The 57671-nt window shown below is 73.4% G+C and carries 4 protein-coding genes (1 of these 4 only partly in view); all 4 read left to right on the forward strand.

Annotation, left to right across the window (positions count from 1 at the left end; genetic code table 11):
• Positions 1-84 precede the first annotated feature (84 nt).
• Complete coding sequence (locus OG352_RS33285) at positions 85-16182, forward strand: type I polyketide synthase (protein ID WP_329222046.1); 16098 nt, start codon at positions 85-87, stop codon at positions 16180-16182.
• Between the two features lie 58 nt (positions 16183-16240).
• Positions 16241-43186, forward strand: coding sequence for a type I polyketide synthase (locus OG352_RS33290; RefSeq protein ID WP_329222047.1), 26946 nt, complete (start codon positions 16241-16243; stop codon positions 43184-43186).
• Between the two features lie 146 nt (positions 43187-43332).
• Positions 43333-43581 (forward strand): hypothetical protein, encoded by a 249-nt coding sequence (locus OG352_RS33295; RefSeq protein ID WP_329222048.1) that lies wholly within the window; start codon positions 43333-43335, stop codon positions 43579-43581.
• Positions 43571-57671: the 5' portion of a type I polyketide synthase gene (locus tag OG352_RS33300; protein WP_329222049.1), read on the forward strand. Its footprint extends 2690 nt past the window's final position; 14101 of the gene's 16791 nt are visible here — the first part of the coding sequence; it begins with the start codon at positions 43571-43573; its stop codon lies beyond the right edge, outside the window. Before OG352_RS33295 ends, OG352_RS33300 begins: the two co-directional genes overlap by 11 nt.

Here is a 57671-nt window from a genome sequence, read left to right on the forward strand (position 1 = left end):
TCCGGCCCTGACGGCTTCCAGCCCTGACGACCTCCAGTCCCGAGCCAGCACTCCCAGAACCAGCACTCCCAGAAGTGGCGTGACATGTCCAACGAAGACAAGCTCCTCACCCGCCTGAAGTGGATGACCGGCGAGCTGCGCCAGTCCCGGCGCCGGATCGGCGAACTGGAGTCCCAGGCGCACGAGCCGATCGCCATCGTCGGGATGAGCTGCCGTCTGCCTGGCGGGGTGCGGTCGCCCGAGGAGCTGTGGGACCTGCTGCTGGACGGGCGGGACGCGGTCAGCGCGTTCCCGGACGACCGGGGCTGGGACCTGGACCGGCTGGCCGGGCGCGGCCCGGACCGCGACGGCGCCAGCGACGCCCTGCACGGCGGGTTCCTGGACGACGCGGGGGAGTTCGACGCGGACTTCTTCGGGATCTCCCCGCGCGAAGCGGTGGCGATGGACCCGCAGCAGCGGCTGCTGCTGGAAGCCTCGTGGGAGGCGTTCGAGCGCGCCGGGATCGATCCCGCCACCATGCGGGGCCGGCAGGCCGGCGTCTTCGTCGGCGCCTCTCCGGCCGGGTACGGCGCGGTGGTCCGCGCCGCCGAGGACGGCGGCGACGGGTACGCGCTCACCGGCGACGCGGGCGGCATGGTCTCCGGCCGCATCGCCTACACCCTGGGCCTGGAGGGCCCGGCGGTGACCGTGGACACCGCCTGCTCCTCCTCGTCAGTGGCCCTGCACCTGGCCGTACAGGCCCTGCGCGCCGGCGAGTGCGGCCTCGCGCTGGCCGGCGGTGTGGCGGTGCTGGCCACCCCGGACGCGTTCGTGGAGTTCAGCCGGCAGCGCGGGCTGGCGCCCGACGGCCGCTGCAAGCCGTTCGCCGCCGCCGCCGACGGTACGGGGTGGGGCGAGGGCGTCGGCATGCTGCTGGTGGAGCGGCTGTCCGACGCGCAGCGGCTCGGTCACCCGGTGCTGGCGGTGGTCCGTGGCAGCGCCGTCAACCAGGACGGCGCGTCCAACGGCCTCACGGCCCCCAACGGCCCGTCCCAACAGCGGGTCATCCGGCAGGCACTGGACAACGCCCGGCTGTCCGCCGCCCAGATCGACACCGTGGAGTCCCACGGCACCGGCACCCGGCTCGGCGACCCCATCGAGGCACAGGCCCTGCTGGCCACCTACGGCCGCAGCCGCACCGGCGACCGGCCACTGTGGCTCGGCGGCCTGAAGTCCAACATCGGCCACACCCAGGCCGCCTCAGGGGTGGCGGGGATCATCAAGACGGTCATGGCCATGCGGCACGGAAAGCTGCCCGCGCTCTTGCACCTGGACGCCCCGTCCCCGCACGTCGACTGGTCGGCGGGCGCGGTCTCCCTGCTGTCCGAGACCATCGACTGGCCGGACACGGGCCAGCCGCGCCGGGCAGCGGTGTCGTCGTTCGGAGTGAGCGGGACGAACGCCCACATCGTGCTGGAGCAGGCGCCGGTCGAGGCCGTCGCGGGAGCCGTCGCAGAGGCGGCGGGGGCAGCGGGGGGCGTCTCGGAGGGCGTACCGGCCGTCGCCACCGGCGCCGCCGGTGGCGCGACGCGTGCTCCCGGCGCTCTGCCCTGGCTGCTGTCGGCGGCCTCGCAGGACGCGCTGCCCGCGCAGGCCGCGCGCCTCGCGGACGCCCTGGCGGGATCGGCCCTCGGCGAGGTCGCCGACGCCGACATCGCCCTCTCGCTGGCCGTCGGCCGGGCCGGGCTGCCCGTCCGGGCCGCCGTCGTCGGCGCCGACCGGGCGGCCCTGCTGTCCGGGCTGCGCGCCGTCGCCGCAGGCACGGCCGCCGCCGGCACGCTGACCGGCACGGTGTCCGACGGCGCCACCGCGTTCGTCTTCCCCGGCCAGGGCAGCCAACGCGCGGGCGCCGGACGGGAGTTGTACGACACGTTTCCCGTGTTCGCGCGGGCGCTCGACGAGGTGTGCGCCGGGTTCGACGGACTTCTGGACCGGCCGCTGCGCGACGTCGCCTTCGAGGACGACGGGCCCGTCGACCGTACGGAGTTCACCCAGCCGGTGCTGTTCGCGATCGAAGTGGCGCTGTTCCGGCTCCTGGAGTCGTGGGGGGTCGCCCCGGACTTCGTCGCGGGGCACTCCATCGGCGAGGTCGCGGCGGCGTACGTCGCCGGGGTGTGGTCGCTGGAGGACGCGTGCGCGTTGGTGGCGGCGCGGGGCCGGCTGATGGGCGAACTGCCCTCGGGCGGTGCGATGTTGGCGGTGGAGGCGGCCGAGGCGGACGTACTGCCTGAGCTGGACGAGCGGGTCGCGATCGCGGCGGTGAACGGGCCGTCGTCGGTCGTGGTCTCCGGTGCGGCGGAAGCCGTCGGAGAGTTGGAGTCGCGCTGGCGTGAACAGGGCCTGCGAGTCAAGAAACTGACGGTAAGTCACGCCTTTCACTCTCCGCTCATGGACCCGATGCTCGCCGAGTTCCGGCGGGTGGCCGAAGGCCTGACGTACGAGGCCCCGCGCATCCCCCTCGTGTCCGGCCTCACCGGCGAACCGGTCCTGGAGGAGGTACGGCTCCCGGAGTACTGGGTGCGCCATGCCCGCGAGGCGGTCCGGTTCGGCGACAGCGTCCGTACGCTGCACGGGCGCGGCGCGAGGACGTTCGTGGAGGTCGGCCCGGGCGCGGTCCTGTCCGCGCTGGTCCGCGACGGCGTACCGCAGGCGGACGCGCCGGTCACCGCCGTACCGCTGCTGCACGTCGGCACCGCCGCCCGCACCACCGCACGCACCGAGGCGCACAGCCTGACCACGGCACTGGCCGCCCTGCACGTGCGGGGCACCGGCATCGACTGGACGGCCGTCCTCGACGGCACCGGCGCCCGCCGCACCGACCTGCCGACGTACGCCTTCCAGCACCGCCGCTACTGGGCCGCACCGGCCGCCACCGAACTCCAGGGTGCCCCCGAACTCCGGGGCGCGGCCGAACCGGTCGCCGACGCCGAGCTGTGGACCGCAGTGGAGCGGCACGACCACGCGGCCGTGGCCCGCGCCCTGCGGCTGGAGCCCGACGCCGACACGGTGCACGACCTGCTGCCGGTGCTCGCGGACTACCGCAGCCGCAGCCGGGACCGGGCGGCGGTCACCGGCTGGCACTACCGGATCGGCTGGACCCCGCTGCGGCCCGGCCCGGCCGCCGCCGACGGCCGCCACTGGCTGCTGGTGGTGCCACGCGAGCACGCCACCGACGGCGTCACCGACGACGCAGCCGACGGCCACCCGCTCACCGGGGCCGTCACCCGCGCCCTGGCCGCCCACGGTCACACCTACGCCGTGGTGGAAGCGGACCCGGCGGACACCGTCGCTGCTCCACTGACCGACCGGCTGCGCGCCGCCGTCGCCGTCGCCGACAGCGCCCCCGACAGTGCCCCCGACGGCGTGCTGTCGCTCCTCGGCCCGCTGCTCAGCCCGCTGCTCACGGACCCCGAGCACCCCGAGCACCCCGCATCGCACCGGCCGTCCGGTGCCCTGGCCGCCACCGCGCTTCTGGTACGCGCCCTCGGCGAGGCCGACATCACCGCACCGCTGTGGTGCGCGACCCAGGGCGCCGTCAGCACCGGCCGTGCCGATCGGCTCACCGCCCCCGGCCAGGCCCAGTTGTGGGGCCTCGGCCAGGCCGTGGCGCTGGAGCACCCGGACCGCTGGGGCGGGCTGGTCGACCTGCCCCCGGACCTCGACGAGCGGGCCGCCGCCCGGCTGTGCGCCGTGCTGAACCGCCCCGAGCCGAACGGCCCCGAGCGAGCCGGCCCCGAGCGAGCCGGAGCCGAGGAGGACCAGCTCGCCGTCCGCGCCTCCGGCGTCTTCGGCCGCCGTCTCGAACCCGCCCCCGCCCCCACCCACGCCTCCGCCGATGACGGCACCGTCGGCTGGCAGCCGCGCGGCACCGTACTGGTCACCGGCGGAACCGGCGGCATCGGCGCCCACACCGCACGCTGGGCGGCCCGGGCCGGCGCCGACCACCTGGTCCTGGTCAGCAGGCGCGGCCCCCTGGCCCCCGGTGCCGAGCAACTCAGCGCGGAACTAGCTGAGTTGGGTGCGCGCGTCACCCTCGCCGCCTGCGACGTCGCCGACCGGCAGCAGCTCGCGGCCCTGCTGGACGGCCTCGCCGCCGACGGCCACCCCCTCACCGCCGTCGTCCACGCGGCCGGGCAGCCGCAGTACCGCCCACTGGCCGAGACCAGCGGGCACGACCTGGCCGACATCACCGCCGCCAAGGCCCTGGGCGCGGCCCACCTGCACGAACTGACGCTGCATCAGAACCTTGACGCCTTCGTGCTGTTCTCGTCCGTCGCCGGTGTCTGGGGCAGCGCAAACCAGACCGGCTACGCGGCGGCCAACGCCTACCTCGACGCCCTCGCCGAACACCGCGCCGGCCAGGGACTGCCCGCGACCGCCGTCGCCTGGGGCCCCTGGGCGGGCGACGGCATGGCGGCCGGCCAGGAAGCCGAGAACCATCTGCGCCGACGCGGCCTCAACCCGATGGCCCCGCACCGCGCACTGCTGGCGCTCCAGCACGCGACGGGCCCGTGCACGGTCGTCGCCGACATGGACTGGCAGCGCTTCGCCCCCGGCTACGCCTTCGCCCGCCCGCGTCCGCTGATCGCGACGATCCCGGCCGCCGCAGCCGCCCTCACCGCCGCCACAGTCGCCCCAACCACAACCACAACCGCAACCACAACCGGAACCGCAACCGGCAGCGCCCCCTGGCCCGCCGTGCTCGACCGCACGCCGGTCACCGACCGCGCCACCGCACTGCTGGACCTGCTGCGGGCCGAGATCGCCGCCCTGCTCGGCCACACCTCACCGACCGCCGTAGAGCCGAAGCGAGCCTTCAAGGATCTCGGCTTCGACTCGCTGACCGCCGTCGAACTGCGCGACCGTCTCACCGCCAGGACGGGCCTCGCCGCCCTGCCGGCCACCCTCGTCTTCGACCACCCCACGGCATACGCCCTGAGCGGCCACCTGCTCGCCCTGCTGCTGCCCGACGGCGACAGCGACGGCAACGCCGACGCCGACGGCGCGACAGGCGAACAGCGGCAGACCGCAGCGGACTTGGCGGACGGTGAGCCGATCGCGATCGTCGGTATGGCCTGTCGTTATCCGGGTGGTGTCGGTTCGCCGGAGGAGTTGTGGGAGCTGGTGGCGGGTGGCGGGGACGCGGTCGGGCCGTTCCCCGCCGACCGCGGCTGGGACCTCGCCGAGCTGTACGACCCGGACCCCGACCGGATCGGTACCAGCTACGCCCGCGAAGGCGGCTTCCTCGACGCGGTGGCCGACTTCGACGCCGCCTTCTTCGGCATCTCGCCGCGAGAAGCGCTCGCGATGGACCCGCAGCAGCGGCTCCTCCTGGAGACCGCCTGGGAGACCTTCGAACGCGCGGGCATCGCCCCCGACGCGCTGCACGGCTCACGCACCGGCGTGTTCGTCGGCACCAACAGCCTTGACTACACGGCCCTCCTGCGCGACTCGGCCACCCCGACCGAGGGACACCTGATCACCGGCAACGCGGCGAGCGTCGTCTCGGGCCGGCTGGCGTACACGTTCGGGCTCGAGGGCCCGGCCCTGACGGTGGACACGGCGTGCTCGTCGTCGCTGGTGGCCCTGCACCTGGCGGTGCAGGCGCTGCGGCGGGGGGAATGCTCACTCGCCCTGGCGGGAGGCGTGGCCGTGATGGCCACGCCGGGCTCGTTCGTCGAGTTCTCGCGTCAGCGGGGTCTTGCGGTGGATGGTCGGTGCAAGGCGTTCGCGGCGGGGGCGGATGGTACGTCGTGGGGTGAGGGTGTGGGGTTGTTGCTGGTGGAGCGGTTGTCCGATGCGCAGCGCAATGGCCATCGGATTCTGGCGGTGGTGCGTGGGTCGGCGGTGAATCAGGATGGTGCGTCGAATGGGTTGACGGCGCCGAATGGTCCGGCGCAGCAGCGGGTGATCGGGCAGGCGTTGGCGGATGCGGGGCTGTCGGCGTCCGGGGTGGATGTGGTGGAGGCGCACGGTACGGGTACGGCGTTGGGTGATCCGATCGAGGCGCAGGCGTTGTTGGCGACGTATGGGCAGGGTCGGGCGGTGGAGCGTCCTGTGTTGTTGGGGTCGGTGAAGTCGAACATCGGTCATACGCAGGCGGCTTCGGGTGTGGCCGGTGTGATGAAGATGGTGTTGGCGTTGGGTCGTGGTGTGGTGCCGGGGACGTTGCATGTGGATGCTCCGACGCCGCATGTGGACTGGTCTGCGGGTGCGGTGGAGTTGGTGACGGAGAACGTGGTGTGGCCGGAGGGGTCTGGTGAGCCGCGCCGTGCCGCTGTGTCGTCGTTCGGTATGAGTGGCACCAACGCGCACGTGATCATCGAACAGGCCCCGGCGACTGACATCGCTGCCCGACCAGCCACATCCAACCCGGTCGTCATACCCCTCTCCGCCCACAGCCCAGCCGCGCTGGCCGCCCAGGCGGAACGGCTGCGCGACCACCTGACGACCAGGCCACTGCCGGTGGCCGACGTCGCGATGACGGTGGCGACCGCCCGTGCCGCTCTCGGACATCGTGCCGCGCTGGTCGCGGCCGACGCCGACGAACTGCTCGCCCGTCTCGGCGAGGTGGCGGCCGGACAGGGCGTGACCGGGCCAGTGGCGGAGGGCCGTACGGCGTTCCTGTTCTCGGGTCAAGGCAGTCAACGGGTGGGTGCGGGGCGGGAGTTGTATGCCGCTTATCCGGTGTTCGCGGATGCGTTGGACGAGGTGTGTGCGCGGTTCGAGGGCTTGCGGGAGGTGTTGTTCGAGGGCGGGGAGCTGATCGACCGGACGGAGTTCACGCAGCCGGCGTTGTTCGCGGTCGAGGTGGCGCTGTTCCGGCTGCTGGAGTCGTGGGGTGTGACGCCGGACTTCGTGGCGGGTCACTCGATCGGTGAGGTGGCTGCCGCGTATGTGGCGGGTGTGTGGTCCCTGGACGACGCGTGCACGCTGGTGGCTGCGCGTGGTCGGCTGATGGGCGCTCTGCCCGAGGGTGGCGCGATGCTGGCGGTGGAGGCGTCCGAGTCGGACGTACTGCCCGACCTGGACGAGCGCGTCGCGATCGCTGCGGTCAACGGTCCGTCGTCGGTCGTGGTGTCCGGTGACGCCGTAGCCGTCGGGGAGCTGGAGTCGAAGTGGCGTGAACAGGGCCTGAGGGTCAAGCAATTGACGGTCAGTCACGCTTTCCACTCTCCACTCATGGGCCCGATGCTGGCGGAGTTCCGCCGCGTGGCCGAGGGCCTGACCTACGAGACCCCGCGTATCCCGCTCGTCTCCAACCTGACCGGCGAGATGGCCACGGCCGAGGAACTGTGCTCGCCCGAGTACTGGGTCCGGCACGTCCGTGAGGCTGTCCGCTTCGCTGACGGTGTGCGGTCGTTGTACGGCCACGGCGTCCGTACGTTCGTCGAGCTCGGTCCCGGCGGGGTGCTGTCGGCCATGGCGCAGCAGACCCTGGCCGACGCGGACTACGCCGTCTGCTGTCCGACGCTGCGTCAAAACCGCGCCGAACCGTCGTCGCTCAACTACGCGTTGGCGACCCTGTACGCGCGCGGCGCGGAGCCCGACTGGGAGGCCTGCTTCGCCGGGACGGGCGCCCGGCGCGTGGATCTGCCGACGTACGCTTTCCAGCGGCGGCGGTTCTGGCCCGAGCCGGGGCCGCTGCGGCTCGGCGACGTGTCGGCGCTCGGGGTCGAGCCGGTCGCCCACCCGCTCCTGGGCGGCAGCGTGACGGTGGCCGGTGAGGGAACGACGCTGCTGACGGGACTGCTGTCGCTGCGTACCCACCCGTGGCTGGCGGAGCACCAGGTGATGGGCTCGGTGCTGCTGCCTGGCACGGCGTTCGTGGAAATGGCCGTACGGGCCGCCGAGGAGGTCGGCTGCTCGCTGCTCGAGGACCTGACGCTCACCGAACCGCTCGTGCTGGCGGCGGACACGGCGATACGGGTCCAGGTCCGGGTCGAGCCCGCCGACGACACCGGCCGACGGACTCTGGGCGTCTACGCGCGACCCGCCGACAGCACCGACGCCGACTGGACGCGCCACGCGCTCGGCACCGTCTCCGACGAACTGCCGCAGCCTCAGCCGGAGATGACCGTCTGGCCGCCCACCGGAGCCGAACCGGTGCCGGTCGAGGAGCTGTACGCACGTCTGGCGGTGGCCGGTTACGTCTACGGACCGCTGTTCCAGGGGCTGCGGGCGGCCTGGTCGCGGGACGGTGAGACGTACGTCGAGGTGGCGCTGCCGGAGGATCGGCGCGGCGACGCCGAAGGGTTCCGGGTGCATCCGGCGCTGCTGGACGGCGCGTTGCACGGCGTGGGGCTCGGTGCGCTCGGCGAGGGGCGGCCGGGGCGACTGCCGTTCAGTTGGTCGGCCGTCTCGGTCAGCGCCGTCGGCGCGGGGCTGCTGCGAGTGCGGCTGGTGGCCAGCGGCCCGGACACGGTTTCGCTGACCGCCGTCGACGGAACCGGGCAGCCGGTGCTGTCGGTCGGCGCGCTCGTCATGCGCCAGGCGACGGCCATGCCGCCGAGCCGTCACGAGGCGCCGCTCTACGAGGTGCGGTGGCTGCGCCAGCCGCTGCCGCAGCCACCGTCCGGCCCCACGTGGGTACTGCTGGACACGGAGGGCGACGACATCCAGGCGCCGGTGCCCGCCGGTCTCGCCGTCGCGCGCCGCGTCGGCGGCCTGGCCGAGGTGCCGGACGGCGGAGATGTGCTGGTCCGGCTGGACGCCTCGGGCGCGCCGGCTGACGTGCTGCCCCTCCTCCAGGAGTGGCTGCGCCGGGCGTCGGGCGGCCGGTTGGCCATCCTGACCGGCGCGGCCACCGAGCCGGACGCGGCTGCGGCTGCAATGTGGGGCCTGGTCCGGTCGGCGCAGGCGGAGAACCCGGGCCGGTTCGTGCTGGTCGATGTCGACGGTACGGCGGAGTCGTGGGCGGTGCTCACGGCGGCGCTGTCCACAGGTGCGGACCAACTGCTTCTACGCGAGGGCGAGTTGTCGGTGCCGAGACTGGTGCGGCCTGGGGCTGACGAGGTCCTGGAGGTGCCGTCGGGTGCGGAGGCGTGGCGGTTGGACACTGCGGCGCGGGGGTCGTTGGACGCGCTGGAGTTGGTCCCGTTCGAGGAGGTCACCGCTCCCTTGGCGGCGGGTGAGGTGCGGGTCGCGGTGCGTGCCGCGGGCGTGAACTTCCGTGATGTGCTCAACGCGTTGGGGATGTATCCCGGGGAGGTGCCGCTGGGCATCGAGGCGGCGGGTGTGGTGCTGGAGACCGGGCCGGGGGTCGGTGGTCTGTCTGTGGGCGACCGGGTGTTCGGGCTGGTGCCGGGTGCGTTCGGTCCCCTGGTGGTGACGGACGAGCGGTTGTTGGCGCGGGTGCCGGAGGGCTGGTCGTTCGCTGAGGCGGCGTCGGTGCCGATCGTGTTCCTGACGGCGTGGTACGCGTGGCAGGACCTGGCCCAAGTGCAGCCCGGAGAGCGGGTGTTGGTGCATGCGGGTGCCGGTGGCGTCGGTATGGCTGCGATTCAGCTTGCGCGGCATTTGGGTGCTGAGGTGTTCGCTACGGCGAGCCCTGCCAAGTGGGATGTGCTGCGCGGTCTGGGCCTGGACGACGATCACATCGCGTCTTCCCGGGACACCGGTTTCGCGGAGAAGTTCAGCGGTATCGACGTCGTACTGAATGCTCTCGCGGGTGAGTTCGTCGACGCTTCGTTGTCGGTGCTGGCGGAAGGGGGCCGGTTCCTGGAGATGGGCAAGACCGACGTCCGTGACGCGTCCGAACTGGCTGTGTCCTACCAGGCGTTCGACCTGTTCGAGGCGGGTCCGGACCGGATCGCGGAGCTGCTGGCCGAGCTGCTGGAGCTGTTCGGCGCCGGTGTGCTGGAACCCCTTCCGGTGCGGGCGTGGGATGTGCGCCAGGCCCAGGACGCCTTCCGCTTCGTGAGCCAGGCCAAGCATGTCGGCAAGGTTGTGCTGACCGTTCCGGCGGCGCTGGACCCGGACCGTACGGTGCTGGTCACCGGCGGCACGGGCGGTCTGGGCGCACATGTGGCCCGGCACTTGGTGGTCGAGCACGGCGCTCGCGATCTGCTGCTGGTCTCCCGGCGTGGCCTGGACGCTCCCGGCGCGGAGGAACTGCGCGCCGAGTTGGTCGAATTGGGTGCCGCCGTACGGATAGTGGCCTGCGACGTGTCCCGACGGGACGCCGTGGCAGCCCTGTTGGAGTCGGAGCGGCTGACGGCCGTCATCCACACCGCCGGTGTCCTGGACGACGGCCTCGTCACCGCCCTCACCCCCGACCGTATGGCGACCGTGTGGGCGCCGAAGGCGGAAGCGGCCCGGCACCTTCACGAACTCACAGCCGGCCAAGACCTGGCCGCCTTCGTCCTGTTCTCCTCCGTGGCCGGTGTGCTGGGCTCGGCCGGTCAGGGTAACTACGCCGCTGCCAACGCCTACCTGGACGCCTTGGCGGCGAACCGCCGTACCGCCGGTCTGCCCGCGACCTCGGTGGCCTGGGGGCCGTGGTCCCAAGCCGGTGGCATGACCGGCACCTTGGACGAGGCCGACGTCCGACGCATGGCCCGCAGCGGTGTGTTGCCGCTCGATGCGGAACAGGGCATGGCGCTGTTCGACGCGGCACGGGACGGAGTGGCGCCCGCGCCCACGGCGGTGCGCCTGGATGTGGCGGGGCTGCGCGAGCACGCTGCCGCAGGGACGCTGCCCGAGCTGCTGACCGGCCTGGTGAGCGCGCCTCGCCGCCGGGCCTGGGATGCGGCGTCCGATACCGGAGCCCAGGCCTTCGCACGGCAATGGGCGGGGCTGGACGCGGCCGAGCGGGCGAAGCGGCTGCTGGAACTGGTGCGGGTGCAGGTCGCGGCCGTGCTGGGACACGGTTCGCCCGAGGAGATCGATCCGGACCGTGCCTTCAAGGAGTTGGGCTTCGACTCGCTGACTTCGGTCGAGCTGCGTAACCGCCTGAACGCGGCGACCGGACTGCGGCTGCCCGCCACGCTGGTGTTCGACCATCCGACCGCCGGTGCGCTGGCCGGTCTGCTGGGCGTCGAGCTGTTCAGCACCGACGAGCCCGCGGCCGTACCGCAGGCACCCGCACCCGTGACCCTGCCGTCCGCCGAGGATCCGGTCGCCATCATCGGCATGGCCTGCCGCTTCCCCGGAGGCGTCCGGTCGCCGGAGGATCTGTGGCGGCTGGTGGCCGAAGGCGCGGATGCCATCGGCCCGTTCCCGTCCGACCGGGGCTGGGACGTGGACCGGCTGCTGGGCGCCGACCGGGAGCGTGCCGGGACCTCGCACGCGGCCGAGGGCGGGTTCCTCTACGACGTCGCCGATTTCGACGCGCGGTTCTTCGGGATCTCGCCGCGTGAGGCGCTGGCGATGGATCCGCAGCAGCGGCTGCTGCTGGAGACGTCGTGGGAGGCGCTGGAGCGGGCGGGAATCGACCCGCAGTCGGTACGCGGCAGTGTGACCGGTGTCTTCATGGGGTCGGCGTTCTGCGGCTACGGCTCGGGCACGGCGGACAAGCCGGAGGGTCTGGAGGGGCACCTGCTCACCGGTACCACCGGCAGTGTGGCGTCCGGCCGGGTCGCCTACAGCCTCGGCCTCCAGGGCCCGGCGGTGACGGTGGACACCGCCTGCTCGTCGTCGCTGGTGGCGCTGCACCTCGCGGGGCAGGCGCTGCGCGCCGGGGAGTGCACGATGGCGCTGGTCGGCGGCGCGACCGTCATGGCGACACCGGACATCTTCACCGAGTTCAGCCGGCAGCGCGGCCTCGCCGCCGACGGCCGCTGCAAGTCCTTCGCCGACGCGGCCGACGGCACGGGCTGGGGCGAGGGCGTCGGCATGCTGCTGGTCGAACGACTCTCCGACGCCCAGCGCAACGGGCACCGTGTGCTGGCGGTGGTCCGTGGCTCGGCCGTCAACCAGGACGGGGCGTCCAACGGACTGACCGCGCCCAACGGCCCGTCCCAGCAGCGCGTCATCCGTCAGGCGCTGGCCAACGCCCGCCTCACCCCCGCCGAGGTCGACGCAGTCGAGGCGCACGGCACCGGCACCGCCCTCGGCGACCCGATCGAGGCGCAGGCCCTGCTGGCGACGTACGGCCACGACCGCGACGAGGACCAGCCGCTGTGGCTGGGCTCGGTGAAGTCCAACATCGGCCACACGCAGTCCGCTTCGGGCATGGCCGGGGTCATCAAGATGGTCATGGCGCTGCGGCACGGCACACTGCCGCGCACCCTGCACGTCGACCGGCCGTCGGGCGAGGTGGACTGGTCGCGCGGCGCGGTGAGCCTGCTGACCGAGGCCCGGCCGTGGCCCGAGACCGGCCGGCCGCGCCGTGCGGCGGTCTCGTCGTTCGGCATCAGCGGCACCAACGCGCACTCGGTGCTGGAACAGGCCCCTGACGCCACCCTGCCCGACGCCGTGCCCGCCCCTTCTCTCACCCCTACCCCCGCCGAGCCGCTGCTTCCGCTGTCCGCGCGGGATGCCGGTGCCCTGCGCGAGCAGGCCCTGCGCGTCGCCGCGCTGCTGCGGGACGAGGCCGTGCGGGCGCCTGACGTGGCGTATGCCCTGGCCACCACCCGGGCGACGCTGGAGCACCGGGCGGTCGTGCTGGGCGGCGCAGGAGATGCTGCACAGGACCGTACCGAGCTGGTGGCCGCTCTGGAGGCGCTGGCCGAGGGCCGCGAGACACCGTCCGTGGTACGCGGCCGGGCCGTCCCCGGCGGCACGGCGTTCCTCTTCTCGGGCCAGGGCAGCCAGCGCGCCGGTGCCGGGCGGGAGCTGTACGGGTCGTTCCCGGTGTTCACGGCCGCGATCGACGGGGTGTGTGCGGCCTTCTCGGGGTTGCTCGAACGCCCCCTGCATGAGGTGCTGTTCGCGGCGGCCGGTTCGGCCGACGCGGAGCTGATCGACCAGACGGCGTTCACCCAGCCCGCGCTGTTCGCGGTGGAGGTCGCGCTGTTCCGGTTGCTGGAGTCGTGGGGTGTCACGCCGGACTTCCTCGCGGGCCACTCCATCGGTGAGATCACCGCCGCGTATGTGGCGGGGGTGTGGTCCCTGGAGGACGCGTGCACGCTGGTCGCGGCGCGCGGCAGGCTGATGCAGGCGCTGCCGGCGGGCGGCGCGATGCTGGCCGTCGAGGCGACCGAGGCGGACGTACGTCCCGAGTTGGACGAGCGGGTCGCGATCGCGGCGGTGAACTCGCCGTCGTCGGTCGTGGTCTCCGGTGCGGCGGAAGCCGTCGGGGAGCTGGAGTCGCATTGGCGTGAACAGGGCCTGCGCGTAAAGAAACTGATGGTCAGTCATGCCTTCCACTCGCCCCTGATGGACCCGATGCTCGCGGAGTTCCGCCGAGTCGCCGAGCAGGTGACGTACGCGTCGCCCCGGATCCCGTTGGTGTCGAACCTGACCGGCGAGATGGCCACCGCCGAGGAGCTGTGCTCGCCGGAGTACTGGGTGCTGCACGTTCGCGAGACCGTGCGGTTCGCCGACGGGGTGCGGGCGCTGCGGGCCCGGGGCGTGACGTCGTTCGCCGAGCTCGGGCCGGACACGGTGCTGCTGGGCTCCGTACGGGAGACGGTGGCCGACGACGTCGACGCCGACCTCGCGGTGCTGCCGCTGCTGCGGGCCGGACGGGACGAAGCAAGGGACGAAGCAAGAGACGGGACGAGGGGGGAGTCGCACGGGGTGCTCGCCGCTGCGGCGGCCCTGTACACGCGCGGTGGGCGCCTGGACTGGCCCGCGCTGTACGGCGGTTGGCGCGGTGCGGCGGTGGATCTGCCGACGTACCCGTTCCAGCGTGAGCGGTACTGGCTGGCCCCGTCGACGGCCGGGTCCGCACCGGTGCGGGACACCGTGGAAGCGCGCTTCTGGGAGGCCGTCGACCGCGAGGACCCGGAGGCCCTCGCCGCGACGCTGGACCTCCCCGAGAACCTCCCCGAGTTCGCCGAATCCCTGGGCGCCGTACTGCCCACCCTCGCCGGCTGGCGCCGTAGGCAGGGCGAACGCTCGGCTCTGGACGCGCTGCGTTACCGCGAGACATGGGTTCCGCTGCCCGCTCCCACGACGCCGGTGCGGCTGACCGGCGAGTGGCTGCTGATGCTGCCGGAACCGCCGGAGCTGTCAGAGCTGGCGGAACTTCCGGAGCGCTCGCCGCACACCGACCTCGCCGACGCCGTACGTCAGGCCCTGACCGGCCATGGCGCCGTCGTGACGGTCGTCCCGGTCGCCCCGGGCGACGACCGGGCGGCGCTCGCCGAACGGCTTCGGGGCATCGCCGCCTCCCGGACACCGGTGGGCGTGCTGTCCCTGCTGGGCCTGGACGCAGACCCGTACCCCGGCCACCCCGCGCTGACGGGCGGCCTGGCACTGACCAGCGCGCTGGTCCAGGCGCTCGGCGACGCCCAGGTGGACGCACCGCTGTGGTGTGCCACGCGGGGCGCGGTCTCGACCGGGGCCGCCGATCCGCTCGCCGCGCCGGACCAGGCGCAGGTGTGGGGGCTCGGCCGGGTCGCCGCACTGGAGCACCCGAACCGCTGGGGCGGCCTCGTCGACCTGCCGGAACGTCTGGACGGGCGCGGCCGTGAGCTGCTGTGCGCGGTGCTCGGACAGATGGAGAACAGGTCGAAGGGCCGACCGGAGGACCTGGACCGGCCGGAGGACCAGACGGCCGTACGGCCCGCCGGGCTGTACGCACGCCGACTGGAACACACCCCCGCCGCCCCCACCGGGTCCAACGGGTCGGCCGGGTCCGCGGCCCCCGCCTGGGCACCTTCGGGCACGGTCCTGGTCACCGGCGGCACCGGCGCGCTCGGCGGCCACGTCGCGCGCTGGCTTGCGCGCAGCGGCGCCCAGCACCTCGTACTGACCAGCCGCCGCGGCCCCGACGCACCCGGCGCCCGTGAACTCGCCGACGAACTCACCGCGCTCGGCGCCCGCGTCACCCTGGCGGCCTGCGACACCGCCGACCGTCCCCAACTGGCAGCCCTGCTCGACGGGCTCCGTGCGGCCGGCGACCTGCCGCGCGCCGTGGTGCATGCCGCGGGCCTGCCGCAGAGCAGCCGCATCGAGGACACCGGCCCCGCCGAACTGGCCGGCCTCGTCGCGGCGAAGGTGCTCGGCGCGCGGTACCTGGACGAGCTGCTCGCCGACGAGCCGCTGGACGCGTTCGTACTGTTCTCCTCGATCGCGGGCGTCTGGGGCAGCGCGGGCCAGGGCTGCTACGCCGCGGCCAACGCCTACCTCGACGCTCTGGCCCGCCGCCGCCGGGCCCAGGGCCGCACCGCCGCGGCCGTGGCCTGGGGCCCCTGGGCCGACGGCGGCATGGCGGGCGGCCAGGAGATCCTGGACCACCTGCGCCGCCGGGGCCTGCGCGCCCTGCCGCCGCACACCGCGCTCGCCGCACTGGGCACGGCCACCGTCCTGGGTGCGGCCACCGCGCAGGACACGGTCGTCGCCGACGTCGACTGGGCCGTGTTCGGCGGCTCCTTCACCGCCGTACGCCCCAGCCCGCTGCTGTCCGCGCTGCCCGAGATGGCCGCGATGGCGGCGGCCGAGGCGGCGGCATCGACCGCCGCCTCGGGCGACGAGCCACAGGCCGCCGACGAACTGGCGCGGCGGCTGGCCGGGCAGTCGCCCGCCGACCGGCGGCGGATCCTGCTGGACCTGGTCCGCGCGCAGGTCGCCGCCGTCCTCGGCTTCCGCTCCGCCGACGCGGTCGAAGCCGACCGTGCCTTCAAGGACCTCGGGTTCGACTCGCTCACCGCGGTCGAGCTGCGCGACCGCGTCAGCTCCGTGACGGGCCTGAAACTGCCCACCACCCTCATGTACGACCACCCGAACGCCACCGTGCTCGCCGCGCGGCTCGACGCCGAGCTGTCCGGCGCCGACCACGGTCCCGTCGTCCCGCTGATGACCGAACTCGACCGGCTCGAAGCGGCGTTGACCTCCGTCACCCCCACCGCCCTGAACACGATCGCCCCCGATGACGCCGCCCGGACCAGGATCGCGCGCCGCCTGAAGGACCTGGTGTCCCGCTGGAACGAAGCCACCGGCGCCCCCACCACGACCGACCTGGCCGAACAACTGGACGACGCCTCCGACGACGACCTGTTCGACCTCATCGACAAGAAGTTCGGTCAGGGCTGACTCCGGTCCCGTCCCGACCCGCTCGCGCACACGACTACCTCCCCGGGTGAAAAAGGCAATGGCGAACCAAGACAAGCTCCGCGAATACCTCAAGCGCGCCGTCGCCGACCTGGGCGACGCGCACGAGCGCCTGCGGGAGGTCGAGGAAGCCGAACGCGAACCCATCGCGATCGTCGGCATGGCCTGCCGCTTCCCCGGCGGGGTGAACAGCCCCGAGGAGCTGTGGCGGCTGGTCGCCGAGGGCGGCGACGCCATCGGCGGGTTCCCCGACAACCGGGGCTGGGACCTCGAAGGCCTCTACGACCCCGATTCCGGCCCCGACGCGCCGTCCCGGGGCACCAGCTACTCCCGCGAGGGCGGATTCCTCTACGAGGCGGGCGAGTTCGACCCCGGCTTCTTCGGCATCTCCCCGCGCGAGGCCCTGCTCATGGACCCGCAGCAGCGGCTGCTGCTGGAGACCGCCTGGGAGGCCTACGAACGCGCGGGCATCGACCCGGCGACCGCGCGCGGCTCGCGTACCGGCGTGTTCGTCGGCACCAACGGCCAGGACTACGCCGCCCTGCTCGGCTCCGCCCCCGAGGGCGGCGAGGGCTACCTGGCCACCAGCACCGCCGCCAGCGTCGTGTCCGGCCGCCTCGCCTACACCTTCGGCCTGGAGGGCCCGGCGGTCACGGTCGACACCGCCTGCTCGTCGTCGCTGGTCGCACTGCATCTGGCGGTACGGGCACTGCGCTCGGGCGAATGCACGATGGCGCTGGCGGGCGGCGTCACCATCATGTCCACCCCGGGCGCGTTCGTGGAGTTCAGCCGGCAGCGCGGGCTGGCGCCCGACGGCCGCTGCAAGCCGTTCGCCGCCGCCGCCGACGGCACCGGTTGGGGCGAGGGCGCCGGCCTGCTCCTGGTCGAACGCCTCTCGGCCGCCCGGCGCCTCGGGCATCCCGTGCTCGCGGTGGTCCGCGGTTCGGCCGTCAACCAGGACGGCGCGTCCAACGGCCTGACCGCACCCAACGGCCCCTCCCAGATCCGCGTCATCCGCGACGCGCTCGGCAACGCCCGCCTCACCCCCGACCAGATCGACGTGGTCGAGGCGCACGGGACCGGCACGACCCTCGGCGACCCGATCGAGGCCCAGGCCCTGCTGGCCACGTACGGCCAGGAGCGGGCGGGCGGACAGCCGCTGCTGCTGGGCTCGGTGAAGTCCAACATCGGCCACACCCAGGCGGCTTCGGGCGTGGCGGGCATCATCAAGATGGTGCTCGCCATGCAGCACGGTGAACTCCCGAGCTCGCTGCACATCGACGCGCCGACACCGCACGTCGACTGGTCGGCCGGTGCGGTGGAACTCCTGACGGACAGCGTGCCGTGGCCGGAGACCGGCCGCCCGCGCCGTGCGGCGGTCTCGTCGTTCGGCGTCAGCGGCACCAACGCGCACACCGTGCTGGAACAGGCCCCAGCCGCCGAGGTCGCCGAGGAGCCGGGTTCGTCGCCCTCCGGTGCGCCCGACACCGACACGGACACCCACACCGACACAGACACCCACACCGACACAGACACCCACACGGATACCGACACCGACACGCCCGCGCCGCTGCCGTGGGTGCTCACCGGCCGCACGGAGGCGGCGGTGCGCGCCCAGGCCGCCCGGCTCGTGGCGCACCTGACCGCCCGGCCCGAGCAGTCCGCACGCGACACCGGCTACTCCCTCGCCACCACACGGTCCGCACTGGACCATCGCGTGGTACTCGTCGGCCGGGACCGGCCCGCACTGCTGGACGCCCTCGGCGGACTCGCGGCTGGCGAGGACCCGACGCCGGCGATTCGCGGCACCGTGGGCAGCGACCCCCGCACCGCCTGGCTGTTCTCCGGACAGGGGAGCCAACGGGTGGGTGCGGGACGGGAGTTGTACGACGCGTTCCCCGCGTTTGCAGAGGCGTTGGACGAGGTGTGTGCCCGGTTCGATGCGTTGCTGGAACGGCCGTTGAGGGACGTCCTCTTCGAGGGAACGGGGCTGATCGACCGGACGGAGTTCACGCAGCCCGCGTTGTTCGCGGTGGAGGTGGCGCTGTTCCGGTTGCTGGAGTCGTGGGGGATGGCCCCGGACTTCGTGGCCGGTCACTCGATCGGTGAGGTGGCTGCCGCGTATGTGGCGGGTGTGTGGTCCCTTGAGGACGCGTGCACGCTGGTGGCGGCGCGTGGCCGGCTGATGGGCGCGCTGCCGGTGGGCGGTGCGATGCTGGCCGTCGCGGCGACCGAGGCCGAGGTGCTGGCCGAACTCGACGAGCGCGTCGCCGTCGCGGCGGTCAACGGCCCGTCGTCGGTCGTGGTGTCCGGTGACGCTGTAGCCGTCGGGGAGTTGGAGTCGCGCTGGCGTGAACAGGGCCTGCGTGTCAAGCAACTGACGGTCAGTCACGCTTTCCACTCTCCACTCATGGACCCGATGCTGGCCGAGTTCCGGCGGGTGGCCGAGGGGCTGACGTACCAGGCCCCGCGCATTCCCGTCGTCTCCAACCTGATCGGCCACCTGGCCACCGCCGACGAACTGTGCTCGCCGGAATACTGGGTCCGGCACGTCCGTGAGACCGTGCGCTTCGCCGACGGGGTCGCCGCGCTCCACCGCGAGGGCGTCCGTACGTTCCTCGAACTCGGCCCCGACAGCGTGCTCAGCGGCATGGCGTCGGCCGTCACCACGCCTCTGGACGAGGCGGCCGAGAGCCCCGTCGAGGCGGGCGCGCGTACCGTCGCCGTTCCGGCCGTCCGACGGGGTCGCGCGGAGGCGGCGACGCTGCTGGCGGCGCTCGCCGCGCTGTACGTGCGCGGGGTGCCGGTGGACTGGGCCGCGCTGCTGCCCGGCGGACGGCGGGCCGAACTGCCGACGTACGCCTTCCAGCACGAGCGGTACTGGCTGGAAGGGACGGGAACGGGGACCGGGACCGTCGAGGCCGCTGAGAGGAGCGGCACGGCCGCGGCCGACGCGGGCTTCTGGCGGGTGGTGGAGCGCGGGGACGTCACGGAGTTCAGCCGTGTGCTGGGCGTGGACGCCGGTGAGGTGCTGGAGGGCGCGGGCGCGGTGCTGCCGGCCCTGTCCGCATGGTGGCGGCGCCGCCGCGCCGCCGCAGAGGCCGACAGCCGGCGGTACCGGGTCGTCTGGCGCCCGGCGACCGGCTCGGGCCTGGGTCTTGCCCTGGGCGGCGGCGCCGAGGCCGCGCTGTCCGGCCGCTGGCTCGTCCTCGTACCCGGTACCGGGACGGACGACCCGCTGAACGCCTGGCTCACCGACGCGCTCGGCGCGGCCGGCGCCGACGCCGTGCCGCTGGCCGTGGGCGACGACAGCCGCGCCGAACTGGCCGAACGCATCGTGACCGCCGCCGACGGCGCGCCCCTGGGCGGCGTGCTGCTGCTCCACGGCGTGGAAGGCGTGGAAGGCGCGGTCGGCATGGACGGCGTGGACGGCGACCAGGACCCGGTGCGCCGGGCGGCCTCCGTACTCGCCGCCGTCCAGGCCGTGGACGATGCGGGCGTCAGCGTGGCCGGCGGACTGTGGTGCGTCACGCGTGGCGGTGTGTCGGTGGGCGACTCCGATGGCGGGGTGCGGCCCGAACTGGCCGGCGTCTGGGGCCTCGGACGGGTGGCGGCCCTCGAACTCACCGCTCTCTGGGGCGGGTTGATCGACCTTCCGGAGAACCCGGACGCGCGGGCCGCGGCCCGGCTGCGCGGCGTGCTCGCGCAACGGGCCGAGGACCAGGTGGCCGTACGTCAGTCCGGCGTGTTCGTACGTCGTCTGGCGCCCGCGCCCGGCGGCGACAGCGCGGCCGGGTGGTCGCCGTCCGGGACGGTGCTGGTGACCGGTGGCCTGGGCGGGCTGGGTGTACGGGTCGCCCGGTGGGCGGTGGAGCGCGGCGCCGAACGCGTCGTGCTGGTCGGCCGCCGGGGACTTGACGCCCCCGGAGCCGCCGAGATCGTCGCGGAGCTGGAGCAACTGGGCGCCCAGGTCCGTGCGGAGGCGTGCGATGTCGCCGACCGGGCCGCACTCGCGGCACTGGTGGCGCGGATCGACGCCGACGGCCCGCCGCTGCGCGCCGTGGTCCACGCGGCCGGTACCGCCGACTCCGGCCCCCTGCTCGACACGTCGGCCGAGAGCCTGGCCGAGGTGATGCGCGCCAAGACGACGGGCGCGGCCAACCTCGATGTGGTGCTGGGCGAGCGGGAGTTGGACGCGTTCGTCGTGTTCTCGTCCATCTCGGGCGTGTGGGGCAGCGCCACGCAGGCCGGCTATTCGGCCGCGAACGCCTATCTGGACGGCCTGGCGCAGTCGCGGCGGGCACGCGGCCTGGCGGGCTGCGCGGTGGCCTGGGGCCCGTGGGCGGACTCGGGCATGGCGGCCGAGGGCTCGGCCGGGCGCGAACTGGCGCGGCGCGGGTTGCGGTCCCTTGAGCCGGGGGCGGCGATCGGCGTGCTGGAGGATGTGCTCGTGGGCGCGCTCGCGGGCGGCGAGGCGTGTGTGGTGGTGGCGGACGTGGAGTGGGAGCGGTTCGCCCCGGCGTTCACTTCCGTGCGGCACACCGCGTTCTTCGAGGAGATCCCCGCCGCCCGGCAGGCCCTGGACGGCGTCACCGACGACGGCAACCCCTTCGCCGCCCTCCTGGCCGGGCTGCCCGAGACCGAGCGCCACCGGCACCTGCTGGACACCGTGCGCGGCGCCGTCGCCGCCGTACTCGGCCATGCCTCCGCCACGGAGGTCGAACCCGGCCGGGCCTTCAAGGACATGGGCTTCGACTCGCTGACCGCCGTCGAACTGCGCAACCGGCTCGCCGACGACACCGGTCTACGGCTGCCCGCCACCGCCGTCTTCGATTTCCCGACCCCCTCGGCGCTCGCCCGGCAGCTTCGCACCCTGCTGACAACCGACCTCCCCGGACAGACCGACACCGACGCCGACTCCGCGCGGACCGCTGCTGAGCAGGCGGACGGTGAGCCGATCGCGATCGTCGGTATGGCCTGTCGTTATCCGGGTGGTGTCGGTTCGCCGGAGGAGTTGTGGGAGCTGGTGGCGGGTGGCGGGGACGCGGTCGGGCCGTTCCCCGCCGACCGCGGCTGGGACATGGAAGCGCTGTACGACCCCGAGCCCGGCACCGCCGGCCGCAGCTACACCCGGCTCGGCGCCTTCCTCGACCACGCCGCGACCTTCGACGCCGCGTTCTTCGGCGTCTCGCCGCGTGAGGCCCTGGCCATGGACCCGCAGCAGCGACTGCTGCTGGAAACCACCTGGGAGACCTTCGAACACGCGGGCCTGGACCCGGCGACCCTGCGCGGCTCGCGCACCGGCGTGTTCGTCGGCACCAACGGCCAGGACTACGCCGCCCTCCTCACCCACGCGCAGGACGAACTCGGCGGCCACCTCGGCACCGGCAACGCGGCGAGCGTCGTCTCGGGCCGGCTGGCGTACACGTTCGGGCTCGAGGGCCCGGCCCTGACGGTCGACACCGCGTGCTCGTCGTCGCTGGTGGCCCTCCACCTGGCCGTACGCGCGCTGCGGTCCGGCGAATGCACGCTCGCCCTCGCGGGCGGTGTGACCGTGATGGCCACTCCCGGTGCCTTCATCGAGTTCTCGCGTCAGCGGGGTCTTGCGGTGGATGGTCGGTGCAAGGCGTTCGCGGCGGGGGCGGATGGTACGTCGTGGGGTGAGGGTGTGGGGTTGTTGCTGGTGGAGCGGTTGTCCGATGCGCAGCGCAACGGTCATCGGATTCTGGCGGTGGTGCGTGGGTCGGCGGTGAATCAGGATGGTGCGTCGAATGGGTTGACGGCGCCGAATGGTCCGGCGCAGCAGCGGGTGATCGGGCAGGCGTTGGCGGATGCGGGGCTGTCGGCGTCCGGGGTTGATGTGGTGGAGGCGCACGGTACGGGTACGGCGTTGGGTGATCCGATCGAGGCGCAGGCGCTGTTGGCGACGTATGGGCAGGGTCGTGGGGGTGGGAACCCGCTTCTGTTGGGTTCGGTTAAGTCGAACATCGGTCATACGCAGGCGGCTTCGGGTGTCGCTGGTGTGATGAAGATGGTGTTGGCGTTGGGTCGTGGTGTGGTGCCGGGGACGTTGCATGTGGATGCTCCGACGCCGCATGTGGACTGGTCTGCGGGTGCGGTGGAGTTGGTGACGGAGAACGTGGTGTGGCCGGAGAGGTCTGGTGAGCCGCGCCGTGCCGCTGTGTCGTCGTTCGGTATGAGTGGCACCAACGCGCACGTGATCATCGAACAGGCCCCGGCGACTGACATCGCCGAAAGCGGAGAGTCCACCGACCGTCCGCTGGCATGGCTCCTGTCCGGCCGGACCGAGGCCGGGCTGCACGCCCAGGCGGCACGGCTGTCCGAGTTCGTCCGCGACCGGGGTGACCTGGCCGCCGCCGACATCGCACTGTCCCTGGCGACGAGCAGGTCGGTCCTGACCCACCGCGCCGCGATCACCGCCGAGACGCGTGACGGCTTGCTGGAGGGCCTCGCCGCCCTCGCGGCCGGTGACCACGCGCACCCGGCCGTTGCGCGTGGCGCGGCGCGGGAGGACGCGCCGACGGCGTTTTTGTTCTCGGGTCAGGGCAGTCAACGGGTGGGTGCGGGGCGGGAGTTGTACGCGGCTTATCCGGTGTTCGCGGATGCGTTGGATGAGGTGTGTGCCCGGTTCGACGGGTTGTTGGAACGGCCGTTGAGGGATGTGCTTTTCGAGGGTGAGGGGTTGATCGACCGGACGGAGTTCACGCAGCCGGCGTTGTTCGCGGTGGAGGTGGCGCTGTTCCGGTTGCTGGAGTCGTGGGGGATGGCCCCGGACTTCGTGGCCGGTCACTCGATCGGTGAGGTGGCTGCCGCGTATGTGGCGGGTGTGTGGTCCCTTGAGGACGCGTGCACGCTGGTGGCGGCGCGTGGCCGGCTGATGGGCGCGCTGCCCGAGGGCGGCGCGATGCTGGCCGTCGAGGCGACCGAGGCCGAGGTGGTGGCCGAACTCGACGAGCGGGTTGCCGTCGCGGCGTTGAATGGTCCGTCGTCGGTCGTGGTGTCGGGCGATGCCGTAGCCGTCGGTGAGTTGGAGCCGCGTTGGCGTGAACAGGGCCTGCGTGTCAAGCAGTTGACGGTCAGTCACGCATTCCACTCTCCACTCATGGACCCGATGCTGGCTGAGTTCCGCCGCGTGGCCGAGAGCCTGACGTACGACGCCCCGCGTATCCCGCTCGTCTCGAATCTCACCGGCGAGATGGCCACCGCCGAGGAGCTGTGCTCACCGGAGTACTGGGTCCGGCACGTCCGTGAGGCCGTCCGGTTCGCCGACGGGATCGCGACGCTGCACGGTCACGGCGGCGTCCGTACCTTCGTCGAGCTCGGCCCCGACTCCGTGCTCACTGCCATGGCGCAGAACACCCTGGCCGACCAGGGCGGGGACACCGTCTGTCTGCCCATCCTGCGTCGGGACCGTACCGAGGCCGGGACGCTGATCGGCGCGCTCGCCGCATGGCAGGTACGGGGTGGCGGCGTGGACTGGGCGGCGTACTTCGGTGGGAGCGGCGCGCGGCGGATCGAACTGCCCACGTACGCGTTCCAGGGGCAGGCGTTCTGGCCCCGGCCCGGTGTGGGCGCGGTCGGTGACGCCGCCGCGTACGGAATCGGTGCCGCCCGGCACCCCCTCGTCGGCGGTCGGCTGCTGGTGGCCGACCAGGGGACGGTACTGCTGACGGGGGCGCTGTCGCGGCGTACCCACCCGTGGCTCGCCGACCACCGGGTGATGGGCTCGGTGCTGCTGCCTGGTACCGCGTTCGTGGAACTCGCGCTGCGCGCCGGGGACGAGACCGCCTGTGACCGGGTCGACGACCTGACCCTGTCCGACCCGCTGGTCGTCCCGGACACCGGCACGGTGCAGGTTCAGGTGCGGGTGGACGCGGCCGACGCACACGGTCGCCGTGCGGTGAGCGTCTACTCGCGCGCCGGTGACACTCTCGCCGCAGCCGATGACGACGAGCCCTGGACCCGCCACGCCTTCGGCACGCTGGGCCACAGCGAGACGGCCGGGACCGACGACGCCGACCTGTCCGCCTGGCCCCCCGCCGGCGCGGAGCCGGTCCCCGCCTCTCCCGAGGAGCTGTACGCCGGACTGGAGCAGGCGGGCTACGCGTACGGGCCGGTGTTCCGTGGCCTGACAGCCGCCTGGCGGCGGGGCGACGAGGTCTACGTCGAGGTGGCGCTCCCGGAGCAGGCGGACGCCGACGCCGGGGCCTTCGCCCTGCACCCCGCGCTGCTGGACTCAGTGCTGCACGCGATCGGCCTGGGCGGGCTGCTGCCCGAGACCGACGGCGGGCGCGGGCGGGTGCCCTTCGCCTGGTCGGGCGTCTCGGTGCAGGCGACCGGTGCGACGACGCTGCGCGGGCGGCTGCGAGCGGTCGGCGCCGAGGCGGTGGAGGTGCTGCTGGCCGATGCGGACGGCCAACTGGTCGCCCGTGTCGAGTCGTTGGCGCTGAGGGAGATCTCCGGGGTGCCCGCCCGGCGCACCGAGCCGCTGTACCGCGTGGACTGGGTCGCGTCCCCCGCCGGGCGGACCGCGGCCGGGAACAGCGCGGAGCTTGTCGTACTCGGCGCGGACCCGCTGGACTGCGCCGGTGCGCTGCCGCTGCTCCGCCGGGCCACGGACGTCGCCTCCCTGACCTTCGGCGACGACCTGCCGGGCGTGGCGGTGCTGACCTGGGCCGACGGCCCTGTCGACGGCGCACTGGACGTCGTACGTGAGTGGCTGGCCGACGAGCGGCCGGCGGATGCCCGGCTGGTGGTGGTGACGCGGGGCGCGGTCGCCGTCGGCGTGGTGGACGCGGTGCGCGATCCCGACAGCGCGGGCGCGGGAGTCTGGGGCCTGCTGCGTTCGGCGCAGACCGAGAACCCCGGCCGGTTCGTGCTGGCGGACGTCGACGGTACGGCCGAGTCCTGGGCCGCGCTGGCCGGGGCGCTGGCCGGTACCGAGGAGCAAATCGCCCTGCGTGCTGGCGCGTTGTGGTCGCCCCGGCTGGTACGGGTCGGTGCCGAAGACGCGCTCACGGCTCCCGAATCCGGTGCGTGGCGGCTGGAGAGCGCCGATCGCGGCGCACTGGAGGCACTGGAACTGGTGGCCTGCCCCGAGGCCGAGACGGAGCCGCTGGGCGAGAGCCAGGTGCGCGTCGCGGTCCGGGCGGCGGGAGTGAACTTCCGCGACGTGCTGAGCGCGCTGGGCATGTACCCGGGGCCCGCAAGCCCGCTGGGCATCGAGGCGGCCGGCGTGGTGCTGGAGGTCGGACCGAAGGTGGCCGGCCTCGCGGTGGGCGACCGGGTGTTCGGGCTGGTCTCGGGTGGGTTCGGTCCGGTGGCGGTGACGGACGAGCGGTTGTTGGCGCGGGTGCCGGACGGTTGGTCGTTCGCTGAGGCGGCGTCGGTGCCGGTGGTGTTCCTGACGGCGTGGTATGCGTGGCGGGACCTGGCTGAAGTGCGGGCTGGGGAGCGGGTGTTGGTGCATGCCGGTGCCGGCGGTGTCGGCATGGCGGCGATCCAGCTCGCGCAGCATCTGGGTGCTGAGGTGTTCGCGACGGCGAGCCCTGCCAAGTGGGATGTGCTGCGCGGTCTGGGCCTGGACGACGATCACATCGCGTCTTCCCGGGACACCGGTTTCGCGGAGAAGTTCAGCGGCGTCGACGTCGTACTGAACGCTCTCGCCGGTGAGTTCGTGGATGCTTCACTGTCGGTGCTGGCCGAGGGTGGCCGGTTCCTGGAGATGGGTAAGACCGACGTCCGTGACGCGGCCGAACTGGCTGTGCGGTACCAGGCGTTCGATCTGTTCGAGGCGGGTCCGGACCGGATCGCGGAGTTGCTGGCCGAGCTGCTGGAGCTGTTCGGCACGGGTGTGGTGGAGCTGTTGCCGGTGCGGGCGTGGGATGTGCGCCAGGCCCGTGACGCGTTCCGTTTCATCAGCCAGGCCAAGCATGTCGGCAAGGTCGTGCTGACCGTTCCGGCGGCGCTGGATCCGGACCGTACGGTGCTGGTGACCGGCGGCACGGGCGGTCTGGGCGCACATGTGGCCCGGCACTTGGTGGTCGAGCACGGCGCTCGCGATCTGCTGCTGGTCTCCCGGCGTGGCCCGGACGCTCCCGGCGCGGAGGAACTGCGCACCGATCTCGCTGAGTTGGGTGCCACCGTACGGATCGTGGCCTGTGATGTGGCCGACCGGGACGCCGTGGCGGCCCTGCTCGCGTCGGAACGCCTGACGGCCGTAGTCCACACCGCCGGTGTCCTGGACGACGGACTCGTCACCGCCCTCACCCCCGACCGTATGGCGACCGTGTGGGAGCCGAAGGCGGAAGCGGCCCGGCACCTGCACGAGCTCACAGCCGGCCACGACCTGTCGATGTTCGTCCTGTTCTCCTCCCTCTCGGGTGTGCTGGGCTCGGCCGGTCAGGGCAACTACGCTGCCGCCAACGCCTACTTGGACGCCCTGGCGACCCACCGCCGTGCCAGCGGTCTGCCCGCGACCTCCCTCGCCTGGGGACCGTGGTCCCAAGAAGGCGGTATGACCGGAGCCCTGGACGAAGCCGACGTCCAGCGCATGGCCCGAGCGGGCATGGCGCCCCTCACGGCGGAACAGGGCCTGGCCCTGCTGGACCGGGCGTGGGCCGGAGCGGACGCGGTCGTGGTGCCCGTACGGCTGGAGCCGGCGCGGCTGCGCGGGAACGTGTTGCCGGAGGCCGTGCCGCCGCTTCTGCGGGCGCTGGTCGCGGTGCCGACGGCTCGGCGTAGCGTCGTGCAGGAGCGGGCCCGCCAGGGCGCGGACTCCTCACTGGCCGACCGTCTGCGCGCCCTCGATCCGGCCGAACGCCAGGCGCTGCTCAGCGAACTGACGCTCACTCATGTCGTCGCGGTCCTCGGCCACACGAGCCCCGGAGCCGTCGATCCGCACCAGGCGTTCAAGGACCTGGGCTTCGACTCGCTGACGGCGGTCGAGCTGCGGAACCGTCTGAACGCGGCGACCGGACTGCGGCTGCCCGCCACGCTGATCTTCGACCATCCCACCCCGGCCGCGCTCGCCGGTCACCTGCGCCTGTCGCTGCTGGGAGAGGAAGAGGACTCCGCCCGGCCTGCCGCACCCGTCCGAACGGCCCGACGCACGGCCGCCGACGCCGACGACGACCCGGTGGTCATCGTCGGCATGGCCTGCCGCTACCCCGGAGGGGCCGACTCACCGGACGCCCTGTGGGACCTCGTCGCGCACGGCACCGACGCCGTCTCCGAGATGCCCGCCAACCGGGACTGGGACCTGGCGAACCTCTTCGACCCCGACCCCGACCACCCCGGCACCAGCTACACCCGTGCGGGCGGGTTCCTGCACGACGCCGACCGGTTCGATCCGCGCTTCTTCGGGATCTCGCCGCGTGAGGCGCTGGCGATGGACCCGCAGCAGCGACTGCTCCTGGAGACCTCCTGGGAGACCTTCGAACACGCCGGCATCGACCCGCAGTCGGCGCGCGGCTCCCGTACCGGCGTGTTCGTCGGCGCGGCCTTCCAGGGGTACGGTCCGCCGCCCGGGGAGGCGCCCGACGAGGTCGAGGCGCATCTGCTGACGGGTAACGCGGGCAGCGTCGTCTCCGGTCGGCTCGCCTACACCTTCGGCCTCGAAGGCCCGGCGGTCACGGTCGACACCGCCTGCTCGTCGTCCCTGGTGGCCCTGCATCTGGCAGGCCAGGCGCTGCGGTCCGGCGAGTGCGACATGGCGCTGGTCGGCGGTGCGGCGATCATGTCGTCGCCCAACATGTTCGTCCAGTTCAGCCGCCAGCGGGGCCTGGCCGCCGACGGCCGCTGCAAGTCCTTCGCGGACGCGGCCGACGGCACCGGCTGGTCGGAGGGCGTCGGCATGCTGCTCGTGGAGCGGCTGTCCGACGCACAGCGGCTGGGGCATCCCGTGCTGGCGGTCGTTCGCGGCTCGGCGGTCAACCAGGACGGCGCGTCCAACGGCCTGACCGCACCCAACGGCCCCTCGCAGCAGCGCGTCATCCGCGATGCCCTCGCCGCCGCCGGGCTCGCACCGGCCGACATCGACGCCGTCGAGGCCCACGGCACCGGTACCCGGCTCGGCGACCCCATCGAGGCGCAGGCCCTGCTGGCCACCTACGGCCACGACCGCGCCGAGGACCGGCCGCTGTGGCTGGGGTCCATCAAGTCCAACATCGGCCACGCGCAGGCGGCGGCGGGCGTCGGCGGCGTGATCAAGATGGTCATGGCCCTGCGCGCCGCCGAACTTCCGCGCACCCTGCACGTCGACCGGCCCACCGGCCAGGTCGACTGGACGGCCGGCGCCGTACGGCTGCTGACCGAGCCCGTCGCCTGGCGGCGAGGCGGGCGACCGCGCCGCGCGGGCGTGTCGTCGTTCGGCATCAGCGGCACGAACGCGCACGTCATCATCGAGGAGCCGGCGCCGGCAGCTTCCGAGCGGGCCACCTCCGACGCCGGTCCGGCTGCCGCGCCGGCCGGCTGCGTACCGCTGCTGCTGTCCGCGCGGGACGCGTCCGCTCTGATCGGGCAGGCCGACCGGCTCGGCGCCCACCTGCGCCGCCACCCCGACGCCCGACCGCACGACATCGCACTCTCCCTGGCCACCGGCCGATCGGTGTGGGACCGACGCGCCGTCGTGCTCGGCGCCGACCACGCCCAACTCGCGGCAGGACTGGGTGCCTTCGCGGAGGGCCGCACGGCGGCCTCCGTCGTGACGGGTCAGGCCGTGACCGGATCGCTGGCCTTCCTGTTCTCGGGGCAAGGTAGCCAACGGGTGGGTGCTGGACGGGAGTTGTATGCCGCCTATCCCGTGTTCGCGGATGCGTTGGACGAGGTGTGTGTGCGCTTCGACGGGTTGTTGGAGCAGCCGCTGCGGGATGTGCTTTTCGAGGGTGAGGGTGAGGGCGAGAGGCTGATCGACCGGACGGAGTTCACTCAGCCGGCGTTGTTCGCGGTGGAGGTGGCGCTGTTCCGGTTGCTGGAGTCGTGGGGTGTGACGCCGGACTTCGTGGCCGGTCATTCGATCGGTGAGGTCGCTGCCGCGTACGTCGCCGGGGTGTGGTCGCTGGAGGACGCCTGCGCGCTGGTGGCTGCGCGTGGTCGGCTGATGGGTGCTCTGCCTGAGGGCGGTGCGATGCTGGCGGTGGAGGCGTCCGAGGCGGACGTACTGCCTGAGCTGGACGAGCGCGTTGCCGTCGCTGCGGTGAACGGGCCGTCGTCGGTCGTGGTGTCCGGTGACGCTGTAGCGGTCGGGGAGTTGGAGTCGCGTTGGCGTGAACAGGGCCTGCGTGTCAAGCAGTTGACGGTCAGTCATGCATTCCACTCGCCCCTGATGGATCCGATGCTGGCGGAGTTCCGCCGCGTGGCCGAGGGCCTGGCGTACGAGACTCCCCGTATCCCGCTCGTATCGAACCTCACCGGTGAACTGGCCACGGCCGAGGAGCTGTGCTCGCCCGAGTACTGGGTGCGGCATGTCCGTGAGGCGGTCCGTTTCGCTGAAGGGATCGCGACGCTGCATGCTCAGGGCGGCGTCCGTACCTTCGTCGAGCTCGGCCCCGACGGCGTACTCGCCGCCATGGCCCAGCGGACGCTGACCGAGGACGCCGAGGACACGGCCTGCCTCGCCGTGCTGCGCCGGGGGAGGGCGGAACAGCCGTCACTGGTGGCGGCGCTGGCCGGGGCATGGGTGCGTGGTGCGGCCCGGCCCGACTGGGACCGGTACTTCGCGGGCACCGGTGCGCGCCGGGTCGAGCTGCCGACGTACGCCTTCCAGCGGGAGCGGTACTGGCTGTCGGCCAGGGCGCGGCAGAACGCGCCGGCCGCAGCGCCGCTGTCCACGGCGGACTGGCGATACCGGGTGGAGTGGCGTCCGATGCCGGGCCTGGTGTCCGGCACTGCGGTGAACGGCCGCTGGCTGGTGGTCGGTTGGCAGGACGAGGCGAACGCGGCGGACGCGGCCGACGCCGGGCTGTGTGGTCGGCTCGGTGCCGTCCTGCGGGATGCCGGCGCGGAGGTGGAGACGCTGCTGCTGACCGGTGCCGACGACCGCGCGGAGCTGGCCGCCCGCCTCGCGGACCGGGCCGACGCGACGGGCGTACTGGTGGTGCCGACGCAGGCCCCGGACCAGGCCGAGACCGTCGCCGCCGAGCGCACCCTGCTGATCCTCCAGGCGATCGCGGACGCAGGCGTCGGTGGCGGCGTCTGGTGTGTGACCCGTGGCGGGGTGTCCGTGGGGAGCTCCGATGGCGGGGTCGTTCCGGAGCTGGCCGCCGTATGGGGTCTCGGCCGGGTGGCCGGACTCGAACTCCCGCGCCTCTGGGGCGGGTTGATCGACCTGCCGGAAACGGTCGACGCGCGGATCGCGGAGCGGTTGCTCGGCGTGCTGGGACAGCGCGCCGAGGACGCCGAGGACCAGGTGGCCGTACGGCAGTCCGGCGTGTTCGTACGTCGTCTGGCGCCCGCGCCCGGCGGCGACAGCGCGGCCGGGTGGTCGCCGTCCGGGACGGTGCTGGTGACCGGTGGCCTGGGCGGGCTGGGTGTACGGGTCGCCCGGTGGGCGGTGGAGCGCGGCGCCGAACGCGTCGTGCTGCTCAGCCGCCGGGGTATGGCCTCCGAGGGGGCCGCCGAGGTGCTGGCCGAGCTCGGCTCGGCGGGGGCGCAGGTCTGCGTCGAGGCATGTGACGTCACCGACCGCGACGCACTCGCCCACGTGATCGACTCCCTCTCCGACGACATCCCGCTCACGGCCGTGGTGCACGCCGCGGGTGTGGACGACGCCGGTGCGCTGCTCGACACGTCGGCCGAGAGCCTGGCCGAGGTGATGCGCGCCAAGGTGGTCGGTGCGGCGAATCTCGATGTGGTGCTGGGCGAGCGGGAGTTGGACGCGTTCGTCGTGTTCTCGTCCATCTCGGGTGTGTGGGGCAGCGCGGCCCAGGCGGGGTATTCGGCTGCGAACGCCTACCTGGACGGTTTGGTGCTGGCGCGGCGGGCACGCGGTCTGGCGGGCTGCGCGGTGGCCTGGGGTCCGTGGGCGGGCTCGGGCATGGCGGCGCGCGGTTCCGCGGGGCGGGAACTGGCGCGGCGCGGGGTGCGGTCGATGGAGCCGGGCGCCGCGCTGGGTGTGCTGGCCGGAGTGGCCGCGGGTCGTGCGGCCGAGGCGTGCCTGGTGGTCGCGGACGTGGCGTGGGAGCGGTTCGCCCCGGCGTTCGCCTCCGTGCGTCACACGGCGTTCTTCGACGAGATCCCCGCCGCCCGGCAGGCCCTGGACGGCGCGGCCGGCGACGGGACCACCGGTGTGCCGCCGCTGGTCCAACGGCTTGCCGGACTGTCCGCCGACGACCGTTCGGCGATGCTGCTGGACACGGTGTGCGCGGAGGCGGCAGGCGTCCTCGGCTACGGCTCGGGCACCGAGGTGGAGACCGACCGGGCGTTTCGGGAGCTGGGCTTCGACTCGCTGATGGCGGTCGAGTTGCGTAACCGGCTCGGGTCGGTGACCGGGCTGCGGCTGCCGAGCGGTCTGGTGTTCGACTACCCGACGCCGGCGCTGCTGGCGGGATGGTTGCGGGAGCTGCTGGCGGGCGAGGAGTCGTCGTCGCGGGTCGCCGCCGCGCCGGCCGCGCCGCCCACCGCGGTGTCGGTGGCTGGGCTGGTGGACGAGCCGGTGGCGATCGTGGGCATGGGCTGCCGGTTCCCGGGCGGTGTGGGCTCGCCGGAGGAGCTGTGGGCGCTGCTGGCGGACGGCGTGGACGCGGTCGACGGGTTCCCCGGTGACCGTGGCTGGGACCTGGACGCGCTGTACGACCCGGATCCGGAGCACCAGGGCACGTCGTATGTACGGGTCGGCGGCTTCCTGGCGGGGGCCGACCGGTTCGACGCGGGGCTGTTCGGGATCTCGCCCCGAGAGGCCTTGGCCATGGACCCGCAGCAGAGGTTGCTGCTGGAGACCGTGTGGGAGACCTTCGAAGGGGCCGGCGTCGCGCCGGACGCGGTACGCGGTACGCGCACCGGGGTGTTCGTCGGTACCAACGGCCAGGACTACGCGGCCCTCCTCGCCCACGCGCAGGACGAACTCGGCGGCCACCTCGGCACCGGCAACGCGGCGAGCGTGGTCTCGGGCCGGTTGGCGTACGCGTTCGGGCTGGAGGGCCCGGCGGTGACCGTCGACACGGCGTGCTCGTCGTCGCTGGTGGCCCTGCACCTGGCGGTGCAGGCGCTGCGGTCGGGCGAGTGCGACATGGCACTGGCCGGCGGGGTGACGGTGATGTCGACGCCTGCCACGTTCGTGGAGTTCTCGCGCCAGCGGGGTCTTGCGGTGGACGGCCGGTGCAAGGCGTTCGCGGCGGGCGCGGACGGTACGGGCTGGGGCGAGGGCGTCGGCATGCTGCTCGTGGAGAAGCTGTCCGACGCCCGGCGCAACGGTCACGAGGTGCTGGCCGTGGTCCGTGGTTCGGCGGTCAACCAGGACGGCGCGTCCAACGGCCTGACCGCCCCGAACGGCCCGTCCCAGCAACGCGTCATCCGTCAGGCCCTGGCCAGTGCCGGACTCGCCCCCGCCGAGGTGGACGCGGTGGAGGCGCACGGCACGGGTACGGCCCTGGGCGACCCCATCGAGGCCGGTGCGCTGCTCGCCACGTACGGTCGCGAGCGCGAGGGCGGGCAGCCGCTCCTGCTCGGCTCGGTGAAGTCCAACATCGGTCACACCCAGGCCGCCGCAGGTGTGGCGGGCGTGATCAAGATGGTGCTGGCGATGCGGCACGGCGTCCTGCCGCAGACGCTCCATGTCGATGCGCCGTCGCCGAGCGTGGACTGGTCCTCGGGCGCCGTGGAGTTGCTGACGGAGCAGGTCGCCTGGCCGGAGACCGGGCGTCCGCGCCGGGCCGCCGTCTCGGCGTTCGGCATCAGCGGCACCAACGCGCACACCATCCTCGAAGCACCCCCCACGGCCCCGGCGGAACCCGCGCACGACGGGCCGGCCGAGGGACGGCACGAGGGACGGCACGAGGGACGGGACCAGGGACGGGACCAGGGGCTGGACGAGAGGCCGGACGACGGAGTCGACCGTCCGATCGCCTGGCCGCTGTCCGCGCACAGCCCGGCCGCACTCGCCGCGCAGGCAGGCCGACTGGCCGAGGACCTCGCCGCAAGGCCGGCGATACCCCCGGTCGAGATCGCCCGCGCCCTGATCAGTACCCGAGCCGCACTGAACCACCGAGCCGTGGTGCTCGGCACCGCCCCGGACGAACTCCTCGCCGGACTCACACAGTTGGCCTCCACAGCCGACGCCCTCCCGACCCCAACCATCGTGACCGGCAGCGTGAGCCGGGGCCGCACGGCCTTCCTGTTCTCGGGTCAGGGGAGCCAACGGGTGGGTGCTGGGCGGGAGTTGTATGCCGCTTATCCGGTGTTCGCGGATGCGTTGGACGAGGTGTGTGCGCGGTTCGAGGGCTTGCGGGGGGTGTTGTTCGAGGGCGGAGAGCTGATCGACCGGACGGAGTTCACGCAGCCGGCGTTGTTCGCGGTGGAGGTGGCGTTGTTCCGGTTGCTGGAGTCGTGGGGTGTGACGCCGGACTTCGTGGCGGGGCATTCGATCGGTGAGGTCGCTGCCGCGTATGTGGCGGGTGTGTGGTCCCTGGACGACGCGTGCACGCTTGTGGCTGCGCGTGGTCGGCTGATGGGCGCTCTGCCTGAGGGCGGTGCGATGCTGGCGGTGGAGGCGTCCGAGGCGGACGTACTGCCTGAGCTGGACGAGCGGGTCGCGGTCGCGGCGGTGAACGGTCCGTCGTCGGTCGTGGTGTCGGGCGATGCCGTGGCGGTGGGTGAGTTGGAGTCGCGTTGGCGTGAACAAGGCCGCAGGGTCAAGTGGTTGACGGTCAGTCATGCGTTCCACTCCCCGTTGATGGATCCGATGCTGGCGGAGTTCCGCCGCGTGGCCGAGAGCCTGACCTACGAGACCCCCCGTATCCCGGTCGTGTCGAACCTGACCGGCGAGCTGGCCACGGCCGAGGACCTGTGCTCGCCCGAGTACTGGGTCCGGCACGTCCGTGAGGCCGTCCGCTTCGCCGACGGCATTCGTACCCTGGACGCGCAAGGCGTCCGGAATTTCGTCGAGTTGGGTCCCGACGGTGTCCTGACCGCCATGGCGCAGGGCGTGCTGGGCGCCGAGGCGTCGCCGTCCTCCGCCGAGATGGTCGCGGTGCTGCGCCGGGGGCGTGCCGAACCGGAGTCGTTGCTCCATGCCGCCGCCCTCCTCCACGTGCGCGGCGTACGGGTGGACTGGTCCGCGCTGCTCCCCGGCTCCGCCGGGCGGAGCCGTCCCGTCCGACTGCCGACGTACGCCTTCCAGAGCGAGCGCTACTGGCCGCGTCACGTCACCGGGCGAGGCGCTGCCGATGCCGCCGGGCTCGGCCTGCGCGTGGCGGATCATCCGCTGCTGGGCGCGGTGATGCACCGCGCCGACGGCGAAGGCGCGGTGCTCACCGGAGCGTTGTCGTTGCGCCGCCACCCGTGGCTGGCCGATCACCGGGTGCTGGACACCGTCGTAGTCCCCGGCACCGCGCTGCTGGAGCTCGCCGTCGCGGCGGGCGACCAGTTCGGCTGCGACCTGGTCGAGGAGCTGACGCTCAGCTCCCCGCTGACCCTGCCCGAGCGCGGCGAGGTCGATGTCCAGCTCACCGTAGGGCGGGCCGACGACCGTGGGCGGCGGGAGATCGCCCTGTACTCGCGTCCCAGCGGCGACGCGGAGGACAACGGCTGGGCCAAGCACGGGGACGGCGTACTCGCCGTCCGGACCGGCGCTCCCGTCGACCACGGCCTCGCGGTCTGGCCGCCCGCCGGCGCCGAGCCGGTAGCCCTCGACGGCCTCTACGACGCCCTTGCCGCGATGGGCCTGCGCTACGGCGCCGCCTTCCGGGGGCTGACGGCGGCGTGGACACAGGGCGACGAGGTGTTCGTAGAGGTCACACTTCCGGACGAGGCAGCGGACCGTGCGGGCTTCGGCGTCCACCCGGCGCTGCTGGACGCAGCACTGCATGGCGTGGGCCTGGGCGGACTGCTGCCCGCGACCGGCAGCGGCCGTGGCCGCCTGCCGTTCGCCTGGTCGGATGTCGCGGTGCTCGCCACCGAGGCGTCCGCGCTGCGGGTCCGCCTCGCCCGTAACGGGCAGGACGCGGTGTCGCTGCTCGCGGTGGACCCGACGGGAGCCCCGGTCGTCACGGTCGGCTCGCTGGCGCTGCGCGAGGTGTCCGCCGAGCCGCTGGGCCACCGGACACCGCTCTACCGGCTGGACTGGGTTGCCGAGACCGCCGACGTGGCAGCGGTCGCGCCCACCGACCGGGCTGTCGACCGGGCCGTCGACTGGTCCGTCATCGGTGATGATCTCGACGCCGCCGAGGCGCTGTCCGGCCTCCGCTGCGCGAACCTCGCCGAGGTGCCCGACGGTGACAGTGCCGTGCTGCTGCCGTGCGCCGGGCGGGGTGCGGTCGGCAGGGCGCTGGGCGCGGTCCAGGAGTGGCTGGCGGAGGAGCGGTTCGCCGACCGGCGACTGCTCGTGGTGACCCGGGGCGCGATCGACGGCGACGATGTCGACGCGGCTGCGGTGTGGGGCCTGGTGCGGTCGGCGCAGGCGGAGAACCCGGGTCGCTTCTTGCTGGCGGACGTGGACGGTACGGCGGAGTCCTGGGCCGCGTTGGCCGATGCGCTCGGTGACCGCCCGGAGGAGCAAGTCGCCCTGCGTCAGGGCACGGTGAGGGTTGCGAGGCTGGTGCGGCCTGGGGCTGACGAGGTTCTTGCGGTGCCGTCGGGTGCGGAGGCGTGGCGGTTGGACACTGCGGCACGGGGGTCGTTGGACGCGCTGGAGTTGGTCCCGTTCGAGGAGGTCACCGCTCCCTTGGCGGCGGGTGAGGTGCGGGTCGCGGTGCGTGCCGCGGGCGTGAACTTCCGTGATGTGCTCAACGCGTTGGGGATGTATCCCGGGGAGGTGCCGCTGGGCATCGAGGCGGCGGGTGTGGTGCTGGAGACCGGGCCGGGGGTCGGTGGTCTGTCTGTGGGCGACCGGGTGTTCGGGTTGGTGCCGGGTGCGTTCGGTCCCCTGGTGGTGACGGACGAGCGGTTGGCGGGGCGCGTGCCGGACGGTTGGTCGTTCGCTGAGGCGGCGTCGGTGCCGATCGTGTTCCTGACGGCGTGGTACGCGTGGCGGGATCTGGCCCAAGTGCAGCCTGGGGAGCGGGTGTTGGTGCATGCCGGTGCCGGCGGTGTCGGTATGGCTGCGATTCAGCTTGCGCGGCATCTGGGTGCTGAGGTGTTCGCGACGGCGAGTCCGGGCAAGTGGGATGTCCTGCGCGGTCTGGGCCTGGACGACGATCACATCGCGTCTTCCCGGGACACCGGTTTCGCGGAGAAGTTCAGCGGCATCGACGTCGTACTGAATGCTCTCGCGGGTGAGTTCGTCGACGCTTCGTTGTCGGTGCTGGCGGAAGGGGGCCGGTTCCTGGAGATGGGCAAGACCGACGTCCGTGACGCGGCCGAACTGGCTGTGCGGTACCGGGCGTTCGATCTGTTCGAGGCGGGTCCGGACCGGATCGCGGAGCTGCTGGCCGAGCTGCTGGAGCTGTTCGGCACGGGTGTGGTGGAGCTGCTGCCGGTGCGGGCGTGGGACGTACGGCAAGCGCCTGATGCCTTCCGTTTCATCAGCCAGGCCAAGCATGTCGGCAAGGTCGTGCTGACCGTTCCGGCGGCGCTGGACCCGGACCGTACGGTCCTGGTGACCGGCGGCACGGGCGGTCTGGGTGCGGTGGTGGCCCGGCATCTCGTGGCCGAACACGGTGCCCAGGACCTGTTGTTGGTCTCCCGGCGTGGTCTGGATGCTCCCGGTGCGGAGGAACTGCGCACCGATCTCACCGAGTTGGGTGCCACCGTACGGATCGTGGCCTGTGATGTGGCCGACCGGGACGCCGTGGCGGCCCTGTTGGAGTCGGAACGCCTGACGGCCGTCATCCACACCGCCGGTGTCCTGGACGACGGCCTGGTCACCACGCTCAACTCCGACCGTATGGCGACCGTGTGGGGGCCGAAGGCCGACGCCGCACGCCATCTGCACGAACTCACAGCCGGCCACGACCTCGCCGCCTTCGTCCTGTTCTCCTCCGCCTCCGCGACGTTCGGTGGCGCGGGGCAGGGCAACTACGCTGCTGCCAACGCCTACTTGGACGCAATGGCTGCGAACCGCCGCGCAGCCGGTCTGCCCGCAACCTCTGTGGCCTGGGGCCCTTGGTCGCAGGCTGCGGGTATGACCGCCGCGCTGGCCGAGGCGGATCTGCAGCGCATGGCGGAAGGCGGTGTGCTGCCTCTGGAGCCCGTCGACGGCATGGCGCTCTTCGACGCCGCCTGGACCGGCGCTGAGGCGAGGCCGGTCGCGGCCAGGCTGGATCTTGATGTGCTGCGCCGGAGTCCCGTCGTGCCGCCGCTGCTCAGCGGCCTGGTGCGGCGGAGCGCCGGGCAGCGCCGAGCCGTGGCCCGGAACGCCGTCGCCGCCGCCCCCGGTGGGCTGGCCGAGCGGTTGGCCGGACGTAGTGTGCGCGAACGCGAGCAGTTGCTGTTCGACCTGGTGCGCGGCCAGGTGGCGGCGGTGCTCGGGCACCGGGCTCCGGAGGCCATCGACATCGAGCAGCCGTTCAAGGATCTGGGCTTCGACTCACTGACCTCGGTGGAGCTGCGCAACCGGCTCACCGCCGCCACCGGGCTGAAACTGCCCGCGACGCTGGTCTTCGACCACCCGAGCATCCGCGCGCTGGCCGTCTTCCTGGACGCTCAACTCCCGGGCGGCGAACTCCCCGGCGGCGAAGGGGAGTCGTCCTTCGCCCACGCCGCCGCGCCGCAGGCTGCTGCCGCTGCCGCGTCCGACGATCCCATCGCCATCATCGGCATGGCCTGCCGCTTCCCCGGCGGGGTCCGCTCGCCGGAGGACCTGTGGCGGCTGGTGGACGACGGCGCCGACGCGGTCGGCGGCTTCCCCGCCGACCGAGGCTGGGACCTGGCCGCCCTCTACGACCCGGAACTCGCACAGGCCGGGACCTCCTACGCCGACCAGGGCGGCTTCCTCTACGACGCCGCCGCGTTCGACCCGGTGTTCTTCGGGATCTCGCCGCGTGAGGCGCTGGCGATGGACCCGCAGCAGCGGCTGCTGCTGGAGACCGCGTGGGAGACGTTCGAACGCGCCGGGATCGATCCGCGCGCGGTACGCGGCAGCCAGGCCGGTGTGTTCGTCGGCGCCGCGCCCTCCGGGTACGGCAGCGGGCAGGCCGTCCGAAGTGGTGGCAGTCAGGGCGCCGGCCTCCCGGGCGAAGCCGGGCTGGAGGGCGTGGAGGGGCATCTGCTGACCGGCAACACCGGCAGTGTCGTGTCCGGCCGGCTCTCGTACACCTTCGGTTTCGAGGGCCCGGCGGTGACTGTGGACACCGCCTGTTCCTCCTCGCTGGTGGCCCTGCACCTGGCCTGCCAGTCGCTGCGGCAGGGTGAGTGCACGATGGCGCTGGTCGGCGGCGCGGCGGTGATGGCCACCCCCGGCATGTTCACCGAGTTCAGCAGGCAGCGCGGCCTCGCCCCGGACGGCCGGTGCAAGTCGTTCTCCGACGCGGCCGACGGCACCGGCTGGGCGGAGGGCGTCGGCATGGTCCTCGTGGAGCCGCTGTCCGAAGCCCGACGCCTGGGACACGAGGTGCTGGCGGTGGTGCGCGGTTCCGCTGTCAACCAGGACGGTGCGTCCAACGGTCTGACGGCTCCGAACGGTCCCGCCCAGCAGCGGGTCATCCGTCAGGCGCTGGCCAACGCCCGTCTCACCCCCGCCGAGGTCGACGCCGTCGAGGCGCACGGCACCGGCACCCCGCTGGGCGACCCGATCGAGGCGCAGGCCCTGCTGGCGACGTACGGACACGACCGCGACGAGGACCGGCCGCTGTGGCTGGGCTCGCTCAAGTCCAACATCGGGCACGCCCAGGCTGCTGCGGGCATCGGCGGCCTGATGAAGATGGTCATGGCCATGCGGCACGGTGTCCTGCCGCGCACCCTGCACGTCGGCCTGCCCTCCGCGCAGGTGGACTGGACCGCCGGCGCGGTGCGGCTGCTCACCGAAGCCCGGCCGTGGGAGCCCGAAGGCCACCCCCGGCGGGCCGGAATCTCGTCGTTCGGGATCAGCGGCACAAACGTCCACACGATCATCGAGGAACCGCAGCAGGCCCCCCGGCCCGCGGCTGCCCCCAAGGCCCTCAAGGCAATCGAGGTTCCCAAGGCCATTGATGCCTCCGACGCTCCCGAGCCGGGCCGGCAGCCGTCGCCCGTCCTGTGGCCGCTGTCGGCCCGGACCGCCGACGCGCTGCGCGCCCGCGCCCGTGATCTGCACACCCACCTGCTGGCCCGTCCCGACGCCCGACCGCGCGACGTGGGGCACGCCCTGGCCACCTCCCGTACCGCCTTCGAATACCGGGCGGTCCTGACCGGTGCCGACCGTGACGAACTGCTGGAGTCGCTGGCCGCGCTGGCCGACGGCCGCAGCCTGCCCACGGTCGTTCAGGCGCAGGTCGACGGGGGAGCGGGTGCCGTGGCGGTCCTGTTCTCCGGGCAGGGCAGCCAGCGCGTGGGCGCGGGACAGGAGCTCTACGGCGCCTACCCCGCGTTCGCCGAGGCACTCGACGAGGTCGCCGCGTGCTTCGACGGGTTGCTGGAGCGACCCCTGCGTGAGGTGCTGTTCGCCGAACCGGGTTCGCCGGAAGCGCAGTTGATCGACCGGACTGACTTCACCCAGCCGGTGCTGTTCGCGATCGAGGTGGCGCTGTTCCGGCTGCTGACGTCGTGGGGTGTGCGGCCGGACTATCTGGCCGGTCACTCGATCGGTGAGATCGCCGCCGCGTACGTGGCCGGGGTGTGGTCCCTGGAGGACGCGTGCACGCTGGTGGCTGCGCGCGGCAGGCTGATGGGCGCACTGCCGACGGGCGGTGCGATGCTGGCCGTCGAGGCGACCGAGGACGAGGTCCGCAAGACGCTGGAGGAGCACGGCGGCCGCCTCGACATCGCGGCCGTCAACGGCCCGACCGCCGTCGTGGTCTCAGGCCTCCTGCACGTGGTGGAGAAGGCGGCGTCGCACTGGCGCGAACAGGGCCGCAAGGTACGGCAGTTGACGGTCAGTCATGCCTTCCACTCGGCGCTCATGGAACCCATGCTGGACGAACTGCGCGTGGTGGCAGCACGGTTGAAGTACGCGGAGCCCCGTATCCCGGTGGTCTCCAACCTCACCGGCGAGTTGGCCACGGCCGAGGAGCTGTGCTCGCCGCATTACTGGGTCCGGCACGCCCGTGAGGCGGTGCGGTTCGCCGACGGCGTGCGGCTGCTGCACGAGCGCGGTGTCCGCACCTTCCTGGAGGTCGGGCCCGACGCGGTGCTGACCGCCATGACCCGTGAGACGCTGCCCGCCCGGAGCACCTGCCTGCCGGTGCTGCGCCGGGAGCGGGACGAGACGCGCACGCCGGCGCTGGCGCTGGCCGGACTGGCCGCGCAGGGCAGCGGGCCCGACTGGGCCGCGTACTGCGCGGGCACCGGCGCCGACCGCGTCCACCTGCCCACCTACCCCTTCCAGCGCGAGAGTTACTGGCTGCGCGGCGCGCCGCCCGCACCGGTCGCGGCGGCAGCCGCCCCGTCCGACACGGACCACCGGTTCTGGGAGGCCGTGGAGCGGCAGGATCTGGGCGTGCTCGGCGCGGCCCTGGACGGCTCCCGGCCGCTCAGCGAGGCGCTGCCCGCGCTGTCCTCCTGGCACCGCCGGCAGCGCGAACAGGCCCGGCTGGACCAGTGGCGCTACCGGGCGCGCTGGCAGCCCGCCCAGTGGACGCCGACCCCGGCCGGCGCAGGCCGCTGGCTGGTGCTCCTCCCGGCGGGCCACGCCGACCAGCCTCTGGCCGTGGACGCCGTCACCGCGCTCACCGAGCACGGCGCGGACGTCGTACGGCTGGAGACCGGCGCCGACGACGGCGCGGCCCTGGCGCAGCGCATCCGTACCGCCGTCGAGGACGCCCCGCCCACCGGGGTGCTCTCGCTGCTCGCCCTCGACCGGCGTCCGCACCCGGAGCACCCCGCGCTGACCACCGGCCTCGCGCTGACCGTGGCCCTGCCGCAGGCGCTCGCCGACGCCGATGTCGCCGCGCCGCTGTGGTGCGTCACCCAGGAGGCCGCGGACCCCGCGAGCCAGTCCATGAACCAGGCCGTGAAGCAGTCCACGAGCCAGTCCGTGAGCCAGCCCGTGAGCCAGCCCGTGAGCCAGCCCGTGAACCAGGCCGGGAAGCAGGCTGCGAGTCAGGCCGTGAACCCGTCCACGAGCTCGCCCGCCGCTCCGGATCCGGTGCAGGCTCAACTGGCCGCCCTCTACCGGGTGATCGCGCTGGAGTACGCCGACCGCTGGGGCGGCGCGATCGATCTGCCCGCCGCCCTGGACCGGCGTTCCAAGGCACTGCTGCACGCGGTGCTGACCGCCACCCCGGAGTCCAGGCCCGCGGGCGAGGACCAGTTGGCCGTACGCGCCGCCGGACTGTTCGTACGCCGCCTGGTCCGCGCCCCGCATCCGGCGACCGCCGACCCGGCGGGACCGGTGACGGCCTGGCGCCCCACCGGCACCGCCATCGTCACCGGCGGCACCGGCGCGCTGGGCGGCCAGGTCGCCCGCTGGCTCGTCGACCGGGGCGTCGAGCATCTGGTGCTGGTCAGCCGGAGCGGCCCGGCCGCGCCCGGCGCCGGGGAACTGGTCGCCGAACTGACCGCGGCCGGTGCCCGTGCGGAGGCGGTGGCCTGCGACATCGCCGACCGCCCCGCGCTCGCCGCCCTGCTGGACCGACTCGACGACGCCGGCACCCCGGTCCGTACGGTGGTGCACGCGGCCGGGGTCAGTGCCTCGGCCCCGCTGGCCGACACCGGGCCGGCCGACTTCGCCGAGGTGCTGGACGCCAAGACCACAGGCGCCGCCCACCTCGACGCGCTGCTGGACGGGCGGGAGTTGGACGCCTTCGTGCTGTTCTCGTCCATCTCCGGCATCTGGGGCAGCGGCGGGCAGTCCGCGTACTCCTGCGCCAACGGCTACCTCGACGCGCTCGCCGCCGCCCGGCGGGCCCGGGGCCTGCGGGCCACCGCCGTGGCCTGGGGCCCCTGGGCGGGCAGCGGCATGGCCGCCGACCAGGAGCGCACGGAACACCTGCGGCGGCGCGGCCTCACAGCCATGGCCCCCGATGCCGCGCTGGCCGCGCTCGGCCAGGCCCTGGACCGCGACGAGACCAATGTGACCGTCGCCGACATCGACTGGGCGGCCTTCACACCGCTGTTCACCTCCGCCCGGCCGTCGGCGTTCCTGGACGGGGTACCCGAGGCCGCCGCGGCGGCCCGGCCCGCGCCGGCCGCCGCCCCGGCGCACGACACCGGCGGCGCCGACGCGCTGCGCGGCCGCCTGGCCGCCCTGCCGGCGGCCGAACGCGACGACACGCTACTGACGTTGGTGTGCGAACACGCGGCGGCGGCACTCGGTTTCACCTCCGCGAAGACCATCGAACCCGGCCGCTCCTTCAACGCGATGGGCTTCGACTCGCTGACCGCCGTCGACTTCAGGACCCGCCTGGCCACGGCCACCGGCCTGGCCCTGACCGCCACCGCGGTCTTCGACCACCCCACCCCCACCGCCCTGGTACGCCACCTGGGAGCCGAACTCCTCCCCGACGGCGGGGCCCCGGCCGACGCGCTGCTGGCCGAACTGGACCGGCTGGAAGCCTCGGTGGCGGTCGGCGAGGCCGACAACCTGCTGCGCACCAAGGTCACGGTGCGGCTGCAGAGCCTGCTGGCCAAGTGGACCGGTACCGAGGAGAGCCCTGGGGCATCGGTGGTCGACACCCTGGAGTCGGCCAGCGACGACGAACTGCTGGACTTCATCAACCGCAACCTCGGCCGCCCCTGACGGGGCGCCGGGGGGTACCGGTGCAGGGGTAGGGGACACGGTAGGGGTTGTTGCCCGGTTGCGGCGCGACCTACTGTCACGAACGGAATCCCTATATCCAGTCCGAGCAGCCCCGAAACAACAGTCCTGAAAAGTTTCTTCAGGGCATGACCGCGGAATCGATGAGCACCATTCACAGCCGCCGAAGAATCGCCCGGCATCGGGCGTCAGCAGCCGTTTCCGAGACAGCCGTTTCCGGAACAGTCGTTTCCGACGGGCGAACGGCTGCTGCCCGGGCTGAGTGCGCTGAATTCCGCTTTTCCTTCTCCTTCCCGCCGCCTGGCGATCTGGCTACGGCGGTAATTGCGGTGCCTTTGGCATTCTTTCCCGAAGAGGTGGTCTTCGATGGCGAGTGAAGAGACGCTCCGTGACTACCTCAAGTGGGTTACGGCAGACCTGCACAAGGCACGGCAGCGGCTGCGGGAACTGGAGTCCGGCGAGCAGGAGCCGATCGCCGTCGTCGCGATGAGCTGCCGCTACCCGGGAGGCGCAAACACCCCCGAGGCGCTGTGGCGACTGGTGGCCGACGGCGCCGACGCCGTCGCGGGGTTCCCCGCCAACCGCGGATGGGACCTGGACGGCCTGTACCACCCCGACCCCGACCACCCCGGCGCCAGCTACACCCGCGACGGCGGCTTCCTCCTCGACGCAGACCTCTTCGACCCCGGCTTCTTCGAGATCAGCCCCCGCGAGGCGCTGGCGATGGATCCGCAGCAGCGGCTGCTGCTGGAGACCTCGTGGGAGGCGTTCGAACGCGCCGGCCTGGATCCGAGGTCGCTGCAGGGCTCGCGCACGGGCGTGTTCGTCGGCTCCAACGGGCAGGACTACGGTGCCCTGTTCGCCGAGTCCGACGAGAACCTCCAGGGGCACCTGGTCACCGGCAACGCCGCGAGTGTCGTCTCCGGGCGCGTGGCGTACACCTTCGGCCTGGAGGGCCCGGCGGTCACCGTCGACACGGCGTGCTCGTCGTCGCTGGTGGCCCTGCACCTGGCTGTCCAGTCGCTGCGACGCCGCGAATGCGACCTTGCGCTGGCCGGCGGCGTGACGATCATGTCCACGCCGGGTGCCTTCGTGGAGTTCAGCCGTCAGCGGGGTCTCGCGGCGGACGGTCGCTGCAAGGCGTTCGCGGCTGCCGCGGACGGTACGGGCTGGGGCGAGGGTGTCGGCCTGCTGCTCGTGGAGCGGCTGAGCGACGCCCGGCGCAACGGCCATGAGGTGCTGGCGGTGGTGCGTGGTTCGGCCGTCAACCAGGACGGCGCGTCCAACGGCCTGACCGCGCCCAACGGCCCCTCCCAGCAACGCGTCATCCTGGAGGCCCTGTCCAACGCGGGCCTGACGGCAGCCGACGTGGACGTGGTGGAGGCGCACGGTACGGGTACGACGCTCGGCGACCCGATCGAGGCGCAGGCGCTGCTGGCGACGTACGGGCAGGGCCGTGAGGGCGGCCGGCCGTTGTGGCTGGGGTCGGTGAAGTCCAACATCGGGCACACGCAGGCCGCTTCGGGCGTCGCGGGCGTGATCAAGATGGTCATGGCGATGCGCCACGGAGTGCTTCCCGCCACCCTGCACGTGGACGCGCCCAGCCCGCACGTGGAGTGGTCGTCCGGCGCCGTGGAGCTGCTCACCGAGCAGGTGGAGTGGACCGCGCCGGGCGAGCGGCTGCGGCGTGCGGGTGTGTCGTCGTTCGGCATGAGCGGCACCAACGCGCACCTGGTACTGGAGGAGGCGTCGTCCCGCGAGGAGCTCGAGGGATCCGGCGCGGAGGACGTGCCCGGTTCCGAGGCAGCGACCGGGGCAGCGACCGAGGCCGGTTCTGAGGCCGCGCCCTCAGTCGTGCGGCCGTTCGGCGCGGCCGAGTTGGCGCCATGGGTGCTGTCGGGGCGCGGTGTGGGCGCGTTGGTCGGACAGGCGGAGCAACTGGCGGAGTTCGTCGGCACCGGACCGCTGGACGTCACGTCGGTGGGCCGGTCGCTGACCGGTCGGCCGTTGTTCGCGGACCGCGCGGTCGTGTTGGGCGGCGACCCGGCGGAACGGGCCGCTGCTCTGCGTGGGTTGGCGTCCGGTGCGGAGACGTCGGGGGTTGTCGCGGGGTCGGTTGTGGGCTCCGGTGTGGTGTTTGTGTTCCCGGGGCAGGGGGCGCAGTGGGTGGGGATGGGGCGTGAACTGCTGGCCGTGTCGCCGGTGTTCGCGGCGTCGGTTGCGGAGTGTGAGGTGGCGTTGTCGCCGTGGGTGGACTGGTCGTTGACCGGTGTGCTTGCTGGTGATGGTGGTGAGTTGGCGCGGGTTGATGTGGTGCAGCCGGTGTTGTGGGCTGTGATGGTGTCGTTGGCTGCGGTGTGGCGGTCGGTGGGTGTGGTGCCGGTTGCGGTGGTGGGTCATTCGCAGGGTGAGATTGCGGCGGCGTGTGTGGCGGGTGCGTTGTCGTTGGAGGATGCGGCGCGGGTGGTGGCGGTTCGGTCGCGTGCGATCACGCGGCTTGCGGGTACTGGTGGGATGGTGTCCGTCTTCGCCTCGTCCGAGCGGGTTGCCGGGCTGCTGGTGGAGGGTGTGGGGGTCGCGGCGGTGAACGGGCCGGGGTCGGTGGTGGTGTCGGGTGAGGCTGCGGCGCTGGATGTGTTCCTGGCCGGGTGTGCGGAGGCCGGGGTGGAGGCGCGGCGGGTGGCCGTGGACTATGCCTCGCATTCGGTGATGGTGGAGGCGCTGGAGTCGGAGATCACGGAGTCGTTGGCGGGCATCGCGTCGAACGCGCCTGCTGTGCCGATGCTGTCGACGTACACGGGTGAGTGGGTCAAGCCCGGTGAGCTGGACGGCGGTTACTGGTACGGGAACCTGCGTCACCGCGTTGGCCTGGCCGACGCGGTCGCCGAACTGTCCGCTGCCGGGCACGGCCTGTTCGTGGAGGTCAGTCCGCACCCCGTGCTGACGGCGGCCGTTCAGGACACGTTGGACGAGTCGCCGGGCGGGGACGGGAACGTTGTCGCGCTGGGCACCCTGCGCCGCGACCAGGGCGGAGCCGAGCGGTTCCTCATGTCGGCGGCCGAGGCCTTCTGCCATGGCGCCACGGTGGACTGGTCGACGCTGCTGCCGGCCGGCGACGTCACCCCCGTGCAGTTGCCCACGTACGCCTTCCAACGTCAGCGCTACTGGCCGACGTTGGGCACCGCGCACCGCACGGGCGACGCCGGGGCCTTCGGGCTGGGCGCCGCTGGACACCCGCTGCTCGGCGCGGCGGTGGCCCTGGCCGACGGTGAAGGGCTGCTGTTCACCGGCCGGTTGTCGGTGCGTTCACACCCGTGGATCGGCGACCACGCCATCGGCGAGAGCGTGCTGCTGCCCGGCACGGCCTTCGTGGAGCTCGCGCTGCACACCGGTGGGCAGGTGGGTTGCGACCGGCTGGACGACCTCACGCTGGAGGCGCCGTTGGCGCTCTCCGACACCGCTTCCGTCGCCCTCCAGGTGTGGGTGGGATCGCCGGACGACGCCGGATGCCGTCCGCTGACCGTGCACTCCCGCCACCTGGACGCGGACGCCGACCCGGCCTCGCCCGACGCGCCGTGGATCCGGCACGCCACCGGACAACTGACGCCCGGCACCGCGCCCCAGGCAGGCGCCGACCTGACGGCCTGGCCGCCGCCCGCCGCCGAACCGCTGGACACCGCGGCGCTGTACGACACGCTCCAGGCGTCCGGCTACGGCTACGGCCCCGCCTTCCAGGGCCTGCGAGCCGCCTGGCGTACCGCCGACGCGGTGTACGCCGAGGTGACCCTCGCGGAGGAGGAGAGCGCCGAGGCGGACCGGTACGGCCTGCACCCGGCGCTGCTGGACAGCGCGCTGCACGCGGCCGTGCTGCTGGCGGCCGACGAGCCGGGACCCGCGCGGATGCCGTTCGCCTGGGAGGGGCTGACGGTGTACGCCGCCGGCGCCGACCTGCTCAGGGTACGGATCGCCGGGGTCGCGGGCCGGGACGCCGTGTCCGTGACGCTGGCGGACCGCACCGGGGCGCCCGTGGCCGCCTTGGACGCCCTCACCTTCCGCCCCGCCCAGGACGTCCGGAGCGCCGACGACGCGCTGTTCCGCCTGACCTGGCCCACGCGGCCAGTCCCCGCACCGGAGGAGCCACGCTGGGCGCTGCTCGCCGAGGTCGACGGCGACGGTGACGGCGACGGTGGCGACGAAGCCTGGACCGCGCCGGTCGTCGCGGAGCGCCACCGCGATCTCGCCGCTCTCGCCGACCTGACGGACCTGGCGGACATGGCAGGCCTGGCCGGCGCCACCGACCCGGCCGTGCGGATGCCCGACATCGTCGTGCTGCCGCTCGCCGGGGCCCCGGACGAGGACGTGCCGGCGGCAGCGCACCGGCTGGCCGCCCGGGCGCTGGCGGCCGTACAGCAGTGGCTCGCCGAGGAGCGCTTCGACCGTTCCCGGCTGCTGTTCCTGACCAGTGGCGCCCTGGCCACCGCCGACGGCGAGGCCGTACCCGACCCGGCGGCAGCCGCCGTCTGGGGCCTGGTGCGCACCGCACAGACCGAACACCCCGGCCGCTTCGCGCTCGTCGACACCGACGGCACCGACGCCTCCTGGGCCGTACTGCCCACCGTGGCCGCGGCGACCGTCGCCGGCGAACCGCAGGTCGCCCTGCGGTCCGGTGAGGTCCACGTGCCCCGGCTGGCCCGCGCCGCGCGGCCCGAGCCCACCGACGGCACCGTGTGGGACCCCGAGGGCACCGTGCTGCTCGTAGGCGGCACCGGTGTGCTCGGCGGCGTCGTAGCCCGCCACCTGGTCACCCGGCACGGCGTGCGCAACCTCGTGCTGGCCGGTCGGCGCGGCGACCGGACCCCCGGCGTCGACGCCCTGCTGGCCGAACTCACCGCGCTCGGCGCCACCGCCACGGCCGTGGCCTGCGACGCGGCCGACCGGGACGCGTTGACCGCCGTACTGGAGGGCATCGACTCCGAAGCGCCCCTGCGCGGCGTCGTCGACCTGGCGGGAGTGCTGGACGACGGTCTGGTGGAGGCACTGGACCAGGAGCGGCTGGCCGTCCCGTTGCGTGCGAAGGCCGACACCGGCTGGCTGCTGCACGACCTGACCCGAGATCTGGACCTGTCCGCGTTCGTCATGTTCTCGGCGTTCGCCGGAGTCGCGGGCAGCCCGGGACAGGGCGGCTACGCGGCGGGCAACGCCTTCCTGGACGCCCTCGCCGCACACCGACGCGCCCAGGGTCTGCCCGCCGTCTCCCTGGCCTGGGGCTTCTGGGACCAGGCCACCGGCATGACCGGCCACCTCGCCACCGCCGACCGCGACCGGATGGCCCGCCAGGGCGTTCTGCCGATCAGCGCCGAACAGGGCATGGCACTGCTCGACGCGGCCCTCGCCGCGCCGGACGGCCTGTCGGTTCCCGTACGGCTCGACCTGGCCGCCCTGCGCGCGGTCTCAGCGGTCGGCGCGGCCGACGCGGCCGACGAACTCCCGCCGATCTACCGCGCGTTGATCCCCTCCGCCACCCGCCGCGGTGCCACTCGCCGCGCCGCCGCCCGGCACACCGCCGGGCGCGCCGACGACAACGCCTTCGCCGCCAGGCTCGCGCCGCTGGGGGTCGCCGAGCGGGAGAACCTGCTGCTCGACCTGGTCCGTACCGAGGCCGCCGGCGTCCTGGGCCACGACTCCGCCCGCCAGGTCGCGGCGGACCGGGCCTTCAAGGAACTGGGCTTCGACTCGCTGACCGCCGTGGGTCTGCGCAACCGGCTGGCCACCGTCACCGGCGTACGGCTTCCGGCCACCCTGGTCTTCGACCACCCCACCCCCCGCGAGCTGGCCGTCGAACTCCTCGCCCGGCTGGTCGGCCGCCTCGCCGCCGCGGCGCCGGTCACGCCCGCCGCGGCGGCCGTGGCTGCCTCCTCCGCCGACGAGCCCATCGCGATCATCGGCATGGCCTGCCGCTACCCCGGCGGCGTCACCACCCCCGAAGAGCTGTGGCGGCTCGTCGCGGGCGGCGCCGACGCGGTCGGGCCGTGGCCGAGCGACCGCGGCTGGGACCTGGACAAGCTGTACGACCCACAGGGCGAGCGGCCCGGCACGAGTTACGCCCGTGAAGGCGGATTCCTTTACGACGCCGACGAGTTCGACGCCGACTTCTTCGGCATCTCGCCCCGCGAGGCCATCGCGATGGACCCGCAGCAGCGGCTGCTCCTTGAGACCTCCTGGGAGGCGTTCGAACGCGCGGGCATCGACCCGAGGTCGGCACGCGGCACCCGTACCGGAGTGTTCGCCGGGCTGATGTACCACGACTACGCGTCCCGGGTGTTCGGCGGACGCCCGGAGGATCTCGACGAGGTCGAGGGCTACCTCGGCAACGGCAGCGCGGGCAGCGTGGCCTCCGGCCGGGTCTCCTACACCCTCGGCCTCCAGGGCCCCGCCGTCACCGTGGACACCGCGTGCTCGTCGTCGCTGGTCGCGCTGCACCTGGCCGCCCAGGCGCTGCGGTCCGGCGAGTGCGACATGGCGCTCGCCGGCGGCGTCACCGTGCTGTCCACCCCCGGCATCTTCATCGACTTCAGCCGCCAGCGCGCGATGGCCGCCGACGGCCGCTGCAAGCCCTTCGCCGGCGCCGCCGACGGTACGGGCTGGGGCGAAGGGGCGGGCATGCTGCTGGTCGCGCGGCTGAGCGACGCGCAGCGACTCGGTCACCCGGTGCTCGCGGTGGTCCGTGGCTCGGCCGTCAACCAGGACGGCGCGTCCAACGGCCTGACCGCCCCCAACGGCCCCTCCCAGCAGCGCGTCATCCAGGACGCCCTGGGCAACGCCAAGGTGACGACCGACCAGATCGACGTGGTGGAGGCGCACGGTACGGGTACGACGCTCGGCGACCCGATCGAGGCGCAGGCGCTGCTGGCGACGTACGGGCAGGGCCGGGAAGCCGAACAGCCGTTGTGGCTGGGGTCGGTGAAGTCCAACATCGGTCACACCCAGGCCGCTTCGGGCGTCGCGGGCGTGATCAAGATGGTCATGGCGATGCGCCACGGCGTCCTCCCGAAGACCCTGCACGTCGACGAGCCGTCGCCGCACGTCGACTGGCTCTCCGGCGCGGTGGAACTGCTGACGGACAGCGTGCCGTGGCCGGAGACCGGCCGTCCGCGCCGAGCGGCGGTGTCGTCGTTCGGAGTCAGCGGCACCAACGCGCACACCATCCTGGAACAGGCGCCGGCCGCACGTCCGCTCGGCGAGCCCGTACGGCCCGACCGGCCCGCACCCTTCACAGACGGGTCGGTCGTGCCGTGGGTGGTGTCCGGCCGGGGCGCCGGGGCACTGGCCGCGCAGGCGCAGCGGCTCGCGGAGTACGCCGCCGCTGCCGGACCCACGGCGGACGCCACGTCGGTCGGCCTGGCCCTGGCCACCGGTCGGGCGATGTTCGACGACCGCGCGGTGGTGTTGGGCCGGGATCTGGCTGAACTGACGTCTCGGGTTGGGGCGTTGGCGGCTGGTGCGGAGGCTTTGGGGGTTGTTGCGGGGTCGGTTGTGGGCTCCGGTGTGGTGTTTGTGTTCCCGGGTCAGGGGGCGCAGTGGGTGGGGATGGGGCGTGAACTGCTCGAAGCCTCTCCGGTGTTCGCGGCGTCGGTTGCGGAGTGTGAGGCGGCGTTGTCGCCGTGGGTGGAGTGGTCGTTGACCGGTGTGCTCGCCGGTGACGGAGCTGAGTTGGCGCGGGTTGATGTGGTGCAGCCGGTGTTGTGGGCTGTGATGGTGTCGTTGGCTGCGGTGTGGCGGTCGGTGGGTGTGGTGCCGGTTGCGGTGGTGGGTCATTCGCAGGGTGAGATCGCGGCGGCGTGTGTGGCGGGTGCGTTGTCGTTGGAGGATGCCGCCCGGGTGGTGGCGGTTCGGTCCCGTGCGATCACGCGGCTTGCGGGCACGGGCGGGATGGTGTCCGTCTTCGCCTCGTCCGAGCGGGTTGCCGGGCTGTTGGTGGAGGGTGTGGGGGTCGCGGCGGTGAACGGGCCGGGGTCGGTGGTGGTGTCGGGTGAGGCTGCGGCGCTGGATGTGTTCCTGGCCGGGTGTGTGGAGGCCGGGGTGGAGGCGCGGCGGGTGGCCGTGGACTATGCCTCGCATTCGGTGATGGTGGAGGCGCTGGAGTCGGAGATCACGGAGTCGTTGCAGGGTGTCGTCTCGCAGGCTCCTGCTGTGCCGATGCTGTCGACGTACACGGGTGAGTGGGTCAAGGCCGGTGAGCTGGACGGCGGTTACTGGTACGGGAACCTGCGTCACCGCGTTCGCCTGGCCGACGCGGTCGCTGAACTGTCCGCTGCCGGGCACGGGTTGTTCGTGGAGGTCAGTCCGCACCCCGTGCTGACTACAGCCGTTCAGGACACCCTGGACGACATCCCGGGCGACGGTGTCGCGCTGGGCACCCTGCGCCGTGACCAGGGTGGGGCGGAACGGTTGCTGACCTCGGTGGCGGAGGCCTTCGTGCACGGCGCCGACGTCGACTGGCGGACCGTACTGCCCGCCGGGGCGGGGCATGTCGACCTGCCGACGTACGCCTTCCAGCGCCGGCGCTACTGGCTGGACGCCGCCCAGGCACGGCCCGACGTCGCCGAGGCCGACAGCGCCGACGTGCGGTTCTGGGACGTCGTGGAGCGCGGTGATCTCCAGGAGCTGGCCACGGCGCTCGGTGTCGGCGGTGACGACCCGCTCAGCGCGGTGCTGCCCGCGCTGACCAGTTGGCGGCAGGTTCACCGGCAGGCGACCGCGCTGGACTCGTGGCGCTACCAGGTCGCCTGGAAGCCGGTCACCGAACCCACCGGCACCCCGGTGCTGACCGGCGACTGGCTGCTGATCTCCCCGGCCGACGACTCGGCCGACGCCGACGCAAACGCTGCTGCCGCCTCCGCCTCCGCCGCTGACGAGTGCGCCGCCGCCCTGAGCAGGTTCGGTGCCACGGTCGTCCGTATCGCGGTGTCCACCGAGGAACCGTCCCGTGAGGCCTATGCCGGCCTCCTGCCCGCCGACCGCCAGGTCGCCGGCGTCCTGTCCCTGTTCGGCCTGCCGAACGACGACCAGGACCTGCTGAACGGCGGCAACGGACTGGCCGCCACCCTCACCCTCGTCCAGGCCATGGGCGACGCCGGTCTGCACGCGCCGCTGTGGCTGGCCACGCGCGGCGCGGTCGCGGTCGGTCGTGCCGACGGGCCGCCGGACCCCGGCACCGCGCAGGTGTGGGGCCTGGGCCGGGTCGTCGCGCTGGAGTACCCGCAGCTGTGGGGCGGCCTGCTCGACCTGCCGTCCGTCCTCGACGACCGCGCCGCCGCCCGGGTCTGCGCCACGCTGGCCGGTCTGCCCGGCGCCGAGGACCAGGTGGCGGTCCGCGCCTCGGGCACGTTCGTACGCCGTCTGGAACGCGCCCCCCTCGTCGACCGCGAGCCCGTCAGGCGCTGGACGGCGCGCGGCACCGTCCTGGTCACCGGCGCCACCGGAACCCTGGCCCCGCACATCGTGGCCTGGCTGGCCACCACCGGAGCCGAGCACCTGGTCCTCGTCAGCCGCCGCGGCCCCCAGGCACCCGGTGCAGACCAACTCCGTACCGACGCCGAGGCGTTGGGCATACGGGTCACCATCGAAGCCTGCGACATCAGCGACCGCGACCAACTGGCCGCTCTCAAGCAGCGGTTGGAGCAAGACGGGACACCGGTCACCGCCGTCGTGCACGCGGCGGCCTCCATCAAGCTGCTTCCCGTCAGCACGCTGACACCGGCTCAGCTCGCGGCCGACCTGTCCGGCAAGGTGACGGGCGCCGCGAACCTGCACGAGGTCTTCGGCGACGACGACCTCGACACGTTCCTGCTGTTCTCCTCCATCGCGGGCATCTGGGGCAGCGGCGACCACGCCGCGTACGCCGCGGGCAACGCCTACCTCGACGCGCTGGCCGAGACCAGGCGCGCCCAGGGGCTGACCGCCACCTCGGTCGCCTGGGGCGTCTGGGCGGCCGTCAACACCTGGGAGGAGGGCCGGCTCGTGCCCGAGGGCGTGGACCCGGAGCGGCTGCGCCGCCAGGGCCTGCCGTTCCTCGACCCCGAGACCGCGTTCACCGCGCTGCGTACGGTGCTGGACCACGACGAGACGTTCATCGCCGTCGCCGAGGTCGACTGGGCCCGCTTCACCCCCGCCTTCGCCTCCGCCCGGCCCCGCCCGCTGCTCGACACCATCCCCGAGGCCCGGCAGGCTCTGGCCGCGGCCCGCGCCGACGGCCGGGACGGCGCGCCCGCCGACACCGCCGCCACCGTGCTGCGCGACCGGCTGGCCCCGCTGACCGGCCAGGAACGCGACACGCTGCTCCTGGACCTCGTACGCGCCGACGCCGCCGCCGTGCTCGGCCACACCTCCGCCGACGCCCTGGAGCCGGCCCGCGCCTTCAAGGACTGCGGCTTCGACTCCCTGACCGCCGTCGAACTGCGCAACCGGCTCGGCGCGGCCACCGGACTGCGGCTGCCGACCACCCTGGTCTTCGACCACCCGTCCCCGCTGGCGGTGGCGGCCCTGCTGCGCCGGGAACTCATGGGCGACGACACGGCCGCCGACCACCGGGGACCCGCGTCCGCCGCCACATCGTCCTCTTCCTCTTCCTTCGCCTCCTCTGCCTCCGCCGCCGACGAGCCGATCGCCATCATCGGCATGGCCTGCCGTTACCCCGGGGGGGTCGAGTCCCCGGAGGATCTGTGGAAGCTCCTCGTCTCCGGTACGGACGCCGTCTCCGGCTTCCCCGACGACCGGGGCTGGGACCTCGACGCCCTCTACGACCCCGACCCGGACCGAGACGGCACCAGCTACACCCGCGAAGGCGGATTCCTGCACCGGGCAGGCCACTTCGACCCCGGCTTCTTCGGCATCTCGCCCCGCGAGGCCATCGCCATGGACCCGCAGCAGCGGCTGCTCCTCGAAACCTCATGGGAGGCCCTGGAGCGGGCGGGGATCGACGCCGCGTCGGTCCGTGGCCGGCAGGTCGGCGTCTTCGCGGGCACCAACGGCTCCGACTACTCCGCGTTCTTCGCGGGCGCCCCCAAGGGCGGCGAGGGCTACCTCGCCACCGGCAACTCCGTCAGCGTCGTCTCCGGTCGTATCGCGTACGCGCTCGGCCTCGAGGGCCCGGCGGTCACCGTCGACACCGCGTGCTCCTCGTCGCTGGTGGCCCTGCACCTGGCCGCGCAGGCGCTGCGTTCCGGCGAGTGCACCATGGCGCTGGCGGGCGGCGTCACCGTCATGTCGACGCCCAGCGCCCTGCTGACCTTCAGCCGGCAGCGCGGCGTCGCCGCCGACGGCCGCTGCAAGGCGTTCTCCGCCGCCGCCGACGGCATGGGCATGTCCGAGGGCGCGGGGATGCTGCTCGTCGAGCGGCTGTCCGACGCCGAGCGGCTGGGCCATCGGGTGCTGGCGGTGGTGCGCGGGTCGGCGGTCAACCAGGACGGCGCGTCCAACGGCCTCACCGCCCCCAACGGCCCGTCCCAACAGCGCGTCATCCGGCAGGCGTTGGCGAACGCGCGGCTGACGGCCTCCGACGTCGATGTGGTCGAGGCGCACGGCACGGGTACGTCGCTGGGCGATCCGATCGAGGCGCAGGCTCTGCTGGCGACGTACGGGCAGGAGCGTGAGGCCGAACGGCCGCTGCTGCTGGGCTCGGTGAAGTCCAACATCGGGCACACCCAGGCCGCCGCCGGCGTGGCAGGCGTGATCAAGATGGTGCTCGCACTGCAGGGCGGCGTCCTTCCCCGCACGCTGCACGTGGACGAGCCGTCGCCGCACGTCGACTGGGCCTCCGGCGCGGTCGAACTGCTCGCCGAGCCCGTCGACTGGCAGCGCACCGACCGTCCGCGCCGCGCCGGCATCTCGTCCTTCGGTATCAGCGGCACCAACGTCCACCTGCTGGTGGAGGAGGCCCCCGGCGTCGAGACCGCCGTATCCCCCGGGACCGGGCACCCCCTGCCGGTCGTGCCGTGGGTCGTCACCGGGCGCGGCGCGGCAGCGCTGCGAAGCCAGGCGCAACGGCTGACGGCCTGGTCCGAGACCGACGGCGCGACGGCCGACGCCACGGACATCGGCTTCTCCCTGGCCGAGGGCCGCAGCGTCTTCGACCACCGCGCGGTGGTGTTCGGACGCGACCGGTCTGCGCTGGAGCGCGGGTTGGCAGTGATGGCGCAGGGCGCGGAGGCGCCAGGTGTGGTGTGCGGTGCGGTGATGGAGGGCCGGACTGCGTTCCTGTTCTCGGGCCAGGGCAGCCAACGGGTGGGTGCGGGGCGTGAGTTGTATGCCGCTTATCCGGTGTTCGCGGATGCGTTGGATGAGGTGTGTGCGCGGTTCGACGGGTTGTTGGACCGGCCGTTGCGTGAGGTGCTTTTCGAGGGTGAGGGGTTGATCGACCGGACGGAGTTCACGCAGCCGGCGTTGTTCGCGGTCGAGGTGGCGCTGTTCCGGTTGCTGGAGTCGTGGGGTGTACGGCCGGACTATCTGACCGGTCACTCGATCGGTGAGATCGCCGCCGCGTACGTGGCTGGTGTCTGGTCTCTGGACGACGCGTGTGCGTTGGTGGCGGCGCGTGGTCGGTTGATGGGTGCGCTGCCCGAGGGGGGCGCGATGCTGGCGGTCGAGGCGACCGAGGCGGACGTTCGTCCCGAGCTGGACGAGCGGGTTGCCGTCGCGGCGGTGAACGGTCCGTCGTCGGTCGTGGTGTCCGGTGATGCGGAAGCCGTCGGGGAGTTGGAGTCGCGTTGGCGTGAACAGGGCCTGCGTGTCAAGGAGTTGACGGTCAGTCATGCCTTCCACTCGCCGCTGATGGACCCGATGCTGGCGGAGTTCCGCCGCGTGGCCGAGAGCCTGACGTACGAAGCCCCGCGTATCCCGCTCGTCTCGAACCTGACCGGTGAACTGGCCACGGCCGAGGAGTTGTGCTCGCCCGAGTACTGGGTGCGGCATGTCCGTGAGGCGGTTCGTTTCGCCGACGGCGTTGCGACGCTGGAGGGCCGTGGCGTGGTGACGTTCGTCGAGGTCGGTCCGGGTGGGGTGTTGTCCGGGCTGGTTCCGGAGGGTGCTGGTGTGCCGGTGCTGCGGTCGGGGTGGTCGGAGGCGGAGTCGCTGGTGGCTGGTGTGGCGGGGGCGTTCGTGCGGGGTGTGGCGGTGGACTGGGCGGCGTTGTTCGCCGGGTCCGGTGCGCGTCCTGTCGAGTTGCCGACGTACGCCTTCCAGCGCGAGCGCTTCTGGCTCGACGTACCGCTGACACCCGGCAACGCGAGCGCGCTGGGCGTGCGGTCCGCCGAACACCCGTTGCTGGGGGCCGCCGTGTCCCTCGCCGACGGGGACGGCGTGCTCTTCACGGCCCGGCTGTCCGACCGTACGACCCCCTGGCTCGCCGACCACATGGTGCTCGGCACCGTCCTGGTGCCCGGAACCGCCCTGGTGGAGCTGGCGTTGCAGGCCGCTGAACGCACCGGCTGCTCCGGTGTGGACGACCTGACGCTGGAAGCGCCGTTGATCCTCCCCGAGCGCCAGGGCATATGGCTCCAGGTACGGGTCGGCGCTCCCGACGCGGACGGCGGCCGCGCGCTGACCGTGCACTCGGCACCCGACCACGGCGACCAGGGCCCGGACACGGACCCGGTCTGGACCCGGCACGCCAGCGGCCGACTGGCCCCCGCAGCGCAGGCCGCCCCGCAGGCCGCCGCCCAGGCAGCCGCTGCGGCGACCCTGGCCGAGTGGCCGCCGGCCGACGCCACCCCGTTGGACGTCACCGACTTCTACCCGGCGCTCGCCCGGCGAGGCTACGACTACGGCCCCGCCTTCCAGGGCCTGCGCGCGGTCTGGCGGCGCGCTGACACGATCTTCGCCGATGTCGAGCTTCCCGAGGCTCTGCGGGACGACGCCCTCTCCTATGCCCTGCACCCGGCCTTGCTGGATGCGGCCATGCACGCCGCCGGGCTCGGCGACTTCATGGGCGAGACCGGCGACGCCCAGGGCCACCTGCCGTTCGCCTGGTCCGGGGTCCGGCTGCACGCCGCCGGAGCCGCCGCCCTGCGGGTCCGGCTCGACGCCGCCGGTACGGACGCGGTGGCCGTCGAGGTCGCCGACGTCGACGGCCAGCCGGTCGCCTCGGTGGAGGCGCTGGTGCTGCGCCCGGTCAGCGCCGACCAACTGCGCCCGGCGCAGACGACGGCCACCGGCGGCGCGCTGTACCGCCTCGACTGGTCCGCCGCCCCGGCCACGCCCGAACCGTCCCCGGCGACCACCGCCTTCCCCTACCTGCTGATCGGCGACGACGCCGCCCAGCGGTCGGCCGCCGCCGCCCTGCGCGGTGTGGGCGCCGAAGCCCGCGTGACCGCCGCCCCCGCCTCGCTCACCGCCGAGGCCCTGGCGACCGGTGTCCCGCTGCTGTACGCGGACGGCCCTGCCGCGGAGGCCGTGCCCGACCACGTCCTCG

It is taken from the genome of Streptomyces sp. NBC_01485 (assembly GCF_036227125.1).
Taxonomy (GTDB): domain Bacteria; phylum Actinomycetota; class Actinomycetes; order Streptomycetales; family Streptomycetaceae; genus Streptomyces.

Bases quoted from the DNA above. Each gene is read 5' to 3' on its own strand.
- OG352_RS33285 (WP_329222046.1), top strand. From the start codon at position 85: ATGTCCAACGAAGACAAGCTCCTCACCCGCCTGAAGTGGATGACCGGC.
- OG352_RS33290 (WP_329222047.1), top strand. From the start codon at position 16,241: ATGGCGAACCAAGACAAGCTCCGCGAATACCTCAAGCGCGCCGTCGCC.
- OG352_RS33295 (WP_329222048.1), top strand. From the start codon at position 43,333: ATGACCGCGGAATCGATGAGCACCATTCACAGCCGCCGAAGAATCGCC.